General features: G+C 70.3%; 57 protein-coding genes (1 of these 57 cut by a window edge). 37 read left to right on the top strand and 20 right to left on the bottom strand.

Features of this window, described 5'->3' with window-relative positions; genetic code table 11:
- Together AC0IW9_RS14865 and AC0IW9_RS14860 are read left to right on the top strand one after the other, a co-directional pair.
- Positions 1-832: the 3' portion of a TRAP transporter substrate-binding protein gene (locus AC0IW9_RS14865; protein ID WP_471649049.1), read on the top strand. 152 nt of this gene lie to the left of the window's left edge; the window shows 832 of its 984 coding nt (coding positions 153-984); the start codon falls outside the window, past its left edge; it ends in the stop codon at positions 830-832.
- 44 nt (positions 833-876) lie between these two features.
- On the top strand, positions 877-1614 hold the full coding sequence (locus AC0IW9_RS14860; RefSeq protein WP_471649048.1) for an SDR family NAD(P)-dependent oxidoreductase: 738 nt from the start codon (positions 877-879) through the stop codon (positions 1612-1614).
- Positions 1615-1617: 3 nt separating this feature from the next.
- On the opposite strand, the gene AC0IW9_RS14855 is transcribed toward AC0IW9_RS14860, so the two are convergent.
- A complete protein-coding gene (locus AC0IW9_RS14855; RefSeq protein WP_471649047.1) occupies positions 1618-2367 on the bottom strand; it encodes a tyrosine-protein phosphatase in 750 nt (249 codons plus the stop codon).
- Between the two features lie 84 nt (positions 2368-2451).
- Between AC0IW9_RS14855 and AC0IW9_RS14850 the strand changes: the two genes are divergently transcribed.
- The 4 genes from AC0IW9_RS14850 (at position 2452) to AC0IW9_RS14835 (ending at position 8521) form a co-directional block, all read left to right on the top strand.
- Positions 2452-3237, top strand: a complete 786-nt coding sequence (locus AC0IW9_RS14850) for an SDR family NAD(P)-dependent oxidoreductase (RefSeq protein WP_471649046.1) — start codon at positions 2452-2454, stop codon at positions 3235-3237.
- 470 nt (positions 3238-3707) lie between these two features.
- Positions 3708-5654, top strand: a complete 1947-nt coding sequence (locus AC0IW9_RS14845; RefSeq protein ID WP_471649045.1) for a PrkA family serine protein kinase — start codon at positions 3708-3710, stop codon at positions 5652-5654.
- Between the two features lie 30 nt (positions 5655-5684).
- A complete protein-coding gene (locus AC0IW9_RS14840) occupies positions 5685-6989 on the top strand; it encodes a YeaH/YhbH family protein (RefSeq protein WP_471649044.1) in 1305 nt (434 codons plus the stop codon).
- Entirely contained in the window at positions 6986-8521 is a 1536-nt protein-coding gene (locus tag AC0IW9_RS14835) for a SpoVR family protein (protein WP_471649043.1), read from the top strand. Before AC0IW9_RS14840 ends, AC0IW9_RS14835 begins: the two co-directional genes overlap by 4 nt.
- Positions 8522-8539: 18 nt before the next feature.
- Here AC0IW9_RS14835 and pal read toward each other — a convergent pair whose 3' ends face one another.
- Together pal and AC0IW9_RS14825 are read right to left on the bottom strand one after the other, a co-directional pair.
- Entirely contained in the window at positions 8540-9079 is a 540-nt protein-coding gene (gene pal / locus AC0IW9_RS14830) for a peptidoglycan-associated lipoprotein Pal (RefSeq protein ID WP_471649042.1), read from the bottom strand.
- 112 nt (positions 9080-9191) lie between these two features.
- Complete coding sequence (locus AC0IW9_RS14825) at positions 9192-10871, bottom strand: gamma-glutamyltransferase family protein (RefSeq protein ID WP_471649041.1); 1680 nt, start codon at positions 10869-10871, stop codon at positions 9192-9194.
- A gap of 126 nt (positions 10872-10997) precedes the next feature.
- On the opposite strand from AC0IW9_RS14825, the gene AC0IW9_RS14820 reads away from it, so the two are divergent.
- Complete coding sequence (locus tag AC0IW9_RS14820) at positions 10998-11432, top strand: DoxX family protein (RefSeq protein WP_471649040.1); 435 nt, start codon at positions 10998-11000, stop codon at positions 11430-11432.
- 1 nt (position 11433) lies between these two features.
- On the opposite strand, the gene AC0IW9_RS14815 is transcribed toward AC0IW9_RS14820, so the two are convergent.
- Positions 11434-11934: a GAF domain-containing protein gene (locus AC0IW9_RS14815; RefSeq protein ID WP_471649039.1), complete on the bottom strand. Its 501-nt coding sequence runs from the start codon at positions 11932-11934 to the stop codon at positions 11434-11436.
- Between the two features lie 177 nt (positions 11935-12111).
- Here AC0IW9_RS14815 and AC0IW9_RS14810 point away from each other — a divergent pair, with 177 nt between their 5' ends.
- Entirely contained in the window at positions 12112-12423 is a 312-nt protein-coding gene (locus AC0IW9_RS14810) for a hypothetical protein (protein ID WP_471649038.1), read from the top strand.
- Between the two features lies 1 nt (position 12424).
- On the opposite strand, the gene AC0IW9_RS14805 is transcribed toward AC0IW9_RS14810, so the two are convergent.
- From AC0IW9_RS14805 to minC, 4 genes are all read right to left on the bottom strand, one after another.
- Complete coding sequence (locus AC0IW9_RS14805) at positions 12425-13492, bottom strand: serine hydrolase domain-containing protein (protein WP_471649037.1); 1068 nt, start codon at positions 13490-13492, stop codon at positions 12425-12427.
- A 98-nt stretch (positions 13493-13590) separates the two neighbouring features.
- A complete protein-coding gene (gene minE / locus AC0IW9_RS14800; RefSeq protein ID WP_471649036.1) occupies positions 13591-13887 on the bottom strand; it encodes a cell division topological specificity factor MinE in 297 nt (98 codons plus the stop codon).
- Positions 13887-14708, bottom strand: coding sequence for a septum site-determining protein MinD (gene minD / locus AC0IW9_RS14795; RefSeq protein ID WP_471649035.1), 822 nt, complete (start codon positions 14706-14708; stop codon positions 13887-13889). The genes minE and minD overlap by 1 nt, the downstream gene beginning before the upstream one ends.
- 69 nt (positions 14709-14777) lie before the next feature.
- Positions 14778-15557 carry a septum site-determining protein MinC gene (gene minC / locus AC0IW9_RS14790; RefSeq protein WP_471649034.1) on the bottom strand — a complete coding sequence of 260 codons (780 nt, stop codon included), beginning with the start codon at positions 15555-15557 and terminating at the stop codon, positions 14778-14780.
- 192 nt (positions 15558-15749) lie between these two features.
- On the opposite strand from minC, the gene AC0IW9_RS14785 reads away from it, so the two are divergent.
- From AC0IW9_RS14785 to hpxZ, 10 genes are all read left to right on the top strand, one after another.
- The gene (locus tag AC0IW9_RS14785) at positions 15750-16652 is read left to right on the top strand and encodes an ABC transporter substrate-binding protein (RefSeq protein ID WP_471649033.1); all 903 of its coding nucleotides are present in this window, start codon (positions 15750-15752) and stop codon (positions 16650-16652) included.
- Complete coding sequence (locus AC0IW9_RS14780; RefSeq protein ID WP_471649032.1) at positions 16649-17098, top strand: acyl-CoA thioesterase; 450 nt, start codon at positions 16649-16651, stop codon at positions 17096-17098. The genes AC0IW9_RS14785 and AC0IW9_RS14780 overlap by 4 nt, the downstream gene beginning before the upstream one ends.
- A gap of 8 nt (positions 17099-17106) precedes the next feature.
- Positions 17107-18891, top strand: a complete 1785-nt coding sequence (locus AC0IW9_RS14775) for a heavy metal translocating P-type ATPase (RefSeq protein ID WP_471649031.1) — start codon at positions 17107-17109, stop codon at positions 18889-18891.
- Positions 18892-18913: 22 nt separating this feature from the next.
- Positions 18914-19891 (top strand): D-2-hydroxyacid dehydrogenase family protein, encoded by a 978-nt coding sequence (locus AC0IW9_RS14770; RefSeq protein WP_471649030.1) that lies wholly within the window; start codon positions 18914-18916, stop codon positions 19889-19891.
- A gap of 121 nt (positions 19892-20012) precedes the next feature.
- A complete protein-coding gene (locus tag AC0IW9_RS14765; protein ID WP_471649029.1) occupies positions 20013-20960 on the top strand; it encodes an ABC transporter substrate-binding protein in 948 nt (315 codons plus the stop codon).
- On the top strand, positions 20957-21757 hold the full coding sequence (locus tag AC0IW9_RS14760; protein WP_471649028.1) for an ABC transporter permease: 801 nt from the start codon (positions 20957-20959) through the stop codon (positions 21755-21757). Before AC0IW9_RS14765 ends, AC0IW9_RS14760 begins: the two co-directional genes overlap by 4 nt.
- Positions 21750-22508 carry an ABC transporter ATP-binding protein gene (locus tag AC0IW9_RS14755; RefSeq protein WP_471649027.1) on the top strand — a complete coding sequence of 253 codons (759 nt, stop codon included), beginning with the start codon at positions 21750-21752 and terminating at the stop codon, positions 22506-22508. Before AC0IW9_RS14760 ends, AC0IW9_RS14755 begins: the two co-directional genes overlap by 8 nt.
- A gap of 16 nt (positions 22509-22524) precedes the next feature.
- A complete protein-coding gene (locus tag AC0IW9_RS14750) occupies positions 22525-23379 on the top strand; it encodes an alpha/beta hydrolase (protein ID WP_471649026.1) in 855 nt (284 codons plus the stop codon).
- Positions 23379-25175, top strand: coding sequence for an allophanate hydrolase (gene atzF, locus AC0IW9_RS14745; RefSeq protein WP_471649025.1), 1797 nt, complete (start codon positions 23379-23381; stop codon positions 25173-25175). Before AC0IW9_RS14750 ends, atzF begins: the two co-directional genes overlap by 1 nt.
- Complete coding sequence (hpxZ, locus tag AC0IW9_RS14740; RefSeq protein WP_471649024.1) at positions 25172-25546, top strand: oxalurate catabolism protein HpxZ; 375 nt, start codon at positions 25172-25174, stop codon at positions 25544-25546. The genes atzF and hpxZ overlap by 4 nt, the downstream gene beginning before the upstream one ends.
- Before the next feature lie 48 nt (positions 25547-25594).
- Here the strand turns inward: hpxZ and AC0IW9_RS14735 are convergent, their stop codons facing one another.
- On the bottom strand, positions 25595-26797 hold the full coding sequence (locus AC0IW9_RS14735; RefSeq protein WP_471649023.1) for a hydantoinase/carbamoylase family amidase: 1203 nt from the start codon (positions 26795-26797) through the stop codon (positions 25595-25597).
- 72 nt (positions 26798-26869) lie between these two features.
- Here AC0IW9_RS14735 and AC0IW9_RS14730 point away from each other — a divergent pair, with 72 nt between their 5' ends.
- Positions 26870-27232 (top strand): hypothetical protein, encoded by a 363-nt coding sequence (locus tag AC0IW9_RS14730; protein ID WP_471649022.1) that lies wholly within the window; start codon positions 26870-26872, stop codon positions 27230-27232.
- Between the two features lie 79 nt (positions 27233-27311).
- Here the strand turns inward: AC0IW9_RS14730 and AC0IW9_RS14725 are convergent, their stop codons facing one another.
- Complete coding sequence (locus AC0IW9_RS14725) at positions 27312-27776, bottom strand: VOC family protein (RefSeq protein ID WP_471649021.1); 465 nt, start codon at positions 27774-27776, stop codon at positions 27312-27314.
- Positions 27777-27926: 150 nt separating this feature from the next.
- On the opposite strand from AC0IW9_RS14725, the gene AC0IW9_RS14720 reads away from it, so the two are divergent.
- The 3 genes from AC0IW9_RS14720 to AC0IW9_RS14710 all read left to right on the top strand — a co-directional run bounded on the left by AC0IW9_RS14720 (position 27927) and on the right by AC0IW9_RS14710 (position 30400).
- Entirely contained in the window at positions 27927-28916 is a 990-nt protein-coding gene (locus AC0IW9_RS14720) for an LLM class flavin-dependent oxidoreductase (protein WP_471649020.1), read from the top strand.
- On the top strand, positions 28913-29464 hold the full coding sequence (locus AC0IW9_RS14715; protein ID WP_471649019.1) for a carboxymuconolactone decarboxylase family protein: 552 nt from the start codon (positions 28913-28915) through the stop codon (positions 29462-29464). Before AC0IW9_RS14720 ends, AC0IW9_RS14715 begins: the two co-directional genes overlap by 4 nt.
- Before the next feature lie 426 nt (positions 29465-29890).
- Positions 29891-30400: a MarR family winged helix-turn-helix transcriptional regulator gene (locus AC0IW9_RS14710; protein WP_471649018.1), complete on the top strand. Its 510-nt coding sequence runs from the start codon at positions 29891-29893 to the stop codon at positions 30398-30400.
- 33 nt (positions 30401-30433) lie between these two features.
- Here AC0IW9_RS14710 and AC0IW9_RS14705 read toward each other — a convergent pair whose 3' ends face one another.
- From AC0IW9_RS14705 to AC0IW9_RS14690, 4 genes are read right to left on the bottom strand one after another with little or no spacing between them, the layout of a single operon-like run.
- The gene (locus tag AC0IW9_RS14705; protein ID WP_471649017.1) at positions 30434-31222 is read right to left on the bottom strand and encodes a cyclase family protein; all 789 of its coding nucleotides are present in this window, start codon (positions 31220-31222) and stop codon (positions 30434-30436) included.
- Between the two features lie 44 nt (positions 31223-31266).
- Positions 31267-32595, bottom strand: a complete 1329-nt coding sequence (gene fahA / locus AC0IW9_RS14700; RefSeq protein WP_471649016.1) for a fumarylacetoacetase — start codon at positions 32593-32595, stop codon at positions 31267-31269.
- Between the two features lie 46 nt (positions 32596-32641).
- Positions 32642-33727, bottom strand: coding sequence for an LLM class flavin-dependent oxidoreductase (locus tag AC0IW9_RS14695; RefSeq protein ID WP_471649015.1), 1086 nt, complete (start codon positions 33725-33727; stop codon positions 32642-32644).
- A 48-nt stretch (positions 33728-33775) separates the two neighbouring features.
- Positions 33776-34561 carry an SDR family NAD(P)-dependent oxidoreductase gene (locus AC0IW9_RS14690; RefSeq protein WP_471649014.1) on the bottom strand — a complete coding sequence of 262 codons (786 nt, stop codon included), beginning with the start codon at positions 34559-34561 and terminating at the stop codon, positions 33776-33778.
- Between the two features lie 117 nt (positions 34562-34678).
- On the opposite strand from AC0IW9_RS14690, the gene AC0IW9_RS14685 reads away from it, so the two are divergent.
- The 3 genes from AC0IW9_RS14685 to AC0IW9_RS14675 are packed head-to-tail and all read left to right on the top strand — an operon-like array spanning position 34679 to position 37421.
- A complete protein-coding gene (locus AC0IW9_RS14685) occupies positions 34679-35659 on the top strand; it encodes a Bug family tripartite tricarboxylate transporter substrate binding protein (protein ID WP_471649013.1) in 981 nt (326 codons plus the stop codon).
- 39 nt (positions 35660-35698) lie between these two features.
- The gene (locus tag AC0IW9_RS14680; RefSeq protein WP_471649012.1) at positions 35699-36022 is read left to right on the top strand and encodes a 2Fe-2S iron-sulfur cluster-binding protein; all 324 of its coding nucleotides are present in this window, start codon (positions 35699-35701) and stop codon (positions 36020-36022) included.
- Positions 36023-36029: 7 nt separating this feature from the next.
- Positions 36030-37421, top strand: a complete 1392-nt coding sequence (locus tag AC0IW9_RS14675) for an MmgE/PrpD family protein (protein WP_471649011.1) — start codon at positions 36030-36032, stop codon at positions 37419-37421.
- 5 nt (positions 37422-37426) lie between these two features.
- Here the strand turns inward: AC0IW9_RS14675 and AC0IW9_RS14670 are convergent, their stop codons facing one another.
- Both AC0IW9_RS14670 and AC0IW9_RS14665 read right to left on the bottom strand, forming a co-directional pair.
- Entirely contained in the window at positions 37427-38749 is a 1323-nt protein-coding gene (locus AC0IW9_RS14670) for a GDSL-type esterase/lipase family protein (protein ID WP_471649010.1), read from the bottom strand.
- A 56-nt stretch (positions 38750-38805) separates the two neighbouring features.
- The gene (locus AC0IW9_RS14665) at positions 38806-39300 is read right to left on the bottom strand and encodes a cupin domain-containing protein (protein ID WP_471649009.1); all 495 of its coding nucleotides are present in this window, start codon (positions 39298-39300) and stop codon (positions 38806-38808) included.
- A gap of 123 nt (positions 39301-39423) precedes the next feature.
- On the opposite strand from AC0IW9_RS14665, the gene AC0IW9_RS14660 reads away from it, so the two are divergent.
- Complete coding sequence (locus AC0IW9_RS14660) at positions 39424-40392, top strand: TRAP transporter substrate-binding protein (RefSeq protein ID WP_471649008.1); 969 nt, start codon at positions 39424-39426, stop codon at positions 40390-40392.
- A 39-nt stretch (positions 40393-40431) separates the two neighbouring features.
- On the opposite strand, the gene AC0IW9_RS14655 is transcribed toward AC0IW9_RS14660, so the two are convergent.
- Positions 40432-40677 (bottom strand): hypothetical protein, encoded by a 246-nt coding sequence (locus AC0IW9_RS14655; protein ID WP_471649007.1) that lies wholly within the window; start codon positions 40675-40677, stop codon positions 40432-40434.
- Positions 40678-40892: 215 nt separating this feature from the next.
- Here AC0IW9_RS14655 and AC0IW9_RS14650 point away from each other — a divergent pair, with 215 nt between their 5' ends.
- Genes AC0IW9_RS14650 through AC0IW9_RS14640 form a run of 3 tightly spaced genes read left to right on the top strand, consistent with a single transcriptional unit; the run spans position 40893 to position 42963 of the window.
- Positions 40893-41237 carry a carboxymuconolactone decarboxylase family protein gene (locus AC0IW9_RS14650; RefSeq protein WP_471649006.1) on the top strand — a complete coding sequence of 115 codons (345 nt, stop codon included), beginning with the start codon at positions 40893-40895 and terminating at the stop codon, positions 41235-41237.
- On the top strand, positions 41234-42181 hold the full coding sequence (locus tag AC0IW9_RS14645) for an NAD(P)-dependent oxidoreductase (protein ID WP_471649005.1): 948 nt from the start codon (positions 41234-41236) through the stop codon (positions 42179-42181). The genes AC0IW9_RS14650 and AC0IW9_RS14645 overlap by 4 nt, the downstream gene beginning before the upstream one ends.
- Positions 42181-42963 (top strand): N-acyl homoserine lactonase family protein, encoded by a 783-nt coding sequence (locus AC0IW9_RS14640; RefSeq protein WP_471649004.1) that lies wholly within the window; start codon positions 42181-42183, stop codon positions 42961-42963. Before AC0IW9_RS14645 ends, AC0IW9_RS14640 begins: the two co-directional genes overlap by 1 nt.
- Positions 42964-43006: 43 nt before the next feature.
- Here AC0IW9_RS14640 and AC0IW9_RS14635 read toward each other — a convergent pair whose 3' ends face one another.
- Entirely contained in the window at positions 43007-43999 is a 993-nt protein-coding gene (locus AC0IW9_RS14635; RefSeq protein WP_471649003.1) for a Bug family tripartite tricarboxylate transporter substrate binding protein, read from the bottom strand.
- Between the two features lie 102 nt (positions 44000-44101).
- Between AC0IW9_RS14635 and AC0IW9_RS14630 the strand changes: the two genes are divergently transcribed.
- From AC0IW9_RS14630 to AC0IW9_RS14620, 3 genes are all read left to right on the top strand, one after another.
- A complete protein-coding gene (locus tag AC0IW9_RS14630; RefSeq protein WP_471649002.1) occupies positions 44102-45226 on the top strand; it encodes a CaiB/BaiF CoA transferase family protein in 1125 nt (374 codons plus the stop codon).
- Positions 45227-45240: 14 nt separating this feature from the next.
- Positions 45241-46413 carry an acyl-CoA dehydrogenase family protein gene (locus AC0IW9_RS14625; RefSeq protein ID WP_471649001.1) on the top strand — a complete coding sequence of 391 codons (1173 nt, stop codon included), beginning with the start codon at positions 45241-45243 and terminating at the stop codon, positions 46411-46413.
- A gap of 75 nt (positions 46414-46488) precedes the next feature.
- Complete coding sequence (locus tag AC0IW9_RS14620) at positions 46489-47460, top strand: Bug family tripartite tricarboxylate transporter substrate binding protein (protein WP_471649000.1); 972 nt, start codon at positions 46489-46491, stop codon at positions 47458-47460.
- Here AC0IW9_RS14620 and AC0IW9_RS14615 read toward each other — a convergent pair.
- Positions 47447-48970, bottom strand: a complete 1524-nt coding sequence (locus AC0IW9_RS14615) for an AMP-binding protein (protein WP_471648999.1) — start codon at positions 48968-48970, stop codon at positions 47447-47449. The genes AC0IW9_RS14620 and AC0IW9_RS14615 overlap by 14 nt on opposite strands.
- Before the next feature lie 161 nt (positions 48971-49131).
- Here AC0IW9_RS14615 and AC0IW9_RS14610 point away from each other — a divergent pair, with 161 nt between their 5' ends.
- The 5 genes from AC0IW9_RS14610 to AC0IW9_RS14590 all read left to right on the top strand — a co-directional run bounded on the left by AC0IW9_RS14610 (position 49132) and on the right by AC0IW9_RS14590 (position 53143).
- Positions 49132-50121: an MBL fold metallo-hydrolase gene (locus AC0IW9_RS14610; protein WP_471648998.1), complete on the top strand. Its 990-nt coding sequence runs from the start codon at positions 49132-49134 to the stop codon at positions 50119-50121.
- 12 nt (positions 50122-50133) lie between these two features.
- Complete coding sequence (locus AC0IW9_RS14605; protein WP_471648997.1) at positions 50134-50940, top strand: hypothetical protein; 807 nt, start codon at positions 50134-50136, stop codon at positions 50938-50940.
- A 175-nt stretch (positions 50941-51115) separates the two neighbouring features.
- Positions 51116-51940: a hypothetical protein gene (locus tag AC0IW9_RS14600; protein WP_471648996.1), complete on the top strand. Its 825-nt coding sequence runs from the start codon at positions 51116-51118 to the stop codon at positions 51938-51940.
- Between the two features lie 4 nt (positions 51941-51944).
- The gene (locus AC0IW9_RS14595) at positions 51945-52166 is read left to right on the top strand and encodes a hypothetical protein (protein ID WP_471648995.1); all 222 of its coding nucleotides are present in this window, start codon (positions 51945-51947) and stop codon (positions 52164-52166) included.
- The gene (locus AC0IW9_RS14590; RefSeq protein WP_471648994.1) at positions 52163-53143 is read left to right on the top strand and encodes a TAXI family TRAP transporter solute-binding subunit; all 981 of its coding nucleotides are present in this window, start codon (positions 52163-52165) and stop codon (positions 53141-53143) included. Before AC0IW9_RS14595 ends, AC0IW9_RS14590 begins: the two co-directional genes overlap by 4 nt.
- 6 nt (positions 53144-53149) lie before the next feature.
- Here the strand turns inward: AC0IW9_RS14590 and AC0IW9_RS14585 are convergent.
- The coding region (locus AC0IW9_RS14585; protein ID WP_471648993.1) for an energy transducer TonB at positions 53150-53776 on the bottom strand (627 nt) is incomplete at its 5' end.

Genomic DNA, 53776 nt, shown 5'->3' with positions numbered 1-53776 from the left:
GGCGACCCAGGGCAAGCTCGTCGTCCAGGCGCATCACAACGGCAGCCTGCTGCCGCTGCCGCAGATCAAGCGCGGGGTGCAGACCGGCCAGATCCAGCTCGGCGAGGTGCTGCTCTCGATCCACGGCAACGAGGACCCCTTCTTCGAGGCCGACAGCGTGCCCTTCCTGGCCGATACCTGGCAGGCGACGGCGGCGTTGGCCCTGGCGACCGAGCCCTTCATCCGGGCGCGGCTGGAACGCCAGGGACTGACCCTGCTCTCCATGGTCCCCTGGCCGAGCCAGGGCTTCTATACCCGGACGCCGCTGACCGCATTGACCGAGCTGCGCGGCACCCGGTTCCGGTCCTACAATACCCTGACCACCCGCTTCGCCGAGCTGCTGGGCGCCCAGCCGGTGACGGTGCAGGTGCCGGATATTCCCCAGGCCTTCGCCACCAACCTGGTGAACGTGCTCTTCACCGCGGCGCAGACCGGCGTCGATACCAGCGCCTGGGATTTCAGCCGGCATTTCCTCGACGTCGGCGGCATGCGGGCGAAAAATGCCATCTTCGCCAATAGCCGGGCCCTGGCGGCACTGGAGCCCGGCATGCGGGCGGCGCTGGTGGCGGCGGCGAAACAGGCGGAGATCCGCGGCGCCGAGATGGCACGCGCCGCCGAGACCGAAGCGACGGAGCGGCTGCGCAGCCATGGCATGACGGTCGCCGCGGCGCCGCCGGAGATGCAGGCCCAGCTCCGCGAGATCGGGGCGAAGCAGACCCAGGAATGGCTGGCCCGCGCCGGCCAGGATGGCGGGCAGATGCTGGAACGCTATCGCGCCCTCGTCAGCCGCTGAGACCATCCGCATACTGCACCGCAGCAACGGTGACGGAGGCGGGGATGGTCGGCTTGGTGACGGGCGCGCAGCAGGGAATCGGGCGCGCCTGCGCGATCGGCCTCGCCGCGGCGGGGCATGACGTGGTGGTGCATTGGCTGGACGACCGGGCCGCCGCCGAGGCGGTGGCCGAAGCCGTGCGCGCGAAGGGCCGCCGGGCCGCCCTGATCCAGGGCGATGTCGGCACCGGCGCCGCCGCCTGCGCCGCGCTGGTGGAGGCGACGCTCGCCGCCTTCGGCCGCATCGACGTGCTGGTGAACAACGCCGGCATCTTCCCCCGCGCCGATTTCCTGGCGATGACCGAGGCGGAATGGGACCAGGTGCTCTCGGTCAACCTGAAGGGCAGCGCCTTCTGCGCCCAGGCCGCGGCGCGGGCCATGGTGGCGGCGGGGATCAAGGGGGCGATCGTGAACCTCAGCTCCTCCGCGGTGCGCGGCACGCCGGTCGGCGTCCACTACAGCGCGACCAAGAACGGCGTGGTCGGCATCACCCGCTCGATGGCCCTGGCGCTCGCGCCGCACGGCATCCGGGTGAATGCCATTGCCCCCGGCCTGACCGACACCGCCCAGCCCCGCTACGGCAACAGCGATGCCGAGGTCCGCGCCATGGGCGAGGCCCTGCCGCTCGGCCGCCTCGGCCGGCCGGAGGATATCGCCGACATGGCGGTCTTCCTGGCCTCGGACCAGGCGAGCTGGATTACCGGGCAGGTCTATCACGTCAACGGCGGCGGCTACATGCCCTAGCGGCTACTCGAGCAGCAGGTCCCGCAGCTGGTCGAGGCGGGCGGCATCGAGGCCGAGGCCGCGCTCCAGCAGCAGCGGCATCGAGCCGCCATGCGCGGCCTCGGCGGCCTCCAGCGCGGCCTCCAGCAGGGCGGGATGGGTGCCGTAGAGCGCATCGGCCAGCGGCTTCGGCGTCTCCGGCGGCAGGGCGAAGTCCCGCTGCCAGAGCCGGTCGGTGGCGACGTAGTCCTCCAGGACCGTCTGCCGCGTGGCGCCCAGCGCCGAGAGCACCAGCGCCGCGCCAAGGCCGGTGCGGTCCTTGCCGGCGGAGCAATGGAACAGCAGCGCATGCCGCGCCGGGTCCAGCAGCAGCTCGAACAACCCGCGATAGGCGCCGATGAAGTGGGTACCGTAGTCGAGGTAAGCGGTCCGCAGCAGGGCGACCACATCCTCCCCGGTCGATTGCTCCCGCCGCATCAGGTCGCGCAGCGACGCGCCGACAGTCGGCTCGATCGGCAGCGAGACCCGCTCGGCCCCCCCCGGCAGGCGGGAGGGGTTCTGCGCTGCCTCCGCCACCCCGCGCAGGTCGCAGACCGTCCGCAGCCGCAGGGCGGCAATGGTGGCGACGTCCTGCGGGGTCAGCGCCGCCAGGGTCGCAGAGCGGTAGAGGATGCCGCGCCGCACCCGGCGGCCATCGGCCACCAGCCAGCCGCCCAGGTCGCGCAGGTTGGAAGCGCCTTCGAGCGGCACGGCATACGGCAGGTCGAGAGTCACGGATGGGCACTCCTTGGGGGGCGACGGGTTGACGCCGGGCAATTCCGCTGCGGACAATCGCCCCAACAACCGGAGGAGCCAAGCATGCCAACTCTTTTTGACCTCAGTGGCAAGGTCGCCATCGTCACCGGCGGCTCCCGCGGCATCGGCCGGGCCATCGCCGAGCGCATGGCCGAGCACGGCGCCAAGGTGGTCGTCTCCTCCCGCAAGCTGGATGCCTGCCAGGTGGTGGTCGATGGCATCACCGCGAAGGGCGGCACCGCCGTCGCCATGGCCTGCAACATCGGCCGCAAGCCGGAACTGCAGGCGCTGGCCGATGAGACGGTGAAGCTCTGGGGCGGGGTCGACATCCTGGTCTGCAACGCCGCCATCAACCCGCATTTCGGCCCGGCCATGGGCATCGCCGACGACATCTTCGACAAGATGATGGCGACCAACATCAAGTCGAACATGTGGCTGTCCCACATGTGCATCCCCAGCATGGAGGCCCGCGGCGGCGGGGCGATCGTGATCGTCTCCTCGATCGGTGGCTTCAAGGGCTCGGTCAACCTCGGGGCCTATGCCATCACCAAGGCGGCGGACCTGCAGCTCGCGCGCAACCTGGCGGTGGAATGGGGGCCAAAGAACATCCGGGTGAATTGCATCGCCCCCGGCCTGGTGCGGACCGACTTCGCCCGGGCGCTCTGGGAGGATCCGGTGAACTACAAGAAGCGGACCCGCGACACGCCGCTGAAGCGGATCGGCGAGCCGGACGAGATCGCCGGTGCCGCGGTCTTCCTCGCCTCCCCGGCCGGCAGCTTCATGACCGGGCAGCACATGATCATCGATGGCGGCGTGCTCTGCGGCGCGCCGGCCAATAGCGAAGACTGAGCCCACTCCGGGGGTGCGCCAGGACCCCCTGGCGTGCCCCTCGACGGTCCTGCCGGCCGTCGCTGGCCTGCTGCTTGCATGACCATTGCCGGCGGTCAAATCGAAGCAGTGGCGTCCAGGCCGACTATTCATGGCCCCAAACTGGTCATGGCCGGCGGTATCCAAGTGTAACTTGAACCTTAACGCCGCTGGTAAATCGTGACTTCGCATCGATTGCCGCCGGCGGTGAAACCGCCAAGACGCCATTGCAGTCATGGGATGCCCCGCACAATGCGCAAGGCATGGTTTGACTGACAGGCGAGCGGTCTACCAAGGCCCATCGCGCTGCCGCGACCCGCCTCGCCTCTCCGTGATTTGCAGCTTACAGGGCGCGGGTGCGCCGCAGCAATAAAAGTTTACCGCAATCGGTCTGGGCATTCCGCACACTGTCGGCGTTGCCATCTAACTGGCAGCGCTTGCAGGGGCGGCCGATGAACAGCACGCAGGACATCTTCGCCGACTACGCCCGGGCCTATGAGTCCCGGCGTGAAACTGACATGTCCATCTCGGAATATCTCGAAGGATGCCGGACCGATCCGGGGATGTTCGCCAGCGCACCGGAGCGCATCCTCCAGGCGATCGGCGAACCCACCGTGGTCGATACCGCCAAGGACGTACGCCTCGGGCGCATCTTCCTGAACCGGACCATCCGCACCTATCCGGCCTTCGCCGAATTCTACGGCATGGAGGAGACGATCGAGCGGATCGTCGGCTTCTTCCGCCATGCCGCCCAGGGCCTCGAGGAACGCAAGCAGATCCTCTACCTGCTCGGCCCGGTGGGCGGCGGCAAGTCGTCCCTGGCGGAGCGGCTGAAGGCGCTGATGGAGGCGCAGCCGATCTACGTGCTGAAGGCGGGCGACGAGATGAGCCCGGTCTTCGAAAGCCCGCTCGGCCTCTTCGACCCCGAGCGGATGGGGCCAATGCTGGAGGAACGCTACGGCATCCCCCGTCGCCGCCTGACTGGGCTGATGAGCCCTTGGGCACTGAAGCGACTGGATGCCTTCGGCGGCGACATCTCCCAGTTCCGGGTGGTTAAGGTCCGCCCCTCCCGCCTCCGCCAGATCGCCATCGCCAAGACCGAGCCGGGCGACGAGAACAATCAGGACATCTCCTCCCTGGTCGGCAAGGTCGACATCCGCAAGCTGGAGATGTTCGGCCAGAACGACCCGGATGCCTACAGCTTCTCCGGCGGGTTGAACCGGGCCAACCAGGGCATCCTCGAGTTCGTCGAGATGTTCAAGGCGCCGATCAAGATGCTGCATCCGCTGCTGACGGCGACGCAGGAAGGCAACTATATCGGCACCGAGAATATCGGTGCCTTGCCCTTCCAGGGCATCATCCTGGCCCATTCCAACGAGTCGGAATGGCAGAGCTTCAAGAACAACAAGAACAACGAAGCCTTCATCGACCGTATCTATGTCATCAAGGTCCCCTATTGCCTGCGGGTGACCGAGGAACAGCGGATCTACGAGAAGCTGGTCTCTTCTTCGGAACTGGCCGCCTCCCCCTGCGCCCCGGCGACGCTGGAGATGCTGGCCCGCTTCACCGTACTCAGCCGGCTGAAGAAGCATGAGAACTCGAACATCTACGCCAAGATGCGGGTTTATGACGGTGAATCGTTGAAGGAGACCGATCCGCGGGCCAAGAACCTCTCGGAATACCGCGACTCGGCCGGTCCCGATGAGGGGATGGAGGGCGCCTCCACCCGCTTCGCCTTCAAGGTGCTGGCCGCGGCCTTCAATTACGACACCACGGAGATCGCCGCCGACCCGGTCCACCTGATGTATGTGCTGGAGCAGACCATCCGGCGCGACCAGCTCCCGGACGAGACCGAGAAGCGCTACCTCGAATTCATCAAGGGTGAGCTGGCGCCGCGCTATGCCGAGTTCATCGGCAACGAGATCCAGAAGGCCTATCTCGAATCCTACAATGACTACGGCCAGAACCTGTTTGACCGCTACGTGGCCTATGCCGATGCATGGGTCGAGGACATGGACTTCAAGGATGCCGATACCGGCCAGATGTTGAACCGGGAGCTGCTGAACCAGGAGCTCACCAAGATCGAGAAGCCAGCCGGCATCGCCAATCCGAAGGATTTCCGCAACGAGGTGGTCAAGTTCGCCCTCCGCGCCCGGGCCAACCGCGGCGGCCGCAACCCCTCCTGGACCAGCTACGAGAAGATCCGGGAGGTCATCGAGCGGCGCATGTTCAGCCAGGTGGAGGATCTGCTGCCCGTCATCTCCTTCGGCTCGAAGAAGGATGGCGAGTCGGAGAAGAAGCACGGGGAGTTCGTGCAACGCATGGCATCACGGGGCTATACCGAGAGACAGGTGCGCCGGCTTGTCGAATGGTACATGCGGGTGAAGCAGGCCGGCTAAGCCCGAAACGGATCGCGAGGCCACTGCTAGATGCAGATCCTTGACCGCCGCCTGAACCCAAGCGGCCGCAGCCTGCCCAACCGACAGCGCTTCCTGCGCCGGGCGAAGACCCTGGTGCAGGAGGCGGTCTGCGATGCCTCCGCCAAACGGGACATCCGCAGTGCCGATGCCGGGGGCGAAGTCAGCATCCCCCTGCACGGCATCCGGGAGCCGAGCTTCCACCATGGCGGCGGCGGGGTTCGCGACCACGTCCTGCCCGGCAACAAGGAATACCGGGAAGGTGACGAGATCCAGCGCCCGCCCAGCGGTGGCGGTGGCGGCGGCTCCGAGGGCTCGCCGGACGGCAGCGGCGAGGATGCCTTCCGCTTCGTCCTGACGCGGGAGGAATTCCTCACCCTGTTCCTGGATGACCTCGAACTGCCGGACTTGGCCAAGCGCCGGCTGGTGGAGGGGTCGGACCCCGCCTGGCACCGCGCCGGCTATTCCGTGGCGGGCACGCCATCGAACCTGTCGCTGGCCCGGACCATGCGGAACAGCCTCTCGCGCCGGATCGCCCTCAAGCGTCCCAAGCCGGCCGAGGTGCTGGCGCTGGAGGCCGAGATCGCCGCACTGGAAGGCGACCCGGAGGCGGTGGACAGGCTGCTGGCACTGAAGGCGGAGCTGGCGACCCAGGTGAAGCGCAGCCAGCGCATCCCCTGGATCGACCCGATCGACGTGCGCTACCGGCGATTCGAGCCGGTCCCCCGCCCGGTCGCCCGCGCCGTCATGTTCTGCCTCATGGATGTCTCCGGCAGCATGACCGAGGACATGAAGGACCTGGCCAAGCGATTCTACACGCTGCTCTTTCTCTTCCTGCAGCGCCGCTACAAGCACGTTGACCTGGTCTTCATCCGCCATACGCATGAGGCCGCGGAGGTGGACGAGCAGACCTTCTTCCATAGCCGGGAGACCGGCGGCACCCTGGTCTCGACCGCCTTGGAGGAAATGCGGAAGGTGGTCGAGGACCGCTACCCGCCGTCCGACTGGAACATCTATGCGGCGCAGGCCTCGGATGGCGACAATGCCGCCGGCGACAGCCAGCGCACCGCCCGGCTGCTGATCGATACCATTCTGCCGGCTTGCCAGTACTACGCCTATATCGAGGTCGGCCGCGACAGCGAGCATGGCATGCCCGGCTTCCCCCGCGGCCCCACCGACCTGTGGCGGACCTATGAGCAGCTGGTCTCGGCCGGCGCGCCCATGGCCATGAAGAAGGTCCGCAATCGGCGCGAGATCTTCCCGGTCTTCCGGGAGCTCTTCGCCAAGCGCGGCATCCTGGAGGAGGCGAAGGGATGAACGCGCCCGTCACGCCCGACCGGCTGCTCTACGAAGGCGCCGACTGGGACTTCTCCACCCTGATGAAGCTGCACGATGCCTGCGAGGTGGTGGCGCATCGGGACCTCGGCCTCGACGTCTATCCGAACCGGATCGAGATCATCAGCGCCGAGCAGATGCTGGATGCCTATGCCAGCACCGGCCTGCCGCTGTTCTATCGGCACTGGTCCTTCGGCAAGCAATTCGCCCATCACGAGGCGCTGTACCGCAAGGGCCTCCGCGGCTTGGCCTATGAGATCGTGATCAATTCCGACCCCTGCCTCTCCTACGTGATGGAGGAGAATACTGCGACCCTGCAGGCCCTGGTCATCGCCCATGCGGCCTTCGGGCATAACCATTTCTTCAAGAACAACCGGCTGTTCAAGGAGTGGACGGATGCCAAGGGCATTCTTGACTACCTCGAATTCGCCAAGGGCTACGTCGCCGATTGCGAGGAGAAATACGGCGAGGCGGCGGTCGAGCGGGTGCTCGATTCGGCCCATGCGCTGATGAATTACGGCGTCCACCGGCACCACCGCCGCACCCTCGACCTGCGGTCGGAGGAGAAGCGGGAGCGCGAGCGGCGGGCCCATGACGAGCAGATGTACAACGTCCTCTGGTCCACCCTGCCGGAGAAGGCCAGCACCCAGGCCATCGCCGGGGATGTCGAGAAGCGCCGCGCCCTGCTGCAATTGCCGCAGGAGAATATCCTCTACTTCCTGGAGAAATCGGCGCCGCGCCTGACCTCGTGGCAGCGCGAGATCCTCCGCATCGTCCGCAACATGGCGCAGTACTTCCACCCGCAGCGCCAGACCAAGATGATGAACGAGGGCTGCGCCACCTATGTCCACCACCGCATCCTGAATACCCTGCATGCCGAGGGGCAGCTCAGCGATGGTGCGCTGCTGGAGGCGCTGCATTCGCATACCAGCGTCATCATGCAGCTGGACTTCGACGACCCGCGCTATTCGGGGATCAACCCCTATGCGCTCGGCTTCGCCATGATGGAGGATATCGAGCGCATCTGCCGCAATCCGACGGAGGAGGACCGGGAGTGGTTCCCCGATTTCGCCGGCAGCGGCGACCCGATGCCGACGTTGCGGTATGGCTGGGCCGAATTCCGCGACGAGAGCTTCATCCTGCAGTTCCTCAGCCCGCATCTGATGCGCAAGCTGAAGCTCTTCCACCTGAAGGATGACGAGCGGCAGCCGGCGCTACGCGTCGATTCCATGCATGACGAGCGCGGCTACCGCCGGCTGCGCCGGGCCCTGGCCAAGCAATACGACCCGGCCTGGACCGACCCGGATATCCAGGTGGTCGATGTCGATCTCTCCGGCGATCGCCGCCTGATCCTGGAGCACCGGGTGCACTCAGGCCGGCTGCTGGAGGAGCAGGAGGCCCGGCAGGTCCTGCGGCACCTGGCGAGCCTCTGGGGCTATGACGTGCTGCTGCGGGAGATGGACCCCGCGACCGGCGCCTGCATGAAGGAACACGCCGTCTCCCCGCCGCGCTAGGCGGCGGGGAAGCCGGTTTCAGCGCAGGACCGTCACGGCCCGCCGGTTCTGCGCCCAGGCCTGCTGATCCGAGCCCAATGCCGCCGGCCGGTCCTTGCCGAAGCTGATGGTCTGGATCCGCGCCCCGGCGACTCCCTGCGAGACAAGGATATCGCGCGCCGCATTCGCCCGGCGCTGGCCGAGGGCGAGGTTGTATTCCCGCGTGCCGCGCTCATCCGCATGGCCTTCGACCGCGATGGTCAGCTGGCGGTACTGCTGCAGCCAAGCGGCCTGGCGGGCGAGCACCGGGCGCTGGTCGGCGCCGACGCTGGCGCTGTCGGTGACGAAGAAGACCCGGTCGCCGATATTGGCGACCAGATCCTCCTGGCTGCCCGGCCCGGCGGCGGCGCGGCCGCCCGCCCCACCGGCGCCGCCGGCACCACCCAGGGCACTGCCGGACTGGCCAAGCGCGGCCTCATTGCCGAGGCCAGCGGTATTGCCGGTGGAGGTCGTCGAATCGCTGCCGCAGGCGGCGAGCACGGTGACCAGGGCCAGGGCGGCGGGAATTCGGAACATCATGCCGGCGATACTCTCCTTGCCGGGCCGGCTCCGCAGGAATGGCGAAGGGCCCCTGCGGCTGTGTCGCGCTTCGCGCGAGAGAACACAACATTCCAGTCGGCATCGGGCCGCGCTACCAGCCCATCACCCGTGCCGCCCGTCGCGGATCGGCGCCGCCCTGCAGCAACCCATCCTCCCGCCGGCTGATCGCCATCACCCCCGCGGTGTTCAGGGACAGCGCCGGCCGCCACTGGATGGCATGACCCATCGTCGCCAGCACCTCGCCCACATCCCGCCCGATCGGCTCCTCCACATCCAGCCGGCCGGGGTGATAGGCATGCGGTTCGAAGCTGCCGGGGAAGCTGTGGGTGACGAAGCGCGGCGCCTCCACCGCCTCCTGCGGGCTCATGCCGAAGACGGTGCGGTTGAGATAGACCTGCAGCATGGCCTGGGGCTGCAGGTCGCCGCCCGGGCCGCCGAAGGGCATCACCCATTCGCCGGGGCGGATGGCCAGCGCCGGGTTGGGCGTCAGCCGCGGCCGCTTGCCCGGCGCAAGGCTGCTGGCGTGGTCCCGCCGGCCCCAGCTCTGCGACCCGCGGGAGGAGGGCACGAAGCCGAGGCCCGGGACCACCGGGCTTTCCCAGGAGGTATCGGAGGGCGTCGCCGAGACCGCATTGCCCCAGCGGTCGACCACGCAGACATAGGAGGTATCGCCGACCAGCGACGGGTCGGCCGCATTCCACAGCGCCGGATTGCCGGGCTCCGGCATCTCCGGCGTCGCCCGGGCCGGGTCGATCCGGGCGCGCTGCGCCGCGGCATAGGCCGGCGACAGCAGCCGGGCCAGCGGCACCTCGACGAAGCGCGGGTCGCCATAGAAGCGCTCCCGATCGGCGAAGCCCAGCTTCATCGCCTCGGCCAGCAGATGCACATAGGCCGCGGAGTTATGGCCCAATGCCTTGAGGTCGATGCCTTCCAGCACGCTGAGGAATTGCAGCAGCACCGGGCCCTGGCACCAGGGACCGCAGGAATAGACCTCCGTGCCATCGACCACGCGGCGGACCGGTGGCTCGACGACGGAGCGGTAGCCGGCCAGATCCTCCCGCGTCAGCCAGCCGCCGTTCTCGGCATGGAAGCGGGCCATGGCGACGGCGAGGTCGCCTTCGTAGAAAGCCGCCCGCGCCGCGGCGAGGCCGGCCAGCCGCCCGCCGGCCGCCGCGGCAGTCTCCTCGTCCACCATGTATTGCAGCGACCGGGCCAGGTCCGCCTGGACAAAGAGGTCGCCCTCCTTCGGTGGTTCGCCACCCGGCAGGAAAATGGCGGCATTCTGTGGCCAGCGGCGGTAGTTCTCGGCAAAGGTGGCGATGAAATGCGCCATGACGGGATGCACGCAGAAGCCGTCCCGGGCATAGCGGATCGCCGCCTGGGCGACCTCGCCGAAGGATTTCGTGCCATAGCGCTCCAGCGCCAGGATCCAGGCATCGGGCGCGGCGGGGACGACGGTGCGGAGGATGCCCTGCGGGATGGTCCCGCCGTGGTTCTGCTCGAAATAGGCGACATCCGCCGCCTGGGGCCACCAGCCGAGCCCGGCGATGCTGACCGTCTCCCCGGTCTCCCGCAGGTGGATGACCATGGGCGCCACGCCGGAGAACTGGACCTGGTCGGCATGCAGCACGCCGAGGGCGATGCCGGCGGCGACCGCCGCATCCACCGCATTGCCGCCGGCCTCCAGGATGGCATGGCCGGCCTCCGTCGCCAGCCAATGCCCGGCGGAGACCATATGGCGGCGGCCCGAGACCATGGGTTGAAGCGGCATCCGACATCCCCTGCGCGTGGCCGTGGGAGTGTCGCATGCCGATCATCCGTCGCAAGCCTTGCCGCAGCGCAGCGAAACCCCCTACAGCGTCAGGGCCCAAGATCGCAGCCCGAAGCGGAGAGTCCCATGTCTGCCGAACCCAGCTATCCCATGACAACCGCCCCGGCGAACTTCGACCTGGTGCTGCTGATCAGCCGGATCGCGCTCGTCGTGCTCTTCCCGATCAGCGCCTATTTCAAGATCATCCAATGGCCCGGCATCGTCACCATGCTGACGACCCAGGGTGCCCCGCTGCCCCTGGTCGGCGGTATGCTGGCCATCGCCGCGGAGACCATCTTCCCGATCCTCATCATCCTCGGCCTGCAGACCCGCCTCGCCGCCTTCGGGCTGATCCTCTATACCATCGGCACCAGCGCCATCGCGCATCGCTTCTGGGAATTCACCGGCGGCGCGCAGGTCGGCCAGATCTTCTCCTTCTTCAAGAACCTGGCGATGTGCGGTGGCTTCCTGATCCTCGCCTGGACCGGGCCGGGCCGCTTCGCGGTGCAGCCGCGCCCCTGAGCTAATCCGGGAGGCTGGCCGCCAGCAGCACGGGGACGGCGAGGCCGCCGACGATCCGGCCGACCTCGACATCCGCCTCCGTGTACCAGCCGGCCTGATGCAGCAGGTTCAGCGCGCCGATCGTCTCGCCCCGCCAGCGCACCGGCAGATTCAGGATGCTGTCGCAGCCGAGTGCATGGATCAGCGCATGGTCCCGGAAATTGGCGGCGATCTCGGCTTGGTCCCGGCCGATCCAGGGACGTCCCTGCCGGACCACATGGCGCGTCCAGGGCGTATCCTCCAGCAGCTTGCGGCCACCGGAGGGATAGGCCCCCGGCTGGCTGGAATGGATGCGGGCATTGCTGCCCGCCGCCGGGTCGCGCCGCATGATGGTGAAGAGCCGATGCCCGATCAGGGCACCGAGCGCCGCTTCCAGCGCGGCGAAGCCGGCCGCCGGCGGGCCCGGCTCGGCCAGCGCCGCCGCCAGTCTGGCCAGGTGCGGGAGGGGATCGGGGCGTTTCATACGGCTCTCCGGCGGACGCAAGGCCGTGGCGTGGCGACGGCGTGGCAGGATGCAACCCACAGGTAACCGGCGGTCCCGGCGGAATTCACCCGGCGCCGAGGCCGGTGCAACCCGGCCCCAGCCATAGTGACGGCGTGGCGATGGTCCGCAGCCGGACCCGCCAGGGACATGAAGGTCATGCGCAAGCTCATCCCCCTCCTCGCCGCCGCAGCCCTGCTCACCGGCGGCCTCTCCGCCCTGCCCCACCCGGCCGCGGCCCAGCCCATGCCGGCCGTGGCATCCGCCGAGGCGCCGCTGCAGGCGACCCCGGTGCATTGGGACCGCGGCTATGGCTACGGCGGCGGTTATGGTGGCGGCTACTATGCCCCGCCGCCTCCGCCGCCGCCCTGGTATGGCCGGCCGCATTACCGCGGCTACTACGGCGGCGGTGGCTATGGCGGCGGCTACTATGCCCCGCCGCCGCGCTGGGGTGGCGGCTGGTACCGCTAGGCTAGATCGCCGCCCGCACCGCCGCCATGAAGCCATCCAGCTTCGTCGCATCCACCCAGCGGAGCACGGCGACGATCCCGGCCTCAGGATCCACCCAGGTGACGTTACCGCCGGCGCCGGAGAAGCACCAGCTGCCGGCGCTGGCGGAGGGCCAGCGGGTCCGCCCGGTGTTGAGCCACCAGAGCAGCCCGTAATGCGGGTTCAGCGGGCAGGCCGTGGCGCAGCGCGCCACCCAGCCCGCGGGCAGCAGGCGGCGGCCGTTCCAGACGCCGTCCTGCAGGGTGAGCTGCCCGACCAGCGCCTGGTCCTCGGCATGGATGAAGACGCCGCCGCCCCAATGGCCGCCACCCGAGACGCTCTGCACCTGCCGGCCGCCGACCTCCACCCAGGAGGTCTCGTAGCCATGCCAGCGCCACTCCCTGGAAGCCCCGATCGGCTGCATGATCCGCTCGGCGAAGACCTCCGGCAGCGGCCGGCCGAAAACCCGCAGCAGGGCGAGCGAGAGGCGGTTCACCCGGACGTCGTTGTATTCCCAGTACTGCCCTGGCGGCTGCAGCGGCCGCGGCAGGCCCTTCTTCCCCTGGCCTTCCACCACCAGGTTGCGGCCACGGTCGATGGTATCGGCCTTGCCGAAGAGGCTGCCCTCCCATTCGGAGGTATTGGTCAGCAGGTGCCGCCAGGTGATACCGGCATTCTGCGGCCCTTCGAAACCGCCATCATCCACCAGGGCGCGGACCGGGGCATCGAGATCCGGGATCAGCCCGTCGCCCACCGCCAGTCCGGCCAGGATCGCCAGGTAGGATTTGGCGACCGAGAAGGTCATGTCCACCTGCCGCGTATCGCCCCAGCGGGCGACCGGCTGGCCGTGCCGCAGGATCAATCCATTCGCCGGACCGCGGCTTGCCACCGGGCCGAGGATGGCATTGTCGGGCGCCGGCTCGAAGAAGCCGGCCTCGATATGGGCGCGGATATCGCGCGGCCAGGGCGAAGGATGGGCCAGGGCATAGGCCACGGCGGGGGCATAGGCATCCAGCACGCGGCCGGCGGACAGGGGGACGGATTCGGACATGGACCGAGCCTATGGCCGGCCCAGCGACGGCGCCAGAGGGAGCACAGGCAATGGTGGTGGGTGGGCATGGTGGCAGGGCCGCCATGCCCATCGGGCCTTCAGCCGGCGGCGGCGCGCGGGCCGCGGGCCGCGGGCGGGCCCGGCAGCTCGATCTCGATCGCCAGGGTCGACATGTCGCCGCCGCGGTCGAGGTTGATGTTCACCTTGCCCGGGTCGATGGCGACGTAGCGGGCGACGACCGCCACCAGCTCCATCTGCAGCTTGGGCAGGAAATCCTCCCGCGTGCGGCCGATGCGCTCATGCGCCAGCACGATCTGCAGGCGCTCCTTCGCGGCGGAAGCGGTGGCGGGCGGCTCGGGCTTGCGGTTGGCGCGGAAATAATCGAGCCAGCTCATCACGCGGCCCTCCCTCCGAACAGGCGCTTGAAGATGCCCGGCTTCTTGTCGGGTTCGAGGAAGCGATGCGGCAGGTCGTCGCCGAGGAAGCGGCCGACCGCATCCTTGTAGGCCTGACCGGCGGCGCTTTCCTGGTCCATGATGACCGGGGTGCCGGTATTGGAGGCGCGGAGCACGCTCTCATTCTCCGGGATCACGCCGAGCAGCGGGATCGCCAGGATCTCTCGGATATCCTCGAGCTTCAGCATCTCGCCGCGCTCGACCCGGTTGGGGTCGTAGCGGGTGACGAGCAGATGCTCCTTCACCTTGTCCCGCTTCTCCTCCGCACGCTTCGACTTCGACTGCAGCACGCCGAGGATCCGGTCCGAATCGCGGACCGAGGAGACTTCGGGATTGGTGACGATGATCGCCTGGTCGGCGAAGTAGAGCGCGAGCAGGGCGCCCTTCTCGATCCCGGCCGGGCTGTCGCAGAGGATGAAGTCGTGATCCTCCTTGAGCTGGTCGATGATGGTCGCCACGCCGTCCCGCGTCAGCGCATCCTTGTCCCGGGTCTGGCTGGCCGGCAGGATGCTGAGCGTATCGACGCGCTTGTCGCGGATCAGCGCCTGGTTCAGCCGCGCCTCGCCCTGGATGACGTTGACGATGTCGAAAACCACCCGCCGCTCGACCCCCATGATGAGGTCGAGGTTGCGCAGCCCGACGTCGAAGTCGATCACTACCGTCTTCTTGCCGCGCTGGGCGAGGCCGGTGGCGATGGCGGCGCTGGTCGTCGTCTTGCCGACGCCGCCCTTGCCCGAGGTGACGACGATCACTTGCGCCATGGACGCATTCCCCTCATCCGCATGCAATTCCCCCGGTCCTGACGCCAGCCCAGACGAAACCAAACCACGTTACGAGCCGAGCGGCGCGAACCGCATTTCCTCACCCTCGAGCCGCACCTGCGTGGGCTTGCCGATGGGCGCGCTGCCGAGACCCTCGCGCACCGCGTAGAAACCGGCGATGGCGACGAGTTCCGGATCGAAATTCAAGGCGAAGATCCGCGCGGTGGCGTCGTCCGAGGCGCCGGCCACCGCGCGGCCCCGCAGCGCACCATAGACGTGGATATTGCCGTCGGCGATGACCTCGGCGCCCGGATTGACCGTCGCGGTGATGATGAGGTCGGCGTCCTGGGCATAGATCCGCTGGCCGGACCGCACCGGGTCGGTCACCAGCATGGCGGCGCGGCCGGAGCCGAGGAAATCGGCGGCCGGCGCCGCGGGCGGTGCAGCCGTCTCGGCCGCGGCCGTGGATGGCGATGCCGCGGGGGCCTCCATCGGCACGGCGGCATCCGCCTCCGCATCCTTGCCGCCGACCGGCCGCAGCGGCGGCAGGCCGGCGTGCTGCGCTGCCTGGCGCATTGCCTGGCTGCCGCCGGAGGTGCCGATGGGCACGATCTCCAGCGCATGCAGCCCGGCGATCAGCCCGCGGAAATCGACTTCCTCCGGCGCGGCCTCGAGATCGGCGAGGCCGATGACGATGGGGGCGAAGCGCAGGAAGCCGGGCGCGCGGCGGAACTGGTCGCCCAGCGCAGGCAGCACCGCATCCGGCCGCGGGTCCAGCAGGCGCAGGACGAGCAGGTTGAAATTGCCGGCGCGGAGGCGGAATGCTTCTGGAAGCGTCTGGCTGCTCAAGGCGCTCTCGGACCTGCCGCGACGGGCAAAGGGGTTGCGGGACCGGGCAGCTTGGTATGCAACCCATGAGAGGTCTATAGCCGCCACGCGTCCCAGGGCGAAGCCCGAATGCGGCCCCAAGTGCGGATCGCGGCACGGATTGGCTTCAGGCGTGGCCCGGCCATAATGGCGGCGCATACAAAGGAGGGCGCCATGCGTCCGATGACCCTGCTCGAGCCCTTCCGCGCGCTGTTCTACGCCCCCTTCTACCTGGCCGAGGCGCGCGGCAGCTTCGCCCGGCAGGGGATCGACCTGCGCATGGTCACCGCCGGCACAACCGACCGCGCCGCCGAGATGCTGCTGGCCGGCGAGGCCGACCTCGCCTGGTCCGGCCCGATGCGGCCGCTGCTGCTCCGGAGCAAGGACCCGGGCTGCACGCTGCGCTCCTTTTGCGCCGTGGTGATGCGCGATCCCTTCCTGCTGCTCGGCCCGCAGCCGCGGCCGGGCTTCATGCTGCAGGACCTGGCGGGGATGACGCTTGGCCTCGTCTCCGAGGTGCCGACGCCGGCCTGGTGCCTGCAGGGCGATTTCGCCCGGGCCGGTATCGACCGCAGGGCGATCCGCACCGTCACGGACAGGACCATGGCCGAGAATGCCACGGATGTGGCTGCCGGCACCCTCGACGTGGCGCAGATGTTCGAGCCCTTTGCCTGCCGCGTCGAGGATGCCGGCGGCGCCGTCTGGCATGCCCAGGCGAACCGCGGCCTGACCGCCTATACGAGCTTCTATGCGACCGAGGCCGGCATCGCAGCGAAGCGGCCGGAGCTGATGGCGATGATCCGCGCCATGGCGGAGTCGCTGGCCTTCATCCGCAGCGCCCCGGCCGAGGAGATCGCCGAGCTCATCGCGCCGCGCTTCGTCGATGTGCCGCCGGCGCATCGGGTACGGGCCATCGCCCGCTATCAGGGGTTGAATTTGTGGGATACCGGCCCCGCCTTTCCGCGCGAAGCCTTCGAGACGCTGGGCGCCGCCATGCTCGCCTCCGGCGCCATCGGCCATGTGCCGCCCTTCGAGCTTTGCGTGGACCAGGGCATCGTCACGGAAGCGCTGTCATGAATGCCCGCGCCCCGATCGGCACCCGGGCCGACTACCGCTGGTTCACCGAAGTCCCGACGCGCTGGATGGACAACGACGTCTATGGCCATGTGAACAACGTCACCTACTACAGCTGGATCGATACCGCGGTGGCGCAATTCCTGGTCGGGAACGGCGTCCTCGACCTCGCCACCAGCACCGAGGTCGGGCTGGTGGTGGAAACCCAGTGCCGCTACTTCGCGCCCATCGCCTGGCCGGACCGCGTCACCTGCGGCGTCCGTTGCGGCCGGCTCGGCGGCGCCTCCATCCGCTACGAGATCGGCATCTTCCGCAACGACGAGGATGCCGCCAGCGCCGAGGCGCATTTCATCCATGTCTACGTCGCGCGCGCCGAGCAGACCCGCAGCGTGCCGCTGCCGGCCAGGCTGCGGGATGCGGCGACGCGGCTGCTGCTGCCGTTGGGGTGATCCGGCCAGTGACCGGCCAGGCGCTGCGCCGAACCGCCTTGGTGCTCGCCGCCTGCGGCCTGGCGGCGGGGCTTGCCGGCGCCAGGCCCGCCTTGCTGCTCGGCACCCTGCCCGTGCTCGGCATCCTGATCCGGGACATCGTGCAGGGCCTGCGCCGGGGCGATGCGGGGCTGGATCTGCTCGCGGCGCTGTCGATGCTCGGGGCGCTGCTGCTGGACGAAAACCTTGCGGCTGCGGTGATCGCGCTCATGGTCGCCGGCGGTGCCTTCCTCGAGGATTTCGCCCGCGCCCGCGCCACACGGGAGATGACCGCGCTGCTGGCCCGCCAACCCCGCCACGCCGCCCGGCATGGCGCCTCGGGGTTGGAAGAGGTGCCGATCGATGCAATCCGTCCCGGCGACCGCATCCTGGTGCGCCAGGGTGAGGTGGTCCCCGTCGATGGCTGCCTCGCCTCGGCCGCGGCGGTGGTCGATGCCTCGGCCCTGACCGGCGAGTCCGTGCCGCTGCGGCTGACACGCGATGCCGCCATCCTCTCCGGCACCACCAATGCCGGGGAGGCCTTCGACCTGCAGGCCATGAAGCCGGCCGCCGAGAGCACCTATGCCGGCATCATCCGGCTGGTGGAGCAGGCGCAATCCAGCAAGGCGCCGATGGCCCGGCTGGCCGATCGCTGGGCGCTCGGCTTCCTCGCCGTCACGGCGGCGATCGCGCTGCTGGCCTGGCTGGTGTCCGAGGATCCGCGCCGGGTGCTGGCCGTGCTGGTGGTCGCGACCCCCTGCCCGCTCATCCTCGCCGTGCCGGTGGCGATCATCGCCGGGCTGTCGCGTTGCGCCGCGGTCGGCGTGCTGGTCAAGAACGGCGCGGCGCTGGAGCTGCTCGGGCGGGTCCGGGTGCTCGTCCTGGACAAGACGGGGACACTGACCGAGGGCCGTGCCCGCCTGGCCGAGACGCTGGTGCTGCCGGGCTTCGATCCGGCCGAGGTGCTGCGGCTGGCCGCCTCACTCGATCAGGCCTCGGCGCATGTGCTGGCGGTGGGGCTGGTCGCGGCGGCGCGGGAGGCCGGACTCGTGCTGGCGACACCGGATGCCGTGCGCGAGGTGGCAGGCGCCGGCATCGCCGGCAGGGTCGAGGGCCGCGCCGTGGCACTTGGCGGGCCGGATTTCGTCGGCGCCTTTCCGGCGCTGCCGGATGGCCAGGCCCCCGGGGCGGCGCGCGTGCTGGTGGCGCTGGATGGCATCCCCGCCGGTGTCCTGGTCTTCGCCGATCCGGTCCGGACGGATGCGCCGGCCATGCTCGCCGCGGCACGGGCGGCCGGCATCCACCGGGTGGTGCTGCTCTCGGGCGACCGGCTGACGATCGCCGAGGCGATCGGCCGCAGCGTCGGCGTCGATGCCGTGCTCGCCGATCGCTCCCCGGTCGAGAAGGTCGCGGCCGTGCTGCGGGAGAAGCCCGGGGGCCCGGTGCTGATGCTGGGCGATGGGGTGAACGACGCGCCGGCGCTGGCGGCGGCGGATATCGGCGTCGCCATGGGCGCCCGCGGCACCGTCGCCAGCGCCGAGGCCGCCGATGCGGTCGTGCTGGTGGACCGGATCGACCGGCTGGCCGCAGCGATGCGCATCGCCCGCCGGGCACGGGGCATCGCGCTGCAAAGCATCGGCTTCGGCATCGGGCTTTCGGTGCTCGGGATGCTGACGGCGGCGGCAGGACAGTTGACACCGGTGCAGGGCGCGGTGTTGCAGGAGGTGATCGATGTCGCGGTCATCCTGAATGCCCTGCGGGTGCTGCGCGGGTAGAATCCCACATGGAGGAACGAACATGCCGAAGCTGACGCGTCTGGCGATTCTCGACGACTACCAGGGCGTCGCCCTGACCCGCGGCCCCTGGGACCGGCTGCCGCAGGACCTCACCATCGAGGTCTTCCGCAACACCCTGACCGATATCGATGCCCTGGCCAGCCGGCTGGCCGCCTTCGACGCCATCCTGATGATGCGCGAGCGCACCGCCTTCCTGCAGCCGCTGCTCTCCCGCCTGCCGAAGCTCAAGCTGCTGATCACCACCGGGGCGCGGAACCGCAGCATCGACCTGGCGACGGCGACCGCCCAGGGCATCACCGTCTGCGGCACGCCGGGCTTCGGCAATCCGACGGTCGACCTGACCTGGGGGCTCATCCTCTCGCTGATGCGGCGCATCCCGGAGCAGCAGGCCTCGCTGCGGGCCGGCGGCTGGCAGCTCGCGCCGGGCGGCAGCGTCGGCGATACGCTGGAAGGCAAGACCCTCGGCATGGTCGGCCTGGGCAACCTCGGCACCCGCGTCGCCAAGGTCGGCGCCGCCTTCGGCATGAAGGTGATCGGCTGGAGCCAGAACCTGACCGCCGAGAAGGCACAGGCGGCCGGTGCCACCGCCGTCGACAAGGCGACCCTGATGGCCGAGGCCGATGTCATCAGCCTGCACCTCGTGCTCTCCGACCGCTCGCGCGGGATCATCGGCGCCGAGGATCTGGCGCGGATGAAGAAGACCGCCTTTATCGTGAATACCAGCCGCGGCCCGCTGATCGACCAGCCCTCCCTCATCGCCGCGCTGAAGGAGGGCCGCATTGCCGGTGCCGGCCTTGACGTCTTCGATGCCGAGCCGCTGCCGCCCGGCCATCCGATCCTCGCGGCGCCGAATACCGTGCTGACCCCGCACCTCGGCTACGTGACGGAGGAGAACTACCGGCAGTATTTCCTCGGTGCGGTCGAGGCGGTGGAAGGCTACCTGGCCGGGACCCCGGTACGGCAATTGCGCGGGGACTGATCGCCGCCTGCATGTTTCGCGGGCAGACCGGGAATTCGGCATGATCTGCCGCCTCGGCCTGCTCGCGGCATGAGCGTTGCATGCAAGTTAGCCAAAACTCCATCCGATGAGGATCCGGACCATGGCCCTTGCCCGCCGCGCCCTGCTGGGCGCCAGCGCTGTCGTGCTCGCTGCCCCCGCCGTCCATGCCCAGGGCGTGGTGGTGAAGATGGGCGCGCTGCGCCTCATCCATTCCATCGCCCCTTTCCTCTATGAACGCTTCCAGCCAGCCGCGGTGAAGATCGAGGTCATCCCCTTCGAGAGCCCGACCGAGGGCAAGAATGCGGTGGTGACCAAGTCGGTCGATTTTGCCGCCTTCGGCATCGCCGCCGGCATCCTCGGCGCCGCGGCGCGGGAGCCGGTGACGGTCGTCGGCTCCTGCTGCGACCGCGGCATGGCGGTCGTCTCCCGCAAGGATGGGCCGATCGCCACGCTTGCCGACCTCCGCGGCAGAAAGGTCGGCATCTGGCCCGGCTCGACCCAGGAGGTCTTCATCCTCGAGCGGCTGCGGATGGAGGGCATGACCATCCGCGACATCCAGAACATCCGCGTTTCCTTCAGCGAGATGGCCATCGCCCTGGCCCGCGGCGACATCGATGCCTATGTCGGCGCCGAGCCCGGCCCCGGCGTCTCCATCGCCTCCGGCATCGGCAAGATCGTTGAGTATCCCTATTCGACGCCGATGGGCTCGCTGAACATGATCTTCGCCACCCATCCGGACACCATCGCGCAGAAGCCCGACCTCGTGCGCAGCATGCTGAAGGTGCATCGCCAGGCGAGCGAGTTCGGCATGGCCAACCGCGACGTCACCATCGAGACCGCGGTCGCCCGGCTCGGCATGAAGCGCGACGCGCTGGAGGTCAGCCTGCCGAACGTCGAGCTGAACTGGCAGATGACACCGGAGATGGTGACGCGGGCGAAGACCTATGCCGAGCACATGCTCAGCCTGAAGCAGATCCGCGCCCTGCCGGACTTCGGGACGTTCTTCAACGCAAGCTTCTCGGACGAGCTGGCCAAGGCCGCGGCATGAGCATGACGGCAGGGCGCGGCACCTCGCCGCGCCAGGCGCTGCTGGCCGTCGCCGCGCCGGTCCTGGGGCTCATCGCCTGGCACCTCGGCACCGCCGGGCCGGGCTATCACCTCATCCCGCCGCCCTGGGACGTGGCGGTGCAGTGGTGGGACCTCGCCTTCGGCGGCATCTGGGACGACCTCTACTCGGCGACGCTGTTCGAGCATGCCGCAGCCAGCCTTGGCCGGGTCTATGGCGGCTTCGCCCTGGCGGCACTGGTGGCGCTGCCGCTCGGCATGCTGATCGGCCGCATCGCCGTGGTGCGCGACCTGCTCGACCCGTCGCTGCAGATCCTGCGGCCGATCCCCGTCACCGCCTGGCTGCCGCTGGCGATGATCGTCTTCGGCATCGGCCCGCGCTCGGCCTTCTTCCTGGTCTTCCTCGGCGCCTTCTACCCGATTTTGCTCAACACCATCTTCGGCGTCCGCAGCGTTGAGGGAAGGCTGTTCGAGGCCGCGGCCATGCTCGGCGTCTCGCCCCAGGCGGTGTTCTGGAAGGTGGTGCTGCCGGCCTCGCTCCCCTCGATGTTCACCGGCCTACGGCTCGGCCTTGGCTTCGCCTGGGTGGTGATCGTGGTCGGCGAGATGACCGGGGTGCAGACCGGGCTCGGCGCCATCATCATGGAGGCGCGCCAGCTCTCCCGCACCGAGATCGTCATCAGCGGCATGGTCACCATCGGCGTGCTCGGCTTCCTCTCCGACCAGGCGGTGCAGATGGTCGGGCGCCGGCTGCTGCGCTGGAGCCCGCAGCATGGCTGAGCTGCCCATTCTCGACATTCGGCACGTCGACAAGCATTTCGCCTTCGGTGCGCAGACGATCACCGCCCTGTCCGATGCCAGCTTGCAGGTGGCGAAGGGCGAGTTCATCTGCTTGATCGGTCCCTCCGGCTGCGGCAAGTCCACCCTGCTGCGGATGATCGCCGGCTTCGAGAGCGTCACCAGGGGCGCCCTGCTGATGTGGGGCAAGCCGGTGCAGAAGCCGGGGCCGGATCGCGGCATGGTCTTCCAGGACTATGGGCTGTTCCCCTGGCTCAGCGTCACCCAGAACATCGCCTTCGGCCCCATCGCCCGCGGCCGCCCCAAATCCGAGGCCGCCGCCACCGCGCGCCGCTTCGTCGAGATGGTCGGCCTGACCCGCTTCGCCGAGGCCTATCCGCACCAGCTCTCAGGCGGCATGAAGCAGCGCGTCGCCATCGCCCGGGTGCTCGCCAACGACGCCGAGGTGGTGCTGATGGACGAACCCTTCGGCGCGCTGGATGCGATGACGCGGGAACGCCTGCAGGAGGAATTGCTGGAAATCTGGGCCAAGGCGAAGCTCAGCGTCATCTTCGTGACCCATGCGATCGAGGAGGCGATCATCCTCGCCGACCGCGTGGTGGTGATGTCGCCCGGTCCCGGCCGGATCATCGCCGATGAACGGATCGCCCTGCCGCGCCCGCGTGATCCGACGGGGGTGGAATTCAACGCCCTTCGCCGGCACCTTTCCGGACTGCTCGGCAGCCTGCACTGACCATGGAACCCGCCCGATGACCTACCAGCCCCTGCCCGGCTTCTGGGCGGCCGCCAGCTTCGCCGAACGGAGCGCGGCCTATGACAACAGCAAGGCCGTGGCCGATAGCCCGGCGCTGATCGCCGCCCGCAACGCGGAAGCCGCGCCCTTCCGCGCGGCGCGGCCGGAGCATATCGATATTCCTTACCAAACGGGGGACTATGGCGCCGGCCAACGCAACGCCTGGGACATCTTCCCGGCGAAGGACCCCGCCGCCCCCTGCCTGGTCTTCATCCACGGCGGCTACTGGCAGCGCAACCGGCGCGAGGACTTTTGTTCGTTCATGGCCGGCGCCCTGGAACGCGGCTGGTCGGCGGCGCTACCCGGCTACACCCTCACCCCGGATGCCACGCTGACGCAGATCACCGGGGAGATCACCGCGGCGCTCGACTGGCTGCAGGCGCATGGCGCCGAGCATGGCATCGCCGGCAGGGTGGTCATCTCCGGCTGGTCGGCCGGCGGGCATCTGGTCGGCATGGCGATGCCGCATCCGCTCGTCACCGCCGGCCTCGCCATCTCCGGCATCTTCGAACTGGCGCCGATCCGCGACACCGACCTGGATGAGAAGCTGCACCTGACCGAGGCGGAGATCGCCGCCCTCTCGCCGATGCGGCTGCCCGTCGTGAACAAGCCCATGGCCATCGCCTATGGCAGCCGCGAGCTGCCCGAGCTGCGCCGCCAGTCGCGCGACTTCCATGCGCGGCGGGCGGAGGCGCATGCGCCGGGGCCCCTCATCCCCGTCGTCGGCGCCGATCATTTCCGCATCCTGGAGGCGCTGAAGGCCCCGCGCGGCGAGTTGCTGCGCGCCTGCGAAGACCTGCTGAAGCATTGATGATGACGCTCCCCATCGCCTTCACCCTGGATGCGCTCGCCGGCTTTTATGCCGCGGGCGGCTCGCCGCTGGATTTGGCGGAAGCGGCATTGGCCCGCATCGCTGCCTGGGCCGATCCGGCGCTGTTCATCGCCGCGGTCCCGCCCGAGGCGGTGCGGGCCCGCGCCGCCGCCCTGGCGGCGGAAGGCCCGCGTGGCCGGGCGCTCTACGGCGTGCCTTTCGTGGTGAAGGACAATATCGACGTCGCCGGCCTGCCCACCACCGCAGCCTGTCCCGGCTATGCCTATCACCCCGGGGCCGATAGCCCCGCCGTCGCCCGCCTGCTGGCCGCCGGCGCGGTGCTGCTGGGCAAGACCAACCTCGACCAATTCGCCACCGGGCTGAACGGCACCCGCAGCCCCTATGGCACGCCGCGCAACGCGGTGGCGGCCGATTGCATCCCCGGCGGCTCTTCCTCCGGCTCCGCCACCGCGGTCGGGGCGGGGATCGCGGCGTTCTCGCTGGGGACGGATACCGCGGGCTCCGGCCGGGTGCCGGCCATGGCCAACAACATCGTCGGGCTGAAGCCGAGCCTCGGGCTGGTGCCGACCCAGGGGGTCGTGCCGGCCTGCCGCTCGCTCGACTGCGTCTCGGTCTTCGCGCTGACCGTCGCCGATGCGGCGGCGGTGCTGGAGGTGATGGCCGGGCCGGCGCCGGAGGATCGCTATTCCCGCGCGGCACCCGCCGGCTGGCGCGCGACCCCGGCCGGCCAGCCTGCCTGGCGGCTGGCGGTGCCGCTGGCCGCGCAGCGGGTCTTCGACACCGCGGACGACGCGGCGCTGTTCGAGGCGGCCGTGGCCCGCGCCGTGGCGCTCGGCGGCCAGGCGACGCAGGTCGATATCGAACCCTTCCTGGCCATTGCCCAGCGGCTCTACGAGGGCGCCTGGGTGGCGGAGCGCACGGCGGCGCTGCGGGACATGCTGGTCAATCGGCCCGAAGCCCTCCATCCGGTCACCCGCGGCATCCTGGCCGCCGGCCTGCTCAAGCTGACGATCGACGCCTGGGACGATTTCCATGCGGCCGCCGAGGCCCGCCGCCTGGCCCGGGTCCTGTTCGCCACCACCGATGTCCTGCTGCTGCCGACCGCCCCCGGCCTGCCCACCCTGGCCGATCTCATGGCGGAGCCCGTGGCGGGCAATTCCCGGCTCGGCACCTATACGAATTTCGTTAATATCTGCGATCTCGCGGCGCTGGCGGTGCCCTCCGGCATGCGCGCCGATGGCCGCCCGGCCAGCGTCACCCTGGTCGGCCCGGCCTTCGACGAGGCGCGGCTGGCCGGGCTCGGCGCCGCGCTGCATGCGGCGGCCGGCGTCGGGCTCGGCGCCCTGGGCGGGACGGTGCCGCCGCCCCCCGCCCCGCCTGCCCTGGCCGCCGGCGAGCTGCCGCTGCTGGCGATCGGTGCCCATATGTCCGGCCTGCCGCTGAACCCGCAGATGCTGCGCCATGGCGGGCGTTTTGTGGCGGAGGCTGCGACGGTGCCGGAGTACCGTCTGCACGACCTCGGCGGCCGGCCGGGTCTGGTCAGGGTGGGTGAAGGCGGCGTGGCGGTGGCAGGCGAAATCTGGGCCTTTCCCGCTGCCGCCATCGGCCCCTTCCTCGCGGAGATCCCGCCGCCGCTTGGCTTCGGCCGGGTGCGGCTGGCGGATGGCTCGGCCCCGCTTGGATTCCTCTGCGAGACGGCGGGGGCGGAGGGCACGCCGGATATCTCGGCGACCGGCGGCTGGCGGGCCTATCTGACAATGAAGGACAGCAGATGATGGATGTCGATATCCCCGAGATCCTGGCCGAGATGCGGGCCAATTTCGCCGAATACGAGCGGGCGCTGATCGGCAACGACGTCGAGGTGCTGCAGGCGCTATTCCGCCGGGACCCGCGCACCCTGCGCTACGGGCCCGCGGAGAACCTGCTGGGCTGGGACGCCATCGCCGCCTTCCGCGCGGGGCGATCCCCGGTCGGGCTGGACCGCACGCTGGAGAATACCGTCATCACCACCTATGGCCGCGACTTCGCCACCGCCAATACCGAATTCCTCCGCGGCGGCCGGCGCGGTCGGCAGAGCCAGACCTGGGTGCGGTTTCCGGACGACGGCTGGCGCATCGTCGCCGCGCATGTGAGCCTGATGCCGTAGCATGCAGGTCCCCGGGTCAAGCCCGGGGATGAACACAGGGGCGGAGCGTCAGCCCTTCAGATAGGCCTCCGCCGCATCCGCCAGCACCTGGCAGCACAGCGCCAGATCCTCCTCCTTGGTATCCTCCGCCCAATGATGACTGATGCCTTTGATGGAGGGGGTGAAGATCATCGAGACCGGCATGACCCGGGCAATGTACTGCGCATCATGCCCCGCCCCGCTCGGCATCCGCTGCCAGCGGCCGGGCGCATGCTGCTCGGCCGCCGCATCCAGCGCCGCCATGGTCGCCGCATCGCAGGGCGCCGGCAGCGACTTGCTGACATTGGTCAGGGTCGCGGTGCAGCGCTCGCGCCGGTTGCTTTCCTGCACGCAGGCGCGGAGGCAGGCCTCCATCCGCTCCAGCACCGGCAGGGAGATGTCGCGGAACTGGAACAGGATATCCGCCCTGCCCGGGATTATGCTGGGCGCTCCCGGCTCGACCACGATGCGGCCGGCGGTCCAGGTGCTGCGGTCGCCGCAGACCTTGGGGAACTCGGCATCGATCATCGCCAGCAGCCGCACCGCGGCGAGGCCCGCGTCGCGGCGCTCCGCCATGGTGGTGCCGCCGGCGTGGTCCTGCGTGCCCTCGATGGTGATGCGCCATTGCCAGATGGCGACGATGCCGGTGACGACGCCGACCTGCAGCCCGGCATTCTCGAGCTGCGTGCCCTGCTCGATGTGCATCTCGAAGAAGGCCTTGTGCCGCCCCGGCTCGAGTTGCATCCGCGGCTTGCCGGCAAGGCCCGCGGCCGCCAGGGCGTCGCGCAGCGGCGTGCCGTCGTTGCGGCTGCGGCTGCGGTCGATCTCCTCCTCCGACAAGATGCCGATGAGCGACTTGCTGCCGAGGAAGCCGCCCTCGAAATGCCCCTCCTCGTCGGCGAAGGCGGCGACATCCACCGGCAGCCCGGCCCGGGCCAGCGCCACCGCCGCCATCACACCGAGCGCGCCGTCCAGCCAGCCCGCCTGGTTCTGGCTCTCGATATGGCTGCCCGCAAGCAGATGCGGTCCAGGGCCCCTGTGGCGGCCATAGACATTGCCGATGCCATCGATGCTCGCCTCGAGACCGATTTCCTCCAGCCGGGCCACCAGCCAGCGACGGCTTTCCATGTCCTGCGGCGAATAAGTCGGGCGATGCACCCCCGTTTTGTACTGGCCGATCTTGCGCAGATCGTTCAGGTCCTTGAGGAAGCGTTCGGCATCGATCTTCGGCATGGGACAACCTTTGCTGCAGTGCACAGTCTGCTACGGCAGTATGTGCCTTGCTAGACCCGGGCGACCCTGGAGTTGCCGCCTCTGCCGAAGCGTCGCGCCTTGCCTGCTGCCGGATTGCTGCCACCGGCGGCGCAGGCGCAGGGAGGGGCACCGAACTGGTCGCCCGCCGGGCCGGTGCGCGTGGTGGCGCCCTTCCCGCCTGATGACGGACCTGCTGCCCGCCGCGCCGACTGGACCCACGGCAACCTACCCGACGTGCTGCCCGCGGTGGTCAGGGCCGCGGGGGTGACGGCGGACCAAGCCAGCACGAAGGCGCGGATCAGGACCGCGGCCCGCTCCGGCCGCAGGCTGTCCAGGGTGCCGACGAAGACCCCGCGGTTGAGCCAGCCGTCAGGCCCCTCCGGCGCGGTGATCTCGATGACCGAGACCGCGTAGCGCGGCGCATCCTAGAGCGTGACGCGGTTGCGGATGGTCAGCACCGCGCCATCCCCGGTCCGCATCACGGGTGGCTCCCTCAGCGCGGCAGGTCGCTGGCCATCAGCTGCGGCGTGACGCCGGCCGCTTCGGCTTCGGACCCGGCGAAGTTCAGCTCCACCTTCACGCCATTGGGATCGAAGAGGAAAAGCTGGAACAGCCCCTGCGCAGCCACCCGGCGGGACTGGAAAGGCACCCCCTGCGCCTGCAGGCGGGTCAGGATCTCTGCCAACCCGGTCGTATGGAACGCGATATGGTCCAGCACGCCGGTGCCCCGCTCCGCCTGGCTCTGCTGCGCCAGATAGGCCTGGCGATTGGCCGAGACGCCGGCACCGCCCTCGGTGACATGCACCACATCCTCCTCGCCGCAATAAAGCCAAGCGACGGGGAAGCCGAAGTCGGGATGCGGACCGGACCGCAGGCCCAGCACCTCCTCCCACCAGCGCACCGTGCCGGCGAGGTCGGTGGTCTGGATCAGGACATGCTGCAGATGGTGCAACGGCATGGATGGCCTCCCTCGGCTTTGCCGCAGCATAGCCCGGCCGCGGCCGATGATTGCGGACAGATCAGCACTGGCTCTCGGCTTATTCCGGTCTTTTTATCCGCTGGCGCCGGGTGCATCCTGGGGGGAACGCCAGTCGGGGGAATGCCGCGGATGCGCTTCGGTCTGTTCGGAGGCGCGCGCACCAAGCGCGCGGTGGGTCTGGCGGATAGCCAAGGCTACAGCAGCTTCATCGAGTATATTCAGGAAGCCGAGCGGCTAAATTTCCAGAGCCTCTTCATGGTGGAGCACCACTTCACCGGCCAGGGCCAGGTCTCCGCCTCCCTGACCCTGCTCGCCTATCTTGCCGCGAAGACCTCCCGCATCCGCCTCGGCACCGCCGTCGTGGTGCTGCCCTGGCACAATCCGGTGCTGGTCGCGGAACAGGCGGCGACCCTCGACCTGCTCTCCAACGGCCGTTTCGACTTCGGCGTCGGCAAGGGCTACCGGGTGGCGGAGTTCGACGGTTTCTGCATCCCGCCCGAGGAAGCCACGGAGCGCTTCGACGAGGCGATCGAGGTCATCCGAAAGGCCTGGACCAGCGAGGAGCGCTTCAGCCACCACGGCAAGCGCTGGCACTACGACAACGTGGTGGTGGAACCCGCCCCCATCCAGCAGCCGCACCCGCCGCTCTGGCTGGCCGCCGGCAGCACCGAAAGCATCCGGCGCGCCGCGCGGGACGGGTTCAACCTGCTGCTCGACCAGCTTGCCTCGGTCGAGCAGATCATCGAGCGCGTGGCGATCTTCCGCGCCGAATGCGAACGCGTCGGCCGCGCCTACGACGGCCGGATGGTCGCCGTCGCCCGCGCCCTGCAGATGATCCATACCGAGGAGGAGCGGGCCGCGGCCTACGAGACCCGCAAGCGCGTTGTCGGCGTGATCGGCGACCTGCACAAGGGCCGGAAGGCCGCCAGCATCGAGGAGGACGACGCCGCGCTGCTCGGCACCCCGGCCGAGATCATCGCCCGCATCCGCCGGCTCGAGGCCGGCGGCGTCGAGACCATCCTGCTGGTCGATCCCAATGCCAGCATCGCCAACCTGCGCGCCTTCGCCGCCGAGGTGATGCCGTCCTTCCGGTCCCTCCAGGCGGTCGCCGCCGAATGAGCCGCCTGCCGAAGCTGAGCCGCGAGGCGCTGGAACCCGCCGCGCAGGCGGTCTGGGACCGCATCGCCTCCGGCGCCCGGGGCGGCGTCGGTGGCCCCTTCACCGCGCTCATCCTCAGCCCCGAGCTGTGCAGCCGGGTCGAGCAACTGGGCGTCTTCATCCGCTACGAATGCAGCGTGCCGATGCGGCTGCGGGAACTGGCGATCCTCTGCGTCGGCCAGCATTGGCAGGCGGATTACGAATGGTTCGCCCATGCGCCGATCGCCGCGCAGCAGGGCGTGCCGGATGCCGTCATCGCCGCCGTCGGGGCCGGCGCCGAGCGCATTCCCTTCGACGCCCCGGCCGATGCCACCATCGTCGGCTTCGTCCGTGCCCTGCTGCGGACCGGACGCGTTCCCGCTGCCGAATACGCCGCCGCCCAGGCGCTGCTGGGCGACAAGGGCACGGTCGAGCTGACCGGCCTGGTCGGCTACTACAGCCTGCTGGCGATGCAGCTGAACACCTTCGAGGTGGCGCCGCCGCCGACCGTGCCGATCCCCTGGCGCTGACGCCGCACGGCGTCCTGGTAATCAGCAGCAGGAAGTCGATGTAGCTACGCAGCTTGGCCGGCAGGTGCCGCTGCGGCGGGTCGAGCACGGCGACGGAATTGCCCTCCGGCATTCAGTACCGCAGCACCGGCCGCAAGGCGCCCTGGCCGATGCCGGCGCCGGCGACGGCCGCCTCCCGCAGCGCATCGCCAAGGCGGTCGAGATAGCCCGGCGCGGCGAAGGTGAGAAGAAGCGGGGCAGTTGCGGCACCAGGGTCATTCGTCTGAAGGAAATCGGCACCACCGCCCGCACGCGGGAGGCGGCACTGCCGGCCCGCGGCGAATTTGTCCGAAGCCCCCTCCCAGCCCAGGGTCGCATCCGGCCAAAGGAACCATCGCCTGGCGGCAAATACTGGACGGTTCGTCGCGCTTCCCGTAATTTGCGCCGGTGGAAACCCAGGAACCCGAGGCCCAAGCCTCGCATGGGCTGCCGGCACTGGTCGGGCTGGAGGATGCCGCAGCGGTCCTGCCGGCGGAGATCGCCCCGGCGCTGCTCGCCATCATGCTCACCACCAATCGCCTGATGATGCTGGAAGCCCTGCATGCGGTGCCGGAGGCTCGGCTGACTCCGCCGCAGTTCCGCATCCTCAACTTCCTGCTGGTGAATCCGGGAGCCTCCGTCTCCGAGGTGGCGGCGCATCTCGGCGTGCGGCTGCCGACCGCCTCCGTCATGCTGGTGAAGCTCGGGACCGATGGCTACATCGACCGCAGCCGCGACCCGGTCTCCCGCCGCCGGGTGCAGCTTACGCTGACGGCGCATGGGCGGACAACCATCGGTGTGGTCCGGCAGGCTGTCTTCGGCCGGATCGACCGGGCGCGGCAGCAGCTATCCGACCCCGACCAGCAGGCCATCTGCCAGGCATTGCCGGCACTGCGCCGCCTGCTGCTGCGGGCCTGACACCGATGCGGACCCATCGGGCCGCTGGTTGGATCAGTCGTCGATGATCGCGACGGCGCGGGTCCAACCGGCGGAGCCGCGATGGACCTTCACCGGGAAACAGACCACCTGGAAGCCATCGGCCGGCAGGGCTTCCAGGTTGTGCAGCTTCTCCAGGTGGGAATAGCCGATCTCCCGCCCCGCCCGGTGGCCTTCCCAAATCAGCCCGGCATCGCCGCCCTGCTCGATCTTCCGCTTGGTGTGGCTGAAGGGCGCGTCCCAGGACCAGCCATCGGTACCGACCAGGCGGATGCCGCGCTCCAGCAGCCAGAGCGTCGCCGCGCGGCCCATGCCGCAGCCGGTATCGATGTAGTCGTCCTCGCCGTAGCGGGACCCGGCGCGGGTATTGACCACGACGATCTCGAGCGGCTTCAGGGTATGGCCGATGCGTTGCAACTCAGCCTCCACATCGGCTGGCTGCACCACATAGCCATCCTCGAAGTGGCGGAAGTCCAGCTTCACGCCGGGGTTGTGGCACCATTCGAGCGGCACCTCGTCGATCCGCCAGGAGGCCTCGCCGCCGGGGACCAGGCGTTCGTTCATGCGGGAGAAGTAGTGGTAGGGTGCGTCGAGATGGGTGCCGTTGTGGGTGCTGATGTCCACCCGCTCCACCGCGGCGTATTCCCCGTTGGGCAAGGCTTCGACGGGCACGTCCATATAGGCCGCCATCTTCGGTGCCGACTGGTGGTGATCGGTGTATTCGATCTTCGGCTCCATCCCCGGCGGATCGGATTTGATGCCCGCCTTGAGGGCGACGGAGATATCGATGAAACGCCGGGCCATTCAGCCTTCTCCCTGATGCTGGTTCTGTAAACCGCGTTGGCGGGTCAGACGGGCCAGGCAAGCGCCGGGTCGATCCGCCCGCGGCACTCGCCGAAGCCGATCCCGACATGCCCACGCCGATGCGCCCGGCCGCGGAAGATCACCTCGTCGCCATCCTGCAGCCAGACGCGCGTCTCGCCATTCGGCAGGGTGATCGGGTCGCGGCCGCGGGTCATCTCCGCCATGCAGGCGCGGCTCTCGTCGGTGGGGCCGGAGGCGGTGCCGCTGGCGATCAGGTCGCCGGGCCGCAGGTTGCAGCCGTTGCTGGCGTGATGCGTCAGCATCTGCCCGAGCGTCCAGTACATGTGCTGGAAGTTGGTCAGGGTGATGCGGGCCGGCTCATCCTCCTCCGCCGCCATCCGCGGCGTCAGCAAATAGGCCTCGAGGTCGATGTCGAAGCCGCCGAGCCGCTGGTCGTAGTCATGCGCCAGATGCGGCAGCGGTGCCGGGTCGCCGGCCGGCCGCGTCATGGCCGGGGCGCGGAAGGGCGCCAGGGCCTCGGCGGTGACGACCCAGGGGGAGATGCTGGTCGAGAGGCTCTTCGACAGGAAGGGGCCGAGCGGCGTGCTCTCCCAGCGCTGGATGTCCCGCGCCGACCAGTCGTTCACCAGGCAGAAGCCCCAGATATGCTCGGGCGCCGCGCGCAGCGGGATCGGCTCGCCCAGCATGTTGCCGGGGCCGACGAAGACGCCGAGCTCCAGCTCGAAATCCTGGCCCTCGCAGGGGCCGAAGGCGACGGTTCCATCGGCCCGCTGGCGCTGGCCGTTCGGGCGGCGCACCGCCTCGCCGCTGACGCGGACCGAGCTGGCGCGGCTGTTGTAGGCGATCGGCAGGTACTGGAAGTTCGGCGGCAGCGCCGGCTCCTCGCCGCGGGCGCGGCGGCCGCGCTCGGTGTGGTAGCTGCTGGTGAAGAAATCGGTGAAGGCGCCGATCGCGGCCGGCAGCCGCATTTCCACATCCTCCATCGGCACCAGGATGCGCTGCGCCATGGCGGCGAAGCGCGCCGCATCCGGATGGTCGGCGCGGAGGATGTCCGAGATCCGGGCGCGCAGGGCGGAGGCCGCGCCGTTGCCCATGGCCATCAGCCGGTTCAGCGAGGGCTCGGCCGCGGCGCGGGCCGCCTCGGCGGGGATGCCCGCAAACAGCCCGGCCTCCACCGCGGTCGCCATGTCGAGGATGGCATCGCCGATCGCGACCCCGCCGCGCGGCGCCTCGCCCGGCCAGCAGAAGACGCCATGCGGCAGGTTCTGGATGGGGAAGTCGCAATCCGGCTCATTCGCCGATTCGAGCCAGCTCTGCCGGTCCGGATCATGCGTCGCGTTCAAATCGGCCATGGGCCGTGTCTCCCCGTCAGTGGCGCGCAACCTAGCCCGGCCGTGCTCAGGCGGCCAGCATGCGGCCCGGGTTGCGCTCGGCCAGCAGCGGCCGGACCCAACGGGCGAAGCGCATCGCCTCCTCGTCGTGCAGGTAGCCCGAGAGGCAGAAGGACCGGCAGCCGAGGTCGATGAACGCCTGCAGGGTGGCGGCGCATTGCCGCGGATCGCCGACCACCACGATGCCCGCCCCCGGCCGCACCCGGGTGATGCCGGTCCAAAGGTGCGGCGCGATCAGCTCGCCATTCTCCCGCGCCAGCTGCTGCACCCGCTGGTTGGCGACGGAGGCGGCGTAATGGGTGCGGATGAAGCGGGTCTGCGCCTCGGTCACGTCGCGCACCAGCTCATGCGCGGCGTCCCAGGCCTCGGCCTCGGTCTCCCGGCAGCAGATCTGCAGCCGCATGCCGAAGCCGATCGCCTCGGCCCGGCCGTGGCGGGCCGCCAGGCCGCGGATGGCGGCGATATTCTCGCCGATGCGGGCCGGGGTATCGCCCCAGAACAGGTGGATATCCGAATGCTCCGCCGAAAGCGCCCAGGCCTCGGCCGAGCCGCCGCCGAGGTAGAAGGGCGGATGCGGCTGCTGCAGCGGCTGCGGCGAGATCCGCGCGCCCTTCAGGGTATGGAAGCGCCCGGCGAAGTCGACCGGCCCACGCGCGGTCCAGAGCGCCTTCATGATGGCGACATCCTCGGCCATCAGCGCGTAGCGGTCCTCCTTCGCCAGGGTGATGCCCTCGGCGGTCGCCTCCGCCTCGCTCTGGCCGGCGATGAGGTTGACGGACAGGCGCCCGCCCGAGAGCTGGTCGAAGGTCGCCGCCATTTTTGCCAGTTGCACCGGGCTGACGTAGCCGGGGCGCGCCGCGACCAGCGCCTTGATGCGCTTGGTCTTGGCCACCGCCATGGCGCTGCTGATCCAGGCCTCCCAGCAAGTGGCGGCGACGGGGACGAGGAAATACTCGAAGCCCGCCGCCTCGGCCGCCAGCACCACCCGGTCGAACAGCGCGGCGGAGGGCGGCACGGCGCAGCCGCGGTCGCCGTAGCAGGTGGTGTCGCCCGAGGTGGGCAGGAACCAGCCGAATTCGAGCGGCGTGGACATGGCGGCGCTTCCCCTGGGTTTTGACCCAGGCTAGCGCCGCCAGCGCGGCTAGAACAGCGAGTAGCCGCCGTCGATCACCAGCGTATCGCCGGTATGGAAGGCGCTGGCGCTGCTCATCAGGTAGATCGCCATGCCGCCGAAGTCGCCGCCATTGCCCCAGCGGCGCATCGGCACCCGCGGCAGCACGTTGCCGGCGAATTTCGGGTCGGCGACCGAGCGTGCGGTCATGTCCGTCTCGATCCAGCCGGGCAGGATGGAATGGGCACGGATGCCGTGCCGGGCCAGCTCCACAGCCAGCGCCCGCACCATGGAGACCATGCCGCCCTTCGAGGCGCCGTAATGCTCGTTCCGCGCCGCGCCCTCGATCGCCGCCAGGGACGCGGTACCCACCAGCACGCCGCCCTTGTCCCCGGCATCGGCCCGAGCCTTCATGTGCTGCGCCGCGGCGCGGAAGGTCAGGAAGGCGCCGGTGAGGTTCACCCGCAGCACCCGGTCCCATTGCTCCTTGGTGCGCTCGAGGAAGGGGCTCGACCGGCCACCGGAGATGCCGGCATTGGCGAAGCACCCGTCCACCCGGCCCAGCACCCGCAGGGTCTCGGCAAAGGCCGCCTCGACCTGATCCTCCTCGCCGACGTCGCATTCGAGCGCCAGGATGCGCCGTCCGGTCGCCTCGAGCCTGGCCTTGGCGGCGGCATTCTTCGCCGGGTTGGTGCCCCAGATCGCGACATCGGCGCCGGCCTGGGCCAGCGCCTCGGCCATGCCGAGGCCGATCCCGCCATTGCCGCCGGTGACCAGCGCCACCTTTCCCGTCAGATCGAATGGCGCATAGGCCATGGTGTGGTCCCTCCCCGTCTTGCCCCCATCGTGATGCCGCTGGCGCCCGCCGCTGTCCAGCGCTTGCCGCGGCGCGCCACTCCGCGCAGGCTGGCGGCAAAAGACAGGAGGAATCGAATGCCCACACGCCGTGGAGCGCTGGCCGCGGCCGGCCTGCTGCTGGCTGCCCCCGGGCTGGCCCGGGCCGCCTTCCCGGACCGTCCGGTGCGGCTGGTGGTGCCCTTCGGCGCCGGCGGCAACCTCGATACCCTGGCGCGGCTGGTGGCACCGGGGATGTCCCAACGCCTCGGCGGCCAGCCGGTGGTGGTCGAGAACCGCCCCGGTGCCGGCGGCAACCTCGGCGCCGAGCTCGTCGCCACGGCCGCGCCCGATGGCTATTCGGTGCTGGTCGGATCCAACGGCGGGCTGGTGACCAACCCGATGCTCATGGCCCGCATGCCCTACGACGCCGCGAAGGCCTTCACACCGGTCGGCCTCGGCTTCCGCACGCCCAATGTGCTGGTGGTCAGCCCGAAGCTGCCGGTCGCCACCCTTCAGGAGTTCATCGCCTATGCCAAGGCGCGGCCGGGTCAGGTGACCTGCGCCTCGGCCGGGACCGGCACCACCAACCACCTGCTGATCGAGTTGCTGAATGCGGCGACCGGCATGGGCATGGTGCATGTGCCTTACCGGGCCAGCGGCGCCTCGCTCGCCGACCTGCTGTCCGGGGCGCTGACCGCCTCGATGGACCAGATCACCACCGCGCTGCCGCAGCACCGGGACGGCGCGTTGAAGATCCTCGGCATCGGCCTCGGCCAGCGGGCGCCGCTGCTGCCGGCGGTGCCGACCTTCGCCGAGGTCGGGCTGCAGGATGGCGGGCTGGTCTCCTTCATCGGGCTGCTGGTGCCCGCGGCGACGCCGGAGGAGCCGCGCCAGCGGCTGCAGCAGGCCTTCGCCGGGGCGCTGGCGGACCCGGCGCTCCAGGCCCGGGTCGAGGCCATCGGCAACCTGCTGGCAACACCCGAGGAACGCACGCCGGAGGGCTTCGCGGCGCTGATCGAGCGGGAGCGGGCGCAATCCCGCCGGGCCATCGACCTGGCCGGATTGAAGCCGGAGTAGCCCGCGGGCAGGATGGCGGCCGCTTCAAGGGAGCAGGGAATGCCGTCGATCACCTTCGTGCAGCCGGATGGGACACGCCAGGTGCTGGAGGCCGGCGAGGAACCGACCGTCATGCATGTGGCGATCCGGGCCGACGTGGCCGGGCTGCCCGCCGAATGCGGCGGGCAACTGGCCTGCGCCACCTGCATGGTCGACGTGCCGGAGGAATGGGCCACGCGCATCCCGCCGGCCGGCCCGGACGAGAGCGACATGATCGAGGATACCATCGGCTCCGTCCCCACGGGGCGCCGGCTATGCTGCCAGATCCTGGTGACGCCGGCGCTCGACGGGCTGGTGCTGCGGGTGCCGGCAACGCAAGGCTGAACGACCGATGGATGCTGCCCCGCCGCTCCTGGCGCATGCGACGCGCGACCTCGCGGCCTTCGCCGCCGGCTTGCAGTTCGAGACCATTCCCGCCGCCGTCATCGCCCAGGTGAAGCTTTCCCTGCTCGATGGCATCGGCGTCTGCCTGCATGGCGCGACGCTGCCCTGGACCCGGCATGTCCAGGCCCTGGCCCTCGCCGAGGGCGCGACGCCGGCCGCGACCCTCTGGGGGGCCGGCCAGCGCGGCTCCTGGGCCCAGGCGGCGCTGGTCAATGGCACCGCGGGCCATGCCTTCGAGATGGATGACATCCACAAGGAAAGCATCCTCCACCCGAACTCGCTGACCACGCCCATCGCCCTCGGCTTCGCCGAGATGCGGGGCGGGCTGCCGGGGCGGGATCTGCTGACCGCGATCGTCGCCGGCTACGAGATCGGCACCCGGGTCGGCAATGCCGCGACGATGGCGCTGTTCCTGAACGGCTTCCACCCGCAGGGCACCAGCGGGGCCTTCTGCGCCGCCGCCACGGCCGGGCGGCTGCTCGGCCTCGATGCGCCGCGGCTGCAGCATGCCCTCGGCATCGCCGGCTCCATGGGCGCCGGGCTGATGGCGGCGCAGGAAGGCGCCATGGTGAAGCGCCTGCACGCCGGCCGCGCCGCCGAAAGCGGTGTCCGCGCCGCGTTGCTCGCGGAGCGCGGCTTCACCGGCATCCTCGATGTGCTGGAGGCGCCCTATGGCGGCTTCCTCTCGGCCATCGCCCGCACGCCCGCGGCGACCAAGCTGACCGCCGGCCTCGGCGAGGATTGGGAAGCGGCGAAGACCGGCTTCAAGATGTACCCCTCGGTCACCTCGATCCACAGCGCGCTCGATGCGCTGCGCCACGTCATGGCCGAGGCCGGGCTGGCCGCCGCCGACATCGAGCGGATCGAGGTCGGCGTCGGCCACATGACGCATGTGCATACCGCCTGGTCCTACAAGCCGGCCGGAGTGACGGCGGCGCAGATGAACATCTTCTTCGGCCTGGCGGTGACGGCCCTGCACGGTGCCCCCACGGCCGGCTTCTACCGGGAGGAGTACCTGGCCGACCCCGTCATCCTCGGCTTCATCCCGCGCATCGTGGTGACGGAGGATGCGGGGCTGGAGGCCCTGGGCGCCCCCTTCCGCCATGCCTGCCGCATCGCCGTCCATGCCCGGGACGGCGCCATCCACCGGCATGAGGTGCTGCACCGCCGCGCCAGCCCGGAAAACCCGGTGACGCCGGCCGAGGTGGAGGCCAAGTTCCGCGCCAATGTCGCCGGCCTGCTGAGCGAGGCGCAGGCCAGCGAGGTGGTGGCGATGGTGGCAGGCTTCGAGACGGCGGACAGCGCTCCGCTGACGGCCCTGCTCGCCGGCGTCGGCTGACGCCCCTACCGGAACCCCGGCAGCAACACGCCGAGGTCGATGGCCGTCCCCATCGCCAGGTATCCCGCGCGGTTCGGGTGCAGCCTGTCGCCCTTCCCGCCCGTCGTGCTCTCCGGCACCATTTCCGGCCGCAGCGCCCCCGTCGCCGCATCGCGCGTCGGCGTGTCGAAATCGACCGAAGCGTCGAACACGCCGCTGTCCCGGATGAAGGCGTTCAGCGCCTTGCGCTTGGCATCCTGCTCGGCGAAGCCATGCGCCGCACTGGTGCTGTTCAGCGCCGAGGTCAGGGTTGCGCCCACCACCCGCACCCCGGGCAGCCGCCCGCGCATCCGCCCCACGGCGTCGCGCATCGCCGCCTGCACCGTCTCGGCGCTGGCATTGCCGTTGCGGCTGAAGTCGTTGGTCCCCTCCAGCCAGACCACCGTGGTCACGCCGGACAGGCTCAGCACGTCCCGCTCCAGCCGCATCCCCGCCGAGGGGCCGCCGGGGAAGGGCTTCGCCGGCGAATACTCGGCCGGCCCTGCCACCTGGTTGCCGCCGATCCCGGCATTCACCACCGCCACCCGGTTGCCGTAGCGGGCAAACAACCGCCGCGCCAGCACGTCAGGCCAGCGGTCGTCGCCGTTCATCGTGCTGGCGGTGCCATCAGTGATGCTGTCGCCGAAGGCGACCACCACCGGCGTGCCCGCCGGCGCCATGACATCCAGCGCATCGAGGAAGAACCAGCTCGCGGTGCTGAAGGGGAAGGCCGCCTCGGACTCATCCTCGCCATGCGCGCCGGAGCCGGGCGGCGAGACATAGGAGGTCTGCAGCGACTTGGCGTGCCAAGTCATCGGCCCGCTCTCGCCGACCACATGCAGGCTGACCGCCAGCTTGCGCCCGGCGAGCAGGCCGGATTCGCCGTCCGGCACAAAGGGCAGCGCGACGGCATCGCTCCAGGCCATCTCGCCCGGCGGGATCGTCACGCCAGGCTGGCCGCCGAAGCGCACCGCCTGGTTGGTCCCCGGGGTGATGGCGGCGCCGCCCATCTGCAGGCCGACATGCACGCCATCGAGTACCAGCGGCTGGGTGCCGAGCGCATTGCTGAAGCGCAGCCGGACGCGCTGCCCCCAGAGGCTCGGCCGCAGCACCAGCCGCAGGGTCTGGTCCCGCGCCCCACGCGCCGGATCCGGGAAGGCGAAGCGCTGGTCCGGCTGGGCGGAGGGATTGCCGGTCGGATAGGGTCCCTGCACCGAGGCGGCCCAGCTGGTGGCCCAGCGCATCGCCGGTTGCGCCGCGGCCGGCATGGCGAGCGTCATGGCGAGCAGCAATCCGGCGAAGGCGCGCATCGGGTTTCCTCCTGGGTCCTTGCGGCCAGGATGCGGCCCGCTGCCCGGGCGTGCAACTAAAGCCGGCCGAAAACGGTCTCGGCCTCGATCTGCCGCACGTTGTCCGGCCGGGCGAAGGGCGCTGGCGGCGGCTCGCCCTCGGTCCGGGCGCGGCCGATGCGGGCGAAGAAGGTCTCCAGCCCGCCGGGCAGGATGAGCCACATAAAGGTCAGCGGCGCCGTCCCGGTATTGTGGAAGCTGTGCGGCCGGTCGCGCGGGAAGAAGAAGCAGCTCCCCGGCCGCATCGGATGGACCTTGCCCTCGATATGCGCCTCGCCCTCGCCGGACTGGACGAAGATCACTTCCTCGTTCGCGTCATGCAGGTGTTCCCGCACGTGGCAGCCGGGGTCCACCGTCTGGGTCCCCATGGCGAAGGGCGTCTCGGCCCCGGTCATGGCGCTGTCGAGGATGCAGCGGACGAAGCCGTTGGCCGGCACCGGCTGCCAGTAGCTGCGGACCTCCTCTGGCTGCTGGATGACCAGACGGGCGGGGATTGCTGCGGTATCGGGCATGGGGCCTCCTCGCGTCGATCATTGCCATGCCCGGGGCCTGCCGCAAGCCTTGCGATGGCGACACGGCCTGTGGAACGCTCCCGCTTGCGAAAAGACCGGGAGAGCTTTCGGATGCCGCGATGGATGACACGGGGCCTCGGCCTCGGCCTGCTGCTCGGGCTGGCCATGCCCGCCAAGGCCCAGACCCGTTGGGTGATGGCGACGCCCTACGCCGAGAATTTCCACACTCTCAACATCCGCCAATTCGTCGCCGACGTGGAGAAGGCCAGCGAAGGCTGGCTGACGATCCAGCTCCACGCCAATGCCTCCCTGCTGCCGATGGCGCAGATCAAGCGCGGCGTGCAGACCGGCCAGGTCCAGCTCGGCGAGGTCCTGCTCAGCGCCTATGCCAACGAGGATCCCTTCTTCGAGGTCGACGGCGTCCCCTTCCTCGCCTGGACCTGGCCCCAGGCGGAGGCGCTGAACGCGGCGACCGAGCCCTATGTCCGCGCCCGGCTGGAGCGCCAGGGCCTGACCCTGCTCTACATGGTCCACTGGGACGCCCAGGGCTTCTATGCCAAGACCGAGATCCGCAGCCTGGCCGACCTGCGCGGCACCCGCTTCCGCGCCTACAACAACGTCACCGCCCGCATGGCGGAGCTGATGGGCGCGACGCCGGTGACGGTGCAGGCGGCCGAGGTCAGCCAGGCCTTCGCCACCAATGTCATCCAGTCGATGTTCACCTCGGCGCAGACCGGGGTGAACGTCACCGCCTGGGACTTCACCCGCTACTGGTACAACGTCGGCGGCATGCGGACGCGCAACGCGGTCTTCGCCAATACCCGCGCCCTTCAGGCGCTGGATGCGCCGAGCCGGGCAGCCTTGGTCGCCGCCGCGGCGACGGCCACGACCCGCGGCAAGGAGATGGCCAAGGCGGCGGAAGTCGCCATGGCCGATCGGCTGCGCAGCCAGGGCATGCAGCTGCCGCAGCCACCGGAGGCGATGATGGCCGAGCTCAAGGCGATCGGCGAGACGCAGACCGCCGAATGGGTCCAGCGCGCCGGGCCGGAAGGCAGCGAGATGCTGGCCCGCTACCGCGCCGCGGCGCCCTAGCGGGGCGCCAGGCGGCGCAAAGCCCCGGGGCGGCTGGCCTCAGCGCCAGCCGCCACCGCGGCCATACCCATAGCCGTAGCCGCCATACCCCCCACGGTAGCCGCCATAGCCACCGCCATACCCCCCGCCGTAGCCGCCGCGGTAAGGCGCCGAATAGGCATAGCCCGAGGGCCGGCCATAGCCGCCGCGATAGCCATACCCGCCCCCCGCCGGATAGACGGCGCAGGCCGAGAGCGAGGCGGTGACGGCAAGCAGGGCAACGAGCTTCAGGATGCGGCTGGCCATGGTGACCTCCGGAAAAGGCGATGGGGCGGTCAGCGGGGGCGGGATGCCGGTGCTTCCTCCGTTCTGGCATTAACGCCGCAGCTCATGTCGGGGATGCGTCGCCGCGGTGCTGCTTTCGGGGCAGCGCCGCCGCCATTCGGCCGCAGTTGCCGCCGCCACCCCTCTTTCCCATCCGCCGGGGCTGGCGCAGGATCGGGGCAAAGGAGACGTCCATCATGGCAGCAGCCCCCCCGTCCAGCCGGCGCGACCGGCTGATCCCGAATTTTCCCAAGCTCGTGCAGATGACCAACGAGGTTGCCTATGCCGATGTCTGGGAACGCGAGGCGCTGAACAAGCGCGACCGCAGCATGATCACCGTGGCCGCGCTGATCGCCCTGGGCCGCGAGGAGCAGCTCGCCACCCATCTCCGCCGCGCCCTGGGCAATGGCGTCACGCGGGAGGAGATCGCCGAGGTGGTCACCCACATGGCGATTTATGCCGGCTGGCCGGCGGCGATGACCGGGGCGCAGATCGCCTGCGACGTCTACGAGGACATCGATTCCGGGAAGCCCGCCGTATGAGCGCCGCCAAGCCGAAAATCGGCTTCATCGGCCTCGGCACCATGGGCACCCACATGGCCGCCAACCTGCAGAAGGCCGGCTACACCCTGGTGGTGCACGACATCCACCGCCAGGCCGCCGGCACCCATATCGAGAACGGCGCCACCTGGGCGGCGACCGCCCGCGAGGTCGCCGCGCAATGCGACGTGGTCTTCGCCTCCCTCCCCGCCCCGCCCGATGTCGAGGCGGTGGTCTTCGGCCCGGATGGCGTGCTGGAAGGCGCCCATCCCGGCATGGCCTTCTTCGACCTGTCCACGAATAGCCAGGCCATGGCCAAGCGCATGCACGCCGCCTTCGCCGAACGCGGCTGCACCAGCTTCGACAGCCCGGTCAGCGGCGGCCCCGAGGGCGCCCGCACCGGCAAGCTCGCCATCTGGGTCGGTGGCGACAAGGCCGCCTTCGACAAGTACCTGCCGGTACTGCAGGGCTTCGGCGACGCCCCCGCCTATATCGGCGGCATCGGCACCGCGACGGTCGCCAAGCTGGTCCACAACCTCTCCGGCTACGCCATCCAGACCGTCATCGCCGAGGCCTTCTCCATGGGCGTCAAGGCCGGCATGGACCCGCTCGAGCTCTGGACCGCGATCCGCAAGGGCGCGCTCGGCCGCAAGCGGACCTTCGACCGCATCCAGGACCAGTACCTGCAGAACAAGTACGACCCGCCGGCCTTCGCGCTGCGGCTCGGCCTCAAGGACGTGTCGCTGGCGGTCAGCCTCGGGCGCGAGCTGGGCGTGCCGATGCGCCTCAGCAACTTGGTCATGGAGGAGATGACCGAGGCGCTGAACCGCGGCTGGGGCCAGCGCGACAGCCGGTCCCCGATGATCCTGCAGAACGAGCGGGCGGGCGTGTCCTTCAGCGTCGACCCCGCGGCGATCAAGGCCGTGCTGGCCAAGGACCCGCCCTGATGTACGAGATCTACGCGATCCGCTACGCCCATCGGGAGGCGATGCGGTCCGACCACTTCATCGGCGGCGACCCGCATGACGGGCCGATGCCGATGGACTACTTCGTCTGGGCCGTGGTCGGCGCCGAGCGCAGCTTCGTCATCGACGCCGGCTTCACCGAGGCCGTCGCCAAGCGCCGCAAGCGGCAATGGCTGCGCTGCCCGGCCGAGAGCCTGAAGCTGGTCGGGCTCGACCCGGCGACGGTCAAGGACGTGATCCTCACCCACCTGCACTACGACCACGTCGGCAGCTTCGACCAATTCCCCCAGGCCGACTTCCACCTGCAGGAGGCCGAGATGCACTATGCCTGCGGCCGTTTCATGCGCTTCCCCAAGCTCTCCCACAGCTTCGAGCCGGACGATATCGCCGGCATGGTAAAGCTGAACTTCGGCCGCCGCGTCCACATGCTGAACGGCGACGCCGACATCGCCCCGGGCATCCGCACCCACCTGGTCCGCGGCCATTCCGCCGGGCTGCAGTGCGTGACGGTCCAGACCGCGCGCGGCACCGTCGTGCTCGCCTCCGACGTCACCCATTTCTACGAGAACATGGAGAGCGGCCGGCCCTTCACCACCGCCTTCCACATCGGCGAGATGCTGGAAGGCTTCGAGACCCTGAAGCGCCTGGCACCCAGCCCGCAGCACATCGTCCCGGGGCACGACCCGGAGGTGATGCGGCGCTACCCGGCGGTGCCGGGGCTGGAGGGGATCGTCTGCCGGCTGGACCTGGCGCCGAGCGAGTAAGGATGCCGGGGAGGGAACGGCAATTCCTTTTGCCTTCCCGAATTTACCGCTCTGGCCTCACCCCACCTTTCCGTGCCACGTCCCTCCACAACGGCAATTCCGCCGCGATCACCCGCTGGAACTGCTCCGGCGTGCTCCCGACCGGCTCCAGCGCCAGCACCCGCAGCCTCTCCCGGATCGGCGCCTCGCGCGTGATCTCCGCCGCCGCCGCCGCCAGCGTCGCCACCACCCCCGGCGGCGTCCCGGCCGGTGCCAGCATGCCGCTCCACAGCTCCATCGTCAGGTCGGGGAAATCCAGCTCGCCCATCGTCGGGCTTTCCGGCCAGGCCGGCAGCCGCCGTGGCGCCGTCACCGCCAGGACGCGGAGGCGCCCGGCAGCGAAGCCGATCGTCGCCGGCGCGGTATCGACCAGCGCCATCGTCACCTCGCCATTGGCCACCGCGGTCACCGTATCGGCGCTGCCGCGATAGGCCACGTGCTGGAAGCGGGTACCGGCCCGCTGGTTCAGCAGTTCGGTCGGCAGCTGGAAGCTGGCGGCACTGGCGCCGTAGTGGCAGCGCCCGGGATGGGCCCGGGCGAAGGCCAGCAGGTCCTGCAGGGTGCGGAAGGGCCCATCCGCCGGCACCACCACCGCCAGCGGGAAGGCCGCCAGCAGGGACACGGGGGCAAAGTCCCGCAGTGTGTCGTAAGGCAGGCTCGCATGGGTCGCCGGGTTGAAGACCAGGGGCCCGCTGGACCCGACCAGCAGGGTATGACCATCCGGCACCGCCCGCGCCACGATCTCGGCCCCGATGATCGCCTGCGCGCCCGGCCGGTTCTCCACCTCGAAGGGCTGGCCCAGCCGCTCCGTCAGCCGCTGGCCATAGAGCCGCGCCAGGATGTCGTTCGCCCCACCCGGCGCATAGGGCACCACCAGCCGCACCGGCCGGTCCGGCCAGGTCTGTGCGCCAGCGGCCGCGGCGGGGGTCGCCGCACAGGCCAGCAGCCCCAGCCCCAGCCCACGCCGGGAAACCGCCGCGGCGCCGTGACCAGCCATCCTGACCCTCCTCCCCGATCTTTTGCCGGAAGGGTCGGACCGCAGCCGGCGGGTGTCAAACCCGCCCGGCGCTGTTAGGCTCGGGAAAACGGAGGACGTCGAATGGGACCGCTCAAGGGCCTGCGCATCCTGGAATTCGCCGGCATCGGCCCCGGCCCCTTCTGCGGCATGATCCTGGCCGACTTCGGCGCCGAGGTGATCCGGCTGGACCGCAAGGATGGCCCGCCCGGCGACCGCGCCGATTTCACCGGCCGCGGCCGCCGTTCCATCGCGCTCGACCTGAAATCCCCCGCCGCGGTCGAGGCCGTGCTGCGCCTCGCCGAAGGCGCCGATGCGCTGATCGAGGGCTTCCGCCCCGGCGTCATGGAACGCCTCGGCCTCGGCCCCGAGGTCTGCCGGGCGCGCAACCCGCGGCTGGTCTATGGCCGGATGACCGGCTGGGGCCAGGACGGCCCGCTGGCGCAATCGGCCGGCCACGACATGAACTACATCGCCCTCACCGGCGCGCTCTGGGCCATAGGCCGGCCAGAGGAACGCCCGGTGCCGCCGCTCAATCTGGTCGGCGACTACGGCGGCGGCGGCATGCTGCTGGCGATGGGCCTGCTCGCCGCACTGCTGGAGGCCAAGGGCAGCGGGCAGGGCCAGGTGGTCGATGCCGCCATGGTCGATGGCGCGGCGCTGCTGATGGCGCCGATCTACGCCATGAAGGCGCGCGGCCGCTGGCGCAACGAGCGCGGCGTGAACATGCTCGACGGCACCGCCCCCTGGTACGACACCTATGCCTGCTCCGATGGCCGCTGGCTCTCGGTCGGCCCGATCGAGCCGCAGTTCTTCGCCCTGATGTGCGACAAGCTCGGCCTCGATGCGGAGCGCTTCCCCGACCGCATGTCTCCCGCCACCTGGCCGGCATTGAAAGCGGAGCTGACCGCGATCTTCCTCACCCGCACGCGGGACGACTGGGCCGCGCTTTTCGCCGGCACCGACGCCTGCATCGCCCCCATCCTCGACATGGAGGAGGCACCGGCGCATCCGCACATGGCCGCCCGCGGCACCTTCCTGAACCGCGACGGCGTGGTCCAGCCCGCCCCCGCCCCCCGCTTCAGCCGCACCCCGGCCGAGGCCGGCGCCCGCGTGCCGTTGCGCGGCGAGGATACCGAGACCGTGCTGGCCGACTGCGGCTTCACCGCCGCCGAACTCGACGCGCTCCGCAGCGCCGAAGCCATCTAAGGGAGACGAAACCGATGGACACCAATCCGAGCCTTCCCAGCCGCAGCCTCAGCGGCCCCCGCCACGTCTATACCTCGGACCACGAGATGTTCCGCGACCAGGTGGCGCGGTTCTTCGACCGCCACATCGTCCCCTTCCACCGCCAATGGGAACGCGACGGCATCGTCCCCCGCAGCCTTTGGCTCGAGGCCGGTGCGGCGGGCCTGCTCTGCCCCATGCTGAGTGAGGAATACGGCGGCGCCGGCGCCGACTTCGGCTACAGCGCCATCATCATCGAGGAGATCGCCCGGACCAATTGCACCGGCCCCGGCTTCCCGCTGCATTCCGACATCGTCGTCCCCTACATCGCCGACCTCGCCACCGAGGCACGCAAGCGCGAGTGGCTGCCGCAGATGGCACGCGGCGAGATCATCGGCGCCATCGCCATGACCGAGCCCGGCATGGGCAGCGACCTGAAGGCCATGCGCACCACGGCGAAGCGCGACGGCGACCACTACGTCATCAACGGCTCGAAGACCTTCATCAGCAACGGCCAGTTGGCCGACCTCGTCATCGTCTGCGCCAAGACCGATCCCGCGGCCGGCCGCAAGGGCATCAGCCTGATCTGCGTCCCCGCCGGCACCCCCGGCTTCACCAAGGGCCGCAATCTCGAGAAGATCGGCCTGCATGCCCAGGACACCTCGGAGCTCTTCTTCGAGGATGTCCGCGTCCCGGTCGAGAACCTGCTCGGCGAGGAGAACAAGGGCTTCTCCTACCTCATCCGCAACCTGCCGCAGGAACGCCTGGTCATCGCCGTCCGCGCCGCCATGGGCATGGAGGTGATGCTGCAGAAGACCGTGGACTACGCCAAGGAACGCCAGGCCTTCGGCCAGCCGGTGATCGACTTCCAGCACAACCGCTTCAAGCTGGCGGACGCCAAGGCGCAGGCGACCATGTTCCGCGTCTTCGCCGACCACTGCCTGGCGCTGCACCTGCGCGGCGAGCTGACGGTCGAGCTCGCCGCAACGGCCAAGCTGCTCGGCGCCGAGCTGCAGAACAAGCTCTTCGACGACTTCCTGCAGATCCACGGCGGCTACGGCTACATGGCGGAATACGAGATCGGCCGCGCCTGGGCCGATGCCCGGGTCGGCCGCATCTACGGCGGCAGCAGCGAGATCATGCGGGAGATCATCGGCCGCACCCTGTAGAGGTTGACGCACCCCGGCGTGCATGGCGGGATGACCTCCGAGCGGCCCCCAAGACGGCTGCCGGAGGATGCCGCCATGCCGAAGCTGCCACGCCGCGCCCTGCTGGGCACGCTGCTCGCCACCCCCGCGCTCGCGACCCCGGCCCTGGCGCAGGCCCGCTTCCCCGAGCGCCCGATCACCGTGCTGGTCCCCTTCACCGCCGGCGGCGCCACCGACGTGCAGATGCGCGCCCTCGCCGAGGCCGCCAGCCGCGCCCTCGGCCAGACCGTCCTCACCGAGAACCGCCCCGGCGCCGGCAGCACCCTCGGCGTCGCCGCCGTCGCCCGCGCCAAGCCGGATGGCTATACCCTGGCGCAGATGCCCCTCCCCGGCCTCCGCCTGCCCTTCCTGCAGAAGATGGCCTTCGATCCGCGGCGGGACTTCACCCCGGTCATCCACCTCACCGGCTATACCTTCGCCGTCGTGGTCCGCGCCGAGAGCCCCTGGACCACCTGGGCCGAGCTCGTCGCCGATGCCCGCGCCAATCCCGGCAAGCACCGCTGGGGCAATACCGGCGTCAACGGCACGCCGCACCTCACCATGGTGGACTTCGCCGAGCGCGAGAAGCTGGAGGTCGTCCACGTCCCCTTCCGCGGCGAGGCCGACGCGACGCCCAACCTGCTCGGCGGCCATATCGAGGCGACCGCCGGGGGCACCGGCTCCAACCAGCTCGTCGCCGACGGCAAGCTGCGCTACCTCAATGTGTGGACGCGGGAGCGGGTGCCGCGCTGGCCGCAGGTGCCGACCCTGTCGGAAGTCGGCTACCCCGGCCTCGTCGTCACCTCGCCCTATGGCTTGGTCGGCCCCGCCGGCCTCGACCCCGCCGTGCTGGCGACGCTGCACGAGGGCTTCCGCAAGGCGCTGTTCGACCCGTCCCACCTCGCGGTGCTCGACCGCCTCGACCAGACCGTCGAGTACCTCGGCCCGGAGGACTACGCCCGCAACATGGCCGAGACCATCGACTTCGAGGAGAAGCGCGTGACCCGCCTCGGCCTCAGGACGGGCTGAGGTAGCGCTCCTTCAGGATCCGCCGCAGCAGCTTGCCGGCCTCCGAGCGCGGCAGCTCCTCGACAAATTCGAAGGACTTCGGCCGCTTCAGGCCGGAGAGCCTCTCCCGGCACCAGGCCTCCAGCTCCGCCGCCGCGACCGGTTCGCGGGCCACGATCACCGCATGCACCTGCTCCCCCATCTCCGGATGCGGCACGCCGACGACGGCCACCTCGGCGACCGCCGGATGCTGGATCAGCACCGCCTCCACCTCCGCCGGGTAGAGGTTCACGCCGCCCGCCAGGATCAGGTCGGCCCGCCGGTCCGACAGAAACAGGAAGCCATCCTCGTCCAGCCAGCCGAGGTCGCCGAGCGTCGCCCAGCCGCGTTCGTCGAAGCAGGCCGCCGTCTTCTCCGGCGCATTGTGATAGGCGAAGCGCGGCCCGCCCTCGAAGCGGATGCTGCCGGTCTCGCCCGGCGGCAGTTCGGCGCCATCCTCCCCGGTGACATGCACCCGCACGCCATTCACCGGCCGCCCGACCGAGCGCGGCTTGCGCAACCAGTCCGCACTGCTGATCACCGTGGTGCCGACACCTTCCGACCCGGCGTAGTATTCCCAGACGATCGGCCCCCACCAGTCGATCATCGCCCGCTTCACCGGCACCGGGCAGGGCGCTGCCGCATGGATGGCGCAGCGGTGCGAGGACAGGTCATGCCCAAGCCGCACCGCCTCCGGCAGCGCCAGCAGCCGGTGGAACATCGTCGGCACCCACTGGCTATGCGTCACGCGATGCTGCTCGATCACCGCCAGGCATTGCGCCGCGTCGAACTTCCGCAGGATGACGGCGGTGCCGCCCTCCAGCAGCGTCCGCCCGACATAGCCGATCGGTGCCGCATGATAGAGCGGTGCCGGCGAGAGATAGACCGTCTCCGTGTCGAATCCGTAGAGCGCCTTCCAGGTCATGTCCCACATCGGGGCGTCGCGCTGCTCGTAGGGCAGCAGCGGCCGGCGGATGCCCTTGGGCAGTCCGGTGGTGCCGGAGGAATAGAGGAACTCCCGCCCCAGCGGCCGCTCCGGCAGCGGCGCCGCCGGATCCTGGGCGGCCAGCGCCGCCTCGTAGCTTTCGTAGCCCGGCAGCCCATCACCCAACGCGTAGCGCAGCCGGTCTCCCAGCGCCCCTTCCGCGACCAGCGCCGCGGCCAGCCCCGCCAGCTCCGGGCTGGCGACCAGCAAGCGCGCCCCGCTATCGGCCAGCACGTAGCCCACCTCGTGCGGCCTGAGATGGATGGACAGCGGCGTGAAATACAGGCCGGCCAGCCGCGCCGCCTCTGCCAGCTCCAGGAATTCCGGCCGGTTGTCGAGCAGCAGCGCGATACCGTCGCCCGGCTGCAGGCCGAGGCCGATGAGCCAGTGCGCCGCACGCCGCGCCCGGGCATCGAGCCCGCCATAGGTCAGCACCGCCCCGCTATCCGGGAAGATGGCAGCCGGCTTCTCGGCCTGGCGCCCTGCCCAATGTGCCAGTTGCGGCATCCGCGTCCTCCTGTTCGCCCAAGCGTGGCGGCAGCGGTGGCGCGGCGTCAACCTCGGCCGCGACTTACCCCTTTGCCATGATTTTGCCGCGTGCCACCCGGCGCGGTTGTGCCATGCTGATGCACCGCACGCCGTTGCGGGCCTTGATACGGGAGGAACCAATGATCAATCTCAGCCGCCGCGCCCTGCTGGGCACGGCTGCCGCCGCGGCGACCCTGCCGCTGCTCTCCACCGCGCAGGCCGCCGCCCCATTCCGCAACCAGCTGCCGCCCGCCTGGCACCGCTTCAAGGTCGGCAGCTACGAGCTGACGATCATCTCCGACGGCTCCCTGCCGCTCGGCGAGACCGGGCCGGCCTTCCCCTCCTCGCCGCCGGCCGAGGTGCGGGACCTGCTGACCAGCAATTTCCTCGCCCCCACCACCGCGACGCTGGAGCAGAATGCGCTGGTGCTGAACACCGGCCGCCAGCTCATCCTGTTTGATACCGGCATGGGCGAGAGCATGGGCGAGGCCAGCAAGATGTTCGGCCCGACCACCGGCCGGCTGATCGCCAACATGAAGGCCGCGGGCATCGAGCCCTCGCAGATCGACATCGTCGCGCTCACCCATGCGCATTGCGACCATTGCTGGGCGCTGGTCGATGCGAACGGCAACAAGAATTTCCCCAATGCCCAGGTCGCCGTCAGCGAGGTGGACCTGAAATTCTGGACCGACGATGCCAACAAGCGCGGCCCGGCCTTCATGACCTCCTTCATCGACGGGGCGAAGAAGAACCTCTCGGCCTACCGCGACCGGATGATCATGGTGCAGGATGGCAAGGAGGTGGTGCCCGGCGTCACCGCCTTCGCGACGCCCGGCCATACCCTCGGCCACATGGTCTATTTCATCGCCGATGGGAACAACATCGTGGTGAATACCGGTGACCTCGCGCATCACCAGATCCTGCTGCTGCGCAAGCCGCTCTGGGAATTCTCCTTCGATACCGATCCCAAGCTCTCGGCCCAGTCGCGGCTGAAGATGCTGACCCGCCTCGCGGCGGACAAGCATCCGGTCCTGTCCTACCATTTCCCCTGGCCCGGCCTCGGCCATGTCGCCAAGGAAGGCGAGGGTTTCGGCTGGTACCCCGAGGGCATGAACGTCACCACGCTGTAGGAGACCAAGGACATGGCGCTGGCCGAGCTGCGGGAAGCGGAAGCACCGCCGGAGATCGCGGCGATCTACGCAGCCTTGCGCAAGGCCAGCGGCGTGCCCCTGGTGAACCTGATCTACCGGCACCTCGCCACCCTGGACGGGGTGCTGCCCTGGGTCTGGGAGGCCATCCGCCCGCCGCTGGAGGATGGCCGCCTGGCCGCGGCACGGGACCGGCTGGCGGCCGCCGTGCCGCTGCCGGCGCTCGCCCCGCTGCCCGCCGAAGCCTGGGCCGCGGCGGGGCTGGCCGTGGCCGACCGCAGCGCCATCGCCGCCCTGGTCGAGGTTTACAACCGCGGCAACCTGACCAACCTCATCCTGCTGACGGCGTTGCGCCAGGCAGCCGAGGCCGGCGTCACCGCGAAGCCGCCGCCCGCCGCCACCTTGCCGTCCCCCGCCCTGCTGCCGGCCCCGCCGCCGCTGCCCCGGCTGGAGGACCTGCCCCCGGCCACCGCCGCGCAGGTGCAGGATCTTGCCGCCCGCCACCCCGGCGGCGTGGTGCCCAGCCTCTACCTGCACCTGGCGCATTGGCCCGCCCTGCTGGCCGCCCTGCCCGACTGGGCCGCGCCGCTGCTCGCCGCCCCGGCCCTGGTCGCCGCCCGCGATGCGACGGTGGCCCTGGCGCAGCGTGAGGCCACCGCCCTCGACCTCAGCCTGCCGGCCCCGCCGCCGCCCGGCCCCGGCCCGGCGGCGCTGGAGGCGATCGGCAATTTCACCCGCCGGGTCATCCCCGGCATGGTGCCGGTGGGGCTCGGTCTGCGGCGCATTCTCGCCCAGCCGTGATTAGCCCCGGCCCAGCCATTCACGAATAATTCGTATACAGTTTCTCCCGTATATGGTGGGAGAGCGAAACGGAATGCCTCTCCAAGGTGAATTATCCGTCTCATCCGCGGGGTCGGCGCCAGCCCAATCCCTCACGGTCTGTCTGGGAGAAGTCCTGGGGCCCGATTGGCTGCAATTGCCCGATGCGCCGCTGGGTGGCGAGCCGATCGACCTCGTGCTGCTCCATCCGCGGCTGGGCATCGCCCTGCTGCAGTTCGCCCCGCGCTGGACCGTGGATGCGCCCGAGCGGCTGCGCCATCGGCTCGAACTGGCCCGCTTCGCCGCCATCTTCCATGGCCACCTGCCGGTGGTGCATCGCATGATCCAGCCCGGCGAGGCGGCGGCCCTGCCCCGCCTGCTGGCCGAGGCCTTCGCCGGCCAGCCCGAGCTGGACCTGCCGGCGGGCGATGCCTGGTTGCATGTCGTGCATCGCGCCCTGCTCGCCCGGCCCAAGGCGCAGCCGGAAGCGTGGCAGCCATCGCCCCGCCCGCCCGGACGCCGGACGCTGCGGATCGTCGGCGGGCTCGGCCTTGCCGGGATGCTGGCAGGCACCGCCCTCCTCGCCCGCCCCGGCCCGGCGCCGGAGCCCTTGGCGGTGCTGGCCGGGGCGATCACCACCGCAACGCCGCTCCAGGCCGCCTCCGCCTCACCGGTGAACGAGGCACCGGTAGAACCGGCAGCCGAGTCCGCTGCCGGAACCAAGGACGACTCCGCATTCCTGACGCTCGCCACGGCAGCGCCGGAGCCGCCACCGGCCCAGGCCGAGCCCATTGCATCAGCAGCACCGATCGAAGCGCCGGACACGCTGGGCGAGCCGCCGCAGCCGCCCCCCGTGCCCGCCCCGCCGGCGCTTCTTACCCTGGTTGCCACGCCATCGGTGCCGCAGGTCCCGCCGCCGCCCGTCAGCGCGACCCTGGCGGCGCCGGATCCCATCCTCGTCGCACCGCCACCGCCGCGGTGAGGCATTGCTGGCCCTCGGCGACGTCTCCGGCGCCCGGCGCTTCTTCGAAAGGGCGGCCGAGGCCGGCGATCCGGCCGGGGCGCAGGCCATGGGCCGCACCTATGACCCGGCGGTGCTGGATGGCCTCCAGGTCCGCGGCATCGCCCCGGACCTCGCCGCCGCCGCCGCCTGGTACCGCCGGGCCCGCGAGATGCAATCGACCGATCTGACGGAGCTCGCCCGATGACCGCCAGCCGCCGCGGCCTGCTCACCGCCGCCCTGGCGGCGACCACCCTCCCCGCCCTGGCCCAGGCGCCGTCCCAGCCCCCCTCGCCGGGCCTGCTGCAATCGCTCAATACCCTGTCCGCCCGGGCCAATGCCGGCACTGTCGGCGTCATCGCCGGCGGCATCGACGGCACCTATGCCCGCATCGCCGCCGATCTCGCCGCGGTGCTGGACGAGCCGGATGGCCTGCGGGTGCTGCCCATCCTCGGCAAGGGCTCGGTGCAGAACATCAGCGACATCCTGGCGCTCCGCGGCGTCGATGTCGGCATCGTCCAGTCCGACGTGCTGGCCTATGCCCGGCGCGAGCGGCTGCTGCCCGGCGTCGAGCAACTCATCCAGTACATCGCCAAGCTGTACGACGAGGAAGTGCATGTCCTGGCCGCGCCGGGGATCACCGCCCTGGCCGATCTGGCCGGCAAGCCCGTGAACGTCGACGGCCGCGGCAGCGGCACGGCGATGACCGCGACCATCCTCTTCGACGGCATCGCCATCGAGCCGCGCTACGCCCCGCAGGATACCGCGCTGGAGCAGCTCCGCCGCGGCGAGATCGCCGCCCTGGTCTATGTCGCCGGCAAGCCGGCCCGGCTCTTCACCGGCATCCCCGCCGAGAGCCGGCTGCATTTCCTGCCCGTGCCGGCGACCCCGGCGCTGCTGGAGACCTACCTGCCCTCCACCCTGGCCCCGACCGACTACCCGACGCTGGTCGGCGGCGCCCCGGTCGAGACCATCGCGGTCGGCGCCGTCATGGCCGCCTATGCCTGGCCGCAGGCGACGGAGCGCCATCGCAAGGTCGCCCGCTTCGTCGAGGCCTTCTTCACCAAATTCCCCGATTTCCTGCGCCCGCCGCGGCATCCCAAGTGGCGCGAGGTCAACCTCGCCGCCCAGGTCCCCGGCTGGACCCGCTTCGGCCCCGCCGCCGCCCATGTCGCCAAGCGCTGAGGCGCCTCAGTTCCGCACTAGGATGTAGTTCATCGTGAAGTCGATGGTGACGCCCCCGGCATCCGCCCCGGGCGGGAAGGCCGGCAGCTTGGCGCCGCGGAACATCGAGACGGTGCCGGCATCCAGCCAGACCGAGCCGGATGGCCCGATCAGCTGCACCGAGCGCACCCGCCCATCCGGCTCGGCGATGACCCGCACCCGGCTCGGCCCCTGGTGTCCCGCGACGACGGCATTCTCCGGATAGCGCTTGTGGTCATCCACCCAGCGGCGGAAGGCATTGCGCCAGTCCGGCCCCACCTCCGCCCCGCGGACCTCCGCCTCGGAAGACGGTGAATTCCGCCCGCGCGAGGCCATCGGCCCCGGGGTGAGGTCGAGTTGCGAGCGCGGCGCATTGGGCCGCGCCGCCGGGCTGGGCCGCGCCAGGGCGCTGGCCTCCGGCATCCAGACCCCCGGCAGCCGCTGGCTCGGCGGGGGTGGCGGCGGCGCCGGGCGCGGCCTTGACTGGGCAGGCGGCGGTGGCTCGCGCGGCACCTCCCGCGGCGGCGCCGGTGGGGGTGGCGGCGGCATCGGCAGCGGCTCCGCCATGGCCGGCGGTGGCGGCGGCGCGGCCTCCACCATCTGCTGCTGCCGATG

This window comes from Belnapia sp. AC561, assembly GCF_979252845.1.
The sequence above is the reverse complement of the archived record's forward strand: the minus strand, read 5'-3'. Positions and strand labels throughout refer to the sequence as shown.

What these genes read in the sequence shown, in the direction of transcription:
- AC0IW9_RS14665 (WP_471649009.1), bottom strand. Translation starts at nt 39,300, where the DNA reads ATGCCCGATACCGCAGCAATCCCCGCCCGTCTGGTCATCCAGCAGCCA.
- AC0IW9_RS14675 (WP_471649011.1), top strand. Translation starts at nt 36,030, where the DNA reads ATGGATGCTGCCCCGCCGCTCCTGGCGCATGCGACGCGCGACCTCGCG.
- AC0IW9_RS14630 (WP_471649002.1), top strand. Translation starts at nt 44,102, where the DNA reads ATGGGACCGCTCAAGGGCCTGCGCATCCTGGAATTCGCCGGCATCGGC.
- AC0IW9_RS14845 (WP_471649045.1), top strand. Translation starts at nt 3,708, where the DNA reads ATGAACAGCACGCAGGACATCTTCGCCGACTACGCCCGGGCCTATGAG.
- AC0IW9_RS14670 (WP_471649010.1), bottom strand. Translation starts at nt 38,749, where the DNA reads ATGCGCGCCTTCGCCGGATTGCTGCTCGCCATGACGCTCGCCATGCCG.
- AC0IW9_RS14770 (WP_471649030.1), top strand. Translation starts at nt 18,914, where the DNA reads ATGCCGAAGCTGACGCGTCTGGCGATTCTCGACGACTACCAGGGCGTC.
- AC0IW9_RS14820 (WP_471649040.1), top strand. Translation starts at nt 10,998, where the DNA reads ATGTCTGCCGAACCCAGCTATCCCATGACAACCGCCCCGGCGAACTTC.
- AC0IW9_RS14690 (WP_471649014.1), bottom strand. Translation starts at nt 34,561, where the DNA reads ATGGCCTATGCGCCATTCGATCTGACGGGAAAGGTGGCGCTGGTCACC.
- minD (WP_471649035.1), bottom strand. Translation starts at nt 14,708, where the DNA reads ATGGCGCAAGTGATCGTCGTCACCTCGGGCAAGGGCGGCGTCGGCAAG.
- AC0IW9_RS14750 (WP_471649026.1), top strand. Translation starts at nt 22,525, where the DNA reads ATGACCTACCAGCCCCTGCCCGGCTTCTGGGCGGCCGCCAGCTTCGCC.
- AC0IW9_RS14650 (WP_471649006.1), top strand. Translation starts at nt 40,893, where the DNA reads ATGGCAGCAGCCCCCCCGTCCAGCCGGCGCGACCGGCTGATCCCGAAT.
- hpxZ (WP_471649024.1), top strand. Translation starts at nt 25,172, where the DNA reads ATGATGGATGTCGATATCCCCGAGATCCTGGCCGAGATGCGGGCCAAT.
- AC0IW9_RS14635 (WP_471649003.1), bottom strand. Translation starts at nt 43,999, where the DNA reads ATGGCTGGTCACGGCGCCGCGGCGGTTTCCCGGCGTGGGCTGGGGCTG.
- AC0IW9_RS14725 (WP_471649021.1), bottom strand. Translation starts at nt 27,776, where the DNA reads ATGCCGTTGCACCATCTGCAGCATGTCCTGATCCAGACCACCGACCTC.
- AC0IW9_RS14615 (WP_471648999.1), bottom strand. Translation starts at nt 48,970, where the DNA reads ATGCCGCAACTGGCACATTGGGCAGGGCGCCAGGCCGAGAAGCCGGCT.
- AC0IW9_RS14810 (WP_471649038.1), top strand. Translation starts at nt 12,112, where the DNA reads ATGCGCAAGCTCATCCCCCTCCTCGCCGCCGCAGCCCTGCTCACCGGC.
- AC0IW9_RS14760 (WP_471649028.1), top strand. Translation starts at nt 20,957, where the DNA reads ATGAGCATGACGGCAGGGCGCGGCACCTCGCCGCGCCAGGCGCTGCTG.
- AC0IW9_RS14850 (WP_471649046.1), top strand. Translation starts at nt 2,452, where the DNA reads ATGCCAACTCTTTTTGACCTCAGTGGCAAGGTCGCCATCGTCACCGGC.
- AC0IW9_RS14755 (WP_471649027.1), top strand. Translation starts at nt 21,750, where the DNA reads ATGGCTGAGCTGCCCATTCTCGACATTCGGCACGTCGACAAGCATTTC.
- AC0IW9_RS14620 (WP_471649000.1), top strand. Translation starts at nt 46,489, where the DNA reads ATGCCGAAGCTGCCACGCCGCGCCCTGCTGGGCACGCTGCTCGCCACC.
- AC0IW9_RS14785 (WP_471649033.1), top strand. Translation starts at nt 15,750, where the DNA reads ATGCGTCCGATGACCCTGCTCGAGCCCTTCCGCGCGCTGTTCTACGCC.
- AC0IW9_RS14655 (WP_471649007.1), bottom strand. Translation starts at nt 40,677, where the DNA reads ATGGCCAGCCGCATCCTGAAGCTCGTTGCCCTGCTTGCCGTCACCGCC.
- AC0IW9_RS14805 (WP_471649037.1), bottom strand. Translation starts at nt 13,492, where the DNA reads ATGTCCGAATCCGTCCCCCTGTCCGCCGGCCGCGTGCTGGATGCCTAT.
- AC0IW9_RS14645 (WP_471649005.1), top strand. Translation starts at nt 41,234, where the DNA reads ATGAGCGCCGCCAAGCCGAAAATCGGCTTCATCGGCCTCGGCACCATG.
- AC0IW9_RS14610 (WP_471648998.1), top strand. Translation starts at nt 49,132, where the DNA reads ATGATCAATCTCAGCCGCCGCGCCCTGCTGGGCACGGCTGCCGCCGCG.
- AC0IW9_RS14715 (WP_471649019.1), top strand. Translation starts at nt 28,913, where the DNA reads ATGAGCCGCCTGCCGAAGCTGAGCCGCGAGGCGCTGGAACCCGCCGCG.
- AC0IW9_RS14685 (WP_471649013.1), top strand. Translation starts at nt 34,679, where the DNA reads ATGCCCACACGCCGTGGAGCGCTGGCCGCGGCCGGCCTGCTGCTGGCT.
- AC0IW9_RS14765 (WP_471649029.1), top strand. Translation starts at nt 20,013, where the DNA reads ATGGCCCTTGCCCGCCGCGCCCTGCTGGGCGCCAGCGCTGTCGTGCTC.
- atzF (WP_471649025.1), top strand. Translation starts at nt 23,379, where the DNA reads ATGATGACGCTCCCCATCGCCTTCACCCTGGATGCGCTCGCCGGCTTT.
- fahA (WP_471649016.1), bottom strand. Translation starts at nt 32,595, where the DNA reads ATGGCCGATTTGAACGCGACGCATGATCCGGACCGGCAGAGCTGGCTC.
- AC0IW9_RS14860 (WP_471649048.1), top strand. Translation starts at nt 877, where the DNA reads ATGGTCGGCTTGGTGACGGGCGCGCAGCAGGGAATCGGGCGCGCCTGC.
- AC0IW9_RS14835 (WP_471649043.1), top strand. Translation starts at nt 6,986, where the DNA reads ATGAACGCGCCCGTCACGCCCGACCGGCTGCTCTACGAAGGCGCCGAC.
- AC0IW9_RS14590 (WP_471648994.1), top strand. Translation starts at nt 52,163, where the DNA reads ATGACCGCCAGCCGCCGCGGCCTGCTCACCGCCGCCCTGGCGGCGACC.
- AC0IW9_RS14815 (WP_471649039.1), bottom strand. Translation starts at nt 11,934, where the DNA reads ATGAAACGCCCCGATCCCCTCCCGCACCTGGCCAGACTGGCGGCGGCG.
- AC0IW9_RS14825 (WP_471649041.1), bottom strand. Translation starts at nt 10,871, where the DNA reads ATGCCGCTTCAACCCATGGTCTCGGGCCGCCGCCATATGGTCTCCGCC.
- AC0IW9_RS14660 (WP_471649008.1), top strand. Translation starts at nt 39,424, where the DNA reads ATGACACGGGGCCTCGGCCTCGGCCTGCTGCTCGGGCTGGCCATGCCC.
- AC0IW9_RS14705 (WP_471649017.1), bottom strand. Translation starts at nt 31,222, where the DNA reads ATGGCCCGGCGTTTCATCGATATCTCCGTCGCCCTCAAGGCGGGCATC.
- AC0IW9_RS14840 (WP_471649044.1), top strand. Translation starts at nt 5,685, where the DNA reads ATGCAGATCCTTGACCGCCGCCTGAACCCAAGCGGCCGCAGCCTGCCC.
- AC0IW9_RS14625 (WP_471649001.1), top strand. Translation starts at nt 45,241, where the DNA reads ATGGACACCAATCCGAGCCTTCCCAGCCGCAGCCTCAGCGGCCCCCGC.
- AC0IW9_RS14605 (WP_471648997.1), top strand. Translation starts at nt 50,134, where the DNA reads ATGGCGCTGGCCGAGCTGCGGGAAGCGGAAGCACCGCCGGAGATCGCG.
- AC0IW9_RS14680 (WP_471649012.1), top strand. Translation starts at nt 35,699, where the DNA reads ATGCCGTCGATCACCTTCGTGCAGCCGGATGGGACACGCCAGGTGCTG.
- AC0IW9_RS14735 (WP_471649023.1), bottom strand. Translation starts at nt 26,797, where the DNA reads ATGCCGAAGATCGATGCCGAACGCTTCCTCAAGGACCTGAACGATCTG.
- AC0IW9_RS14720 (WP_471649020.1), top strand. Translation starts at nt 27,927, where the DNA reads ATGCGCTTCGGTCTGTTCGGAGGCGCGCGCACCAAGCGCGCGGTGGGT.
- pal (WP_471649042.1), bottom strand. Translation starts at nt 9,079, where the DNA reads ATGATGTTCCGAATTCCCGCCGCCCTGGCCCTGGTCACCGTGCTCGCC.
- AC0IW9_RS14780 (WP_471649032.1), top strand. Translation starts at nt 16,649, where the DNA reads ATGAATGCCCGCGCCCCGATCGGCACCCGGGCCGACTACCGCTGGTTC.
- AC0IW9_RS14695 (WP_471649015.1), bottom strand. Translation starts at nt 33,727, where the DNA reads ATGTCCACGCCGCTCGAATTCGGCTGGTTCCTGCCCACCTCGGGCGAC.
- minE (WP_471649036.1), bottom strand. Translation starts at nt 13,887, where the DNA reads ATGAGCTGGCTCGATTATTTCCGCGCCAACCGCAAGCCCGAGCCGCCC.
- AC0IW9_RS14640 (WP_471649004.1), top strand. Translation starts at nt 42,181, where the DNA reads ATGTACGAGATCTACGCGATCCGCTACGCCCATCGGGAGGCGATGCGG.